Raw genomic sequence first — 51,964 nt, 5'->3', positions numbered from 1 at the left:
CTTTTAGTTGCACTAGTTTATTTAATTTCGCAAACATACGAGAGTTACACAGAGAGTTCTGCTCTGTGAAACTCATTAAACTCTGTGAACTCTGTGTTGAAAACGGTGGATATAACATCTTAATCTGAATAATGTCTAATAAAGAATAATGAATATCGAAGTAAAAGCAAAACTTCATCATTCGAAATTCCTTGTTCGATATTCATTATTCATTTTATTTATTTCCCCATTTGTTTTTTCAAGCTGCCGCCACACGCGCTATCTCACCGAGCAATACATCAAAACAAATATTGAAGAGCATGCAGAAAATGAATTCAGCCGGCTCGAAACGTATTCCATTTTTCAAAAGCATCTTCATAATCAAAGCGGCTCGTTCAAAGGATTCGCCTATCTGGAACTCACCGGATACAAACACAAAGGAAAAACGGGCATGGTGATTGGAGCGGAGAAATATCATTTCAACGGGAAAAGATTATTTAAACTGATAAGCGCCCCTCTTGAAACAAACTACACGTACATTAATCTTGACATCAACCAATGCAAATCGCTTTTATCAAATTACAAAGAACTCCGGCAGAAAATAGTATCTGAAAAAGCCAAGCCGTTCGAAGTAATTTATCATGACTTCAACACGTCTAAAGATTTTTACATCAGTTACAAAGCGGTATTGGGAAAGCCGAAAACAAAATATATTGACTTTTGGATAAAAGGGGAGAGGTACAGAATAAAATCAAGGGTGTTTATGAAAAAATTCATGAAGTTCATGAAATATTATGCCAGCGAATAGGGTAGGTATGATTTTTGTATTTTCACAGCATTAAAAATCCAAGTTATATGAAAAAAGCTGTTCTGCTTCTCACTTCTTACTTCTTATTGGCTTCAGTCCCTTCGGGACTTCTCTCTTCGCTGGCTTTCGCTCAGAATCAAAACCTGAACAGCGCCATAAGCTACTATGAAGATTACACCAAATACAATGAACTGAAATCGCTTCCGCAGGCGAAAGAAAAAATTGAACTGGCAGCAACAAACGAAGCCACTTCCGGAAAATTCAAAACATGGTATTACAGAGGGTTGATTTATGTGGCGTTGTTTGAACTGAACCTGAAAAATGAAATGAATAAAAGCACCGAAGCCGACATCAATAAAAAACTCATTGTTGCCTATAATACCGTTTCAATGGCAGAAGTGGATGAAGCCCTGAAATCGTTTAAGAAAGAAATTGAACTGGACGACAAGAAAATTTATATCAATGATGCCAATAACAATATGCGGGTGATTGCCAGCGATTACAGCGACAAAGCATATTCCTGCCTGCTTAATAAAAACTATACCGATGCCATTTCTTACTATGAAAAATCATACGATATGAAAGCGAAGCAGAACATAATTGACACGGCTGCTGTGAACAACATGGCGTTTTCAGCAGTGAAAATTAAAGATTACAAAAAAGCAGAGCAGTATTACACCAAGCTGATTGAAATGAAATACAAGCAGGAGAAATGTTATTTATCAATTATTCAGATGTATACCGATGCGGGCGACACGGCATCCGCACGTTTGGTAATTAATAAATCAGTTATTGCAATGCCCGATAGTTACGCATTGCTGATTGAACAGATAAATCTTTTCCTGAGAAACGGAAAATCAGAATCTGCCATCAACAGCATCAACTTGGCGCTGGCAAAAGATCCGAAGAACCACGAACTGCATTTAGTATTGGGGCAGACCTGGAACAAAATGGCTTTCCCGAAAGATGCGGCAGGAAAAGATTTGCCCAAACCGGCTAATTTCAGCGAACTCACTAAAAAAGCAGATGAAGAATTCAGCAAGGCAATTGAAATAAAACCTGATTATTTTGTAGGGCTATACAGCATAGGCATTTTCTATAACAATCTGGGCGCTGATATCATCAAGCAAGCAGAAGACATGAAAGACCCAAAAAAAGTGAAAGCCGAAGAGGATAAGGCAGATGTGCTGTTCCAGAAAGCAATTCCGCTATTGGAAAAAGCCCATGAACTTGACCGAACAGATAAAGACACCATGCGAACGCTCAGGCAACTCTATGCCCGAACCGGACAAGGAGATACTGATAAATACAAAAAACTCAACGAAGAACTGAAGGGAGGTAAGTAGGTTAATTCAGTTTATTAAGGGCATCTCTAAAATCTATTTTGAATGAAGAACATTTGAACATTTGAACAGCGAACATTCGAAGTGAATGCATTTTACTTCTGATTTCGTAATTCAAATGTTCAATTATTCTATTGTTCACCACGTAGGATTCATGAGTTTTTAGCGGGTTCTCACTTAAGTTAATTAAGGTAAAGTCAATAATCAACCATAATAAACTTCGTATTAAATAGGGTTAAGACCTAAATATCTCTAAAACAGCAATTTAATATAATGTAAATTATGGTGTTTATTTATTACTTTTATTATTTAGTTATTTTATCATATTTACCTTAAAACCAGCATTCTATTAAAAAAGAATAATTATATATATATATCAATCAAAGCACAACCAATTCCAGTTCATTGCTCCAATCACCTTCCCCCTGAACAGTTATAATTTTTACGCGGAATTCATAAGTGGTTCCGCTCTTGAGGTTTTTATAGATATGGTTCGCATTGATGGTAATTCCTGAACTAATCCACGCATCAGTTTCTTTAACGCGGTATTGCCACAGGTAACTTGTTCTTATGCCTGCCGATGCTGTGATACCTTTCACAGCTCCTTTCAAATTTCCGTTTTTCACAGAAAACACACGCGCTTTCTTTTCCTTTTCTTTTTGAAATTCCATTCCGGCACTGGTTATCACCGCTTCAGGGTTTTGAGAATCATTGGCAATATCTTCTATATAATGTGAGAGTTTTTTGAGCAGCAACATAAGTTCATTCCGCCTTTGATACATGATTGGCGTTGCTTCCTTTTTTCCGGTTTGAGTTTCTAAATATGCATCCTCCAGTTTTTGGGCGGCAATTGTGATGGATGCAAGCGCAGGATTCGGAGACGGAAAATTCAGATTGCCTGTCATCTTTTCAACAAAAAGCCTGGCTTTAGCGATGCGCAGCGGCACTGCAGCCCGCGATAATTTCATGGCAACTAACCAACGCGTTCGCATGTGAATTTATATTTAATAAATGCTTGCATGTCTTTAACTTTTGCATACATGAAATTATGTAACGTACACATTCAAAAAATATTTAATTGCCTGCAAATTATTTTTCTATGCATAAACTGATTAATTGAATACCTGCATGTTGATTTTGCAGGCATGAATCTTATAAATACACGCATGCAATTTAATTTCTCTTACATGCACTTTATATATGCAGAATCACATTTATATAATGCTTGTCTGTATCCTTAAATTACATCACAGCATTGATAAGAGACATTCATGCTATTTATTATTACAGGCAGGTAATTTATAAATAATGAAAGGAAAAGTATCTGATTGTGTTGTTTTTGAAAAATTTTGCCTCTGCCCTATTTGGTTTCTACATGATAGAAATAATAAATCCATCGCAGAAATAATATTTCCATGATGGAAATTGATGGTTTACAATAGAAATAATAAATCTATGCTGGATTTTAAATTTCTATAGGGGAAATTATCCGCATATCTCCTTCGGAGAAGAAAAAAACAGAAAAATATTTTAAAGGGAGAATTACAGGATTGTGTGTAGTTACACTATTTAACAATTTCTTCTCTCAAATTATAATTTATAGTCTTTTCCAATACTCCTTCCTTAGTATAATATTCCCAAGTGCCGATTGTATAACTATACTCATCATTAATGCCATACTTGTGTTTTGCTTTAAACCCTCTGGATTTTAGTTTTCCATTCCTATATTTGTATTCACGGAATTCATAAGAAATAATTTTTATATCCTGTTTCAGTAATGATTGCATTCTAGCGCTATAGTTTTGATAACCTGAATCAGCGCTTGTATAATAAAGCACACTTAATAAATCCACTGAATGTTTCACATCATTTGATGCTGATGTAATATCCTTTTGAGGTTCGCTATTTTTTATTTTAGCACTTGCATTATAAATTCTCACTGCATTTTTTGCATGCTTAGTAAATGCTATTGAAAATGGTATGCCAAGCAAGATACCTCCAGCAATAGTAAATGCAACGGCAGCATTATAATTGTTTCTTGCAATTTTCATTTCTTTATATGCCTCTGCATTGGTTCGGGTAATATCCATCAGTTGGTAAACTGTTAAGTTTTTACCATTTTGTCTGAATCTTGTTCCTAAAAAAACTTTTTTGACTTCAATCGAATCGGATTGGTTTTGTGTAAATAATTGTAAGGAGCTCAATAAAAATAATCCGACAGTAAAGATTCTTTTCATATATAAATGTAAAAAAGTTTTCGCCCTCTTCCCTACCCCATCCCGGCAGTTTTTTCCTTATGAGTAAAAAGTTCAGCATTCAGCTTCGCCATTTGTTCATCCGCTTTATGTTTTTGTTTTCTCGCCCGTAAAACAAAAAACACAACGGTGAGCATCAGCAGCAGTCCGGTGACGGCAGCATACGTAAGCACGCGCTGTATTCTTAGTTCGGCTTCTTTTATCTGAGCGTTCATGCTGAGCAATTCAATGGTCTTTTGGTTTTTTTCATTCTCAATGCTGAACTGCATCCTTCTCACGCTCTCGGCATTGTCCTGGTTCATGATTATATCCACCTGCCTGGCATACAGGCGAAAATAATTGTATGCATTCCGGTAATCTTTCTTTTGCTCACAGGCGGAGGCAAGTCCCGAATAAGAATTTTTTATTTCACGCAAAACATTTTCATCTTTTGCAACCTGCAATCCTTTTTGAAGATTTGCCATTGCGCTATCCGTCTTTTCAAGGTTCAAATAGGCGCTGCCAATGTTGTTATAGGATTCAGCCACACCTACAAAATCCTTGTTCTTCAGAAAGAGAGCCATTGCTTTCTCAGAATATTCTATGGCGGTATTAAAGGCGCCCAGTTGGTTGTAAATGATTCCGAGATTGCCAAGCGGATAAGCAATGAACACCTGCTCTCCGGCATCAAGAAATATTTTATAGGATTTGAGTTGAAATTCAAGCGCTTTAGGATAATCGCTAATCAACTGATACCCCCAGCCGGCATTATTGAGGGCAAGCGCCTGTTCAAGTTTTGTTCCTCTTGCTTCTTGTATTTTCAACACCTGAATGTAATATTCAAATGCCTTCTGATGGTTTCCTGTTTTTTCATAAAGGCGCGCTATTTCATAGTAATCAGATACCATTCCCATGTAATCTTTATTGGCGCTGTGCAAAGGCAATGCTTTGTTTAAATACTCTGCCGCTTTTTCAAAATCACCTTCGATCGAATAGAATTTTCCGAGTTTATTATCGAGGGAAGAAAGCAAAACGGGATTGGATGAATTACCGATAAGCGTGTGTACTTCCCCCAGATAACGTGCCGCAGCGGGTGCGTCTTTTATTTTTTTATAGTGAACATCCCAGAGAGAAAGCAACACATCCATTGTTTTTGAAGTATCACCAACGGTGGTATATAATTTTAATTCATCCTGATAATTTGAAACTGCTTTTTCGTATTGCCCTGTGTTTTGATATAGTCTCGCAATTTTATCGTAGCACATTGCCATTTTATCTTTTCTTCCTGCGGCTGTTTCAATATCCATCGCTTTGTTATAGTCCTGAAGGGCAAAAGCCGTGCTGTTCATGGCAACATTATAATCGCCTCTGCATTTGTACAGCAAGGCGAGTTCGCGGTTATGTTTCAGTTTTTCACCCAGTTCAATTCCCATCCGTATATATTCAAAGGAAGCTTCGTGATTATTATGCTTTTGCAATTGATTGGCAAGTTCCGAAAGGATGTTCACTTTTTGGGTGTCCTCCTTGGCAGTTAAGAGTGCATTTTTCAAACTGTCAATTACCCGGGTACCTTCCTGCGCGGACACTTCGGCAGGCAGGTGTAAAAAAATAAAAATAAAAAAGAAGAATGAGGAAAAACAGTGCGCTGGATATTTTCTGAATGAAATCACCCGAATAGAAAATAATTTATATTTAATTCATTTGTGTGCATGTGTAAAGGTAAAAAAGATTTAGCCCCAGCCCTTCATCCCGTGGTGCCGGTGGTCTTAAGAAAGTTTCTTCTGTTCATTCGTCTAAAGTAAAATAAAAAAGGGTTGTCATTTATGGCAACCCTTTCAAAAAGAAATAGCAATACTGCCTTTACCTGTTAATAATAATCTTCTTTACAGATGCGCCTTTTTCATTTAACATTCGAACAAAATAAATTCCTTCCGGCTGGGCAGATAAATCAATTTCTCTTTTTTCATTCCGTGAAGTAGTTGAATAAACTTTTTCGCCAATGCAATTATAAATGCACGCTTCTCCCCTGCCCTCAAGAATAAATTTTCCGGAAGAAGGATTCGGGTAGGCATTTACTCCTCCCAACTGAGAGGTTTCATTCACCCCGCCTATTACTGGAAGCGTTTTCAGCCATTGAATGTTTTGAATGGTATCGGCATGTGTGCTATCAAATTCCAGTAATGGAAATCCTACTCCGTTTGCCCACCATGAAAAATGCCATACGGTATCATTCGTAACAGAGTATACATACCATGTGGGAGGTGGAGCAGGAACATGAATCCATATAGTGTCAATGGTAATAACCTTTTCCCTGTTCCGTAAACAGTTGTAAGTTCCTAAAGGCGTTTGTATGCTTCCCCACCCGTCTGTTTTGTTATCCTTATACTTGACTTGTTTTACACGCGCTGAATCAAAGCCAGGATATGAAACTCCAATTGCTGTGTCTATCATTGATGTGTTTTGAAAAGTAGAATTATAGGTAGCATTAAATCCGGCAAGTTGTTCTCTCGGATTAAATTGTATTGCCATCGCTCCCTGACCGAAAGGATCGGCATACACTCCATCAACAAAAAGTCCGGTTGCTATGTTTTCAAGATACAATTCAGAGGCATCGGTGGAATTAATTATCGCAAGATTTGAATTGGGAAAATTTACGCCATTAGGAAGCCAGGCGGGATTGGTAAAGGTTAATGTATCTACAGTACTAGGAACAAGCGTAGTAAAAACCCATGTTTGACTTGCACCCGCAGGACCGGGATTAATAGAGCCGGGCACTGTGTCTTTTTCGGTGTCATGCGCCTGCTGCAGCACCATGCCTACGCCAGCAACACTCCAGGGACCAATCCAAATCTGTGCATTAGAAATGAAAATTCCTGCACCAAGAAAATAAAAGAGTAAAGTTATTTTTTTCATAATATGTGTTTATTTAAAAACGAAGATAAGCCAAAATGGGCAATCCGGGTCTATTATTTTACCACTTACTCAATAATTTCAACCACTTCCTAAATAAGTGAAACCTGCTGGCACGTTTTTCGTTAGACATGAGTAGGAGTTCACCTGTTTCCTGAAGAGTCATTCCTCCGAGAATACCGGAGGATTGGGGGATGGAAAAACAGATGAAACCAAAAGGCGGGCGACCGGTTTCGGAACCCGCCTTTTTCGATTTATACACAGGGGTTCTATTTTTGTATTTTCGTTCCCGATGGCTATCGTGATGAAAAAGAAAATCCCTTTTGATTTTATTTTGGATTATCTCCATCCCTTAGAAATCACCGTCAAACCTATGTTTGGATGCCATGCGATTTATGCAAAAGAAAAGATTATTCTCATCGTAAGAAAAAAAGCAGATCACTCAGATGCCAACGGTGTCTGGCTTGCCACCGGAAAAGAGCATCACGATAGCTTGCGGAAAGAACTGCCTTCTATGAAATCGGTTTACATCTTAAGTGATGGGAAAAATGAAACGGGATGGCAAATGATTCATGAAAATGCCGGTGACTTTGAAGAATCTGTTACAAAAATATGCGAACTGATTTTAAAAGGAGATGAACGGATTGGAAAAATTCCAAAGGCAAGGAAGAAGAAAAAAGTATCTTAAAAATTAACTATGAACTATTCAAAAGAAACAATAGTGCATCTCGTCAAACTAATAAAAGGAAAGGATGAGTCTAGAATCTGGCTGCAAAGAAATAATTTTCATGAACTGATTCTACTCCACTACTCACTCAAAGGGTACGATGACTCGTTAAAAAAAATATCAGATAAAAAACATTTTGATGTAATCGCATTCGCACATGCAGTGCGCGGAGACAAAACCGCATTTAAATGGCTCATAGATAATAAAAAAGCAGAATGGGCGGCTACTGCGAGTACAATTAATAAAGACAAAAAAGCTGAAAAGTGGCTGCTGAATTACAAACTTTATCATTATATTGAACTGGCAAATGCAATTAAAGAAAATACGGATATCGTGCAGGATGACAATATCTTCAGCACCATTGCCCGTTCATTCGGAATGCTGGTCAGACGAATATTCCGGAGAATAAGAAAAAAATACTGACTGCGAAGAAGTAAAAATAAAACTGAGTTAACTGTTATTTAAATGTTTGCAGAAATAATTTCCATAGGTGACGAAATTCTCATTGGGCAAATCACCAACACCAACGCCCAATGGATGGCTCAGCAGCTGAACCTGATCGGAATTTCTGTAACACATCTTATCACTGTTGGCGATAACCGCGAAGACATGCTGAAAGCATTTTCTGATGCACAAAAACGTTCAGGCATCATTCTCATCACAGGCGGGCTCGGTCCCACAAGCGATGACATAACCAAACCCGTTCTTTGTGAGTTCTTCAATACAAAACTTATTTTTAAAGAAGAAATTTTTGAAGAAGTGAAGAAAATGTTTTCATCCCGCAACATTCCAATGCCTGAATCAAACCGCGGGCAGGCGGAAGTTCCGGAAAACTGCACTCCAATAAAAAATAAAAATGGCACAGCACCGGGGATGTGGTTTGAGAATGATTTAGGATTAAGGAATAAGGATTTAGGATTTAAAAAATCCTTAATCCCAAATCCTGAATCCTTAATATGGATTTCTCTTCCCGGTGTTCCTTACGAAATGAAAGCGATGATGGAAGAATTTGTTATTCCTGAACTGAAAAATAGATTTCAGAAAGAATTTATCGTTCACAAAACAGTTCACACGCAGGGAATCGGAGAATCTACCTTGGCAGAAAAAATAAAAGAATGGGAAGATTCACTTGCTTCATTGAATATCAAACTCGCCTATCTTCCTTCGCCAGGACAAGTTAAACTTCGTTTATCATCCAAAGGCAATGATGAAAAAAAACTAACTGAAACAGTTAACGAAAAAATAACTTCTCTCAGAAAAATTATTCCTGATATCATTTTTGCCATAGAGGATTACGGAAAAGAACCTGAAACTCTTGAAAAGACAATCGGAGAAATTCTTCGCAAGAAAAAGAAAACACTTGCCGTTGCAGAAAGCTGCACAGGCGGATATATCGGGCATCTCATCACTTCCATTGCAGGAAGTTCTGATTATTTCAATGGAGGAATAATCGCTTACGCGAATGACATAAAAGTAAATGTACTGAAAGTGAATGAAAAAATTCTGGAAGCAAATGGAGCTGTCAGCAAAGAAGTAGTTGAGCAAATGTCAAGCGGAGTAAGGATACGGCTGAAAGCTGATTTCGGAATTGCTACTACAGGAATAGCAGGACCAACAGGAGGAAGTATAGAAAAACCAATAGGAACCGTTTGGATTTCGGTTTCATCAGCAGAAAAAATAATTTCTGAGAAATTTCTTTTTGGCAGCAATCGTGAACGAACTATCCACAGGGCCGGACTCTCCGCTTTAAATATGTTGAGAACAGTGTTGGAAACTAATTAACGATTTCATTAAAATTTGTAACTTTGTTCCAAGTTTCTTCGTTAAGAAGAGCATCTATGAGCACGAAACGATTTTTTCTTTCCTGGATTTTAAGTTCCGTAGTAATGTTTTCCCTGTCATACCTTTGGCATGGAGTTTTTCTGAACGATTTAGAACGTCTCTCCTACCCCAAAGAAATTTTTCTTACCGGATCAATCATCACTTACCTCATTCTTGGTTTTCTGGTTACGAAAATTTATTTAATGAAGCTCCCAAAGCAACTTGCAAGAAAACCCTTAGTGCGCGGAATCATTTCCGGTGCATTGCTCGGGCTCTCCACCTACATTGTCGCTTTAGTGATTGGCGTTTCCTTCAACAGCACACTTACTCCGCAGTACATTTTGTTTGACCTTCTCTGGCAAACAGTGGAACAAACTTTTGGCGGAATCACTGTTGGCTTGATTTACATCTGGATATATGATGGAAACCCCGTGGAGATTATTACCCGGAAAATGTTTGGCGGGGACTAGTAGCCGTATTTTTCTTTCCAGTTCTTTTTTAAAAACTCTCTGAATCTTTTTTCAATATCATTATCTCCCGGCTCGTAGAGTTTGGTTCCTTTTAATTCTTCCGGAAGAAATTCTGAATCAACAAAATTTCCTTCAAAGCTATGAGCATATTGATAGTCCTTTCCATAATTGAGTTCCTTCATTAATTTTGTTGGAGCGTTTCGGATATGAAGCGGAACAGATAAATCGCCCTTCTGTTTTACTTTTTCCTGAGCTGCACCGATTGCTTTGTAAGAGGCATTGCTCTTTGGCGAGCAGGCAAGATAAACTACTGTCTGCGATAAAATAATTCTCGACTCGGGCATTCCAATAACATTCACTGCCTGAAAACAATTGTTAGCGAGAACTAATCCCATCGGGTTTGCGTTGCCAATATCTTCTGATGCGAGAATCACAAGCCGCCTGGCAATAAAAAGCGGATCTTCTCCGCCTTCAATCATTCTTGCTAAGTAATAAACTCCAGCGTTCGGGTCGCTGCCACGAATTGATTTTATGAAGGCGGAAATAATATCATAATGCTGCTCGCCTGTTTTATCGTACAAAGCCATTTTCTGCTGAACAACATTCAACAATTTTTCATCTGTGATTTCAATGACCTCTTCTGAAACAGAATTCACAAAAAGTTCAAGTGCGTTGTAAAGTTTGCGAACATCTCCGCCTGACAAGCGAAGCAATGCATCGTTTTCATTCAATACGATTTTTTTCTTTTTCAGGAATTCATCCGTTTTGGAAGCGTAGCTTATAAGCGAAAGCAAGTCTTCCTTATCGAGATATTTCAACACATACACCTGACAGCGGGAAAGCAAAGCAGAGATAACTTCAAACGAAGGGTTTTCTGTTGTCGCTCCAATCAATGTGATTGTTCCGCGTTCCACTGCGCCAAGCAATGAATCCTGCTGCGCTTTGCTGAAGCGGTGAATTTCATCTATGAAAAGTATAGGATAATTTGTTCCGAAAAAAGAATCTGATTGCGCTTTCTCAATCACTTCACGAATATCTTTCACACCTGAATTAATTGCACTTAACTGATAAAATGGGCGTTTGAGTTGTGTGGCAATGATTCTCGCAAGTGTGGTTTTCCCCACTCCCGGAGGTCCCCACAAAATCATAGAAGGAATTGTGCCAGACTCAATCGCTTTTCTCAGGATTGCCCCTTCTCCTACCAAATGTTTTTGCCCGATGAACTCGTCAAGAGTTTTAGGGCGAAGTCGTTCTGCTAAAGGAATGCTCATCTGACCATTAAATAATTATTTTTGCAACCCAATGTTCTTATAATATACGGTGGCCATAGTTCAGTTGGTTAGAACGTCTGATTGTGGTTCAGAAGGTCGTGGGTTCAAATCCCATTGGCCACCCATTCTTTCTATTATTTTTTCTCCTCAACCAACTCCAATCCGCACTTTGGGCAATTGCCTTGCTTTGATTCTTTCACTTCAGGGCAGCCGCCACAGGGACAAACGTAAACGAGCGATGCTTGGTCGGTGTGCAATGAGTCAAGCAGCATTGCAGAAACTCCGTTTGATGTATCATGCGGCACCGCTCCATCATCTTGCTTTTTCTCTCCTGAATTTCCGCATCCGTAAAATAAAAGAGAAACAATTAAAGCAACAGATATGAAAAATGTTTTCATAAAATTATTTCTTATTCAGTTTGTTTTCCATTTCACGAAGAAGTTTTTCTTTTTCTTGAAGTTCTTTTCTGAGTTTTTCAATCTCACTATCAGCAATATTTCCCTGAGAATCTTTTTTTAATACGGTTCTTAGTTCTACTCCTTCTTTTCCCCAGATGTCCACATTGTAATAAAGTTCTTCGTCATAATTGAATTTATAGTTTGTATCGCGAAACAAACTGTAAAGCGGAATGCGCAGGGCTTTGGAAATAAGTTCAAGTGTGCGGACTTCGAGAGAATTATCAGCAAACTGTTTGTCCAGCTCTTTCTCCGGTAATCCTACATGCTCAGCAAGTTCGCTGTAGGTATGATTATTCATCTTGAGAACTTGTAAAACTTTTTCCTTTAAATTTATTTTGTCGCTCATGAAAAAAATCAGTGAGATGGAGGTGTTACGGGTGGCGGTGGGGCAGTGATTTCTCCTTTGAATGATTTGCTGTAATCTTCCCACTTGGTATTCGGATAAGCATTATCGCCAAAATATTTCAGGATGGGTTCCATTTGTGTGGGCTGTAAATACCCTGGAACTTGTGTGAGCAAACTAAAGTTTTCATCTAAGTAAACGGTGGTTGGATAAGAAAGTTTGTTATTCAGAAGGGATGCCGCCAGTTGGTGAGTAGAGCGGGGAATTTTAGGATTAGGATTTATAAAAGTAGTCCCGTTAAATACAACAGTATCTTTCATTTCAGCATTGAGTTTTACCGCATAAAAATGCTCATTCATGTATTTCGCGATAACAGGATTCGTGAAAGTGTTTTTATCCATCACCTTGCACCATCCGCACCAATCGGTGTACACATCAATGAAAATTTTTTTCTTAGTTGTTTTGCTTAGTTCCACTGCTTCCTGGAAAGAATGCCATTTTATTGCTTCCGTTTCACCTTCTCCAATAGAAAAGAAAACAAAACTGCTGAAGAGCAATACTCCTGCAAGAAAAAAGGATATGATTTTTACACCTTTCATGAAATTGAATTGCTAAGGTAAGAAAATTCTGCGACTTTATTCGGGCAACTTATGCATCACTTCCATTTGCATGGTCTGAACCATTTCTCCTTTCAAGTTTTTAAATTCAAACAACCAGGTGGTGATGGTTCCGCCTATTTCAACATCCGGTTTCATAGCAAGAACGGTAAGTTCGGCATGTATCTTTTGATTGGGATAAACGGGTTTGATAAATTTCCAGCTTGATACACCTGTTCCGCAAATCACCGTTTTTCCAAAACGTGGAATCCATTCTCGTTGATAAATATGATTGAAAATGTGCGGACCGCTTGCCACCAATCCTTTAAAGATGGTTTTCTTTGCAACCTCTTTGTTGGTATGAAACTCAAGCGGATCAAAGGCTTTTGCAAAGGCAATGATTTCCTGTTCGGAAAGAATTATCTCTCCGAAGTCGATTTTTTTTCCTACAAAAATGTCTTTCATAAAAAAGATATATGGTTAAAGATATTGGGAAATAAGTTTACATAGCAGAAATAAACCTTTATATCTTATATCTCTAGGATTTACGGATAACTAATCTTTCCGAATCTGCGAATAACAACCATGTATTCATTCGTAGATTCGTAGTTATTCGTTATCTGCACATTTATTTAACTTCCTGCATAAGTTTTCGGACAAAGGGCGAAATGAGTATCATCACAACACCTGCAATGAGCGCGTATATAGCAAGCTGTTTATAACCATCGGTGTAAGCAATTAATTTTTCTGTTAGCGGGGCGTTTTCATTTGCTGTTGACATGCCTGCGCCCAATATTCCGGCAGCGTATTGTCCGTAAGCGCTTGCCAAGAACCACATTCCCATCATCACTCCCTGTAAACGCAGCGGGGACAGTTTTGTCATGATTGACATTCCTATTGGAGACAGACATAATTCTCCGAAAGTAATTATGAACCAGCCAAAGGTGAATAAATCCAAAGAGGTTCTTCCGTCTGAATCCGTAAAAAATCTGGTATAATAAAATACATAAAACCCAACTGCTAAAAACAAGAACCCTAAACCAAATTTAACTACCGTATTAGGTTCAATTTTTCTTTTGCTCATCCACAGCCAAACCAATCCGAGTAAAGAAGCAAAAATAATTACGAAAAAAGAATTTGAAGAATTGTTAACTCCGTTGGGATCTAATTTAATTCCAAGAACAGTATCATGCAAATGATTGGCTGCAAATAAACTCAGAGAGCCACCGCTTTGTTCGAAAAATGCCCAGAAGAATATTGAAAAAATAATAAACACTAAAGCGGCAATTAGTTTTTTATTCTCTGCTCTTGAAAACTTACGCATTTCATAAAATATATATACGAGCGTGCAGGGTCCGATGATATACATGAACCAATCTGTGTATTCCGTTTGAGAAACCATTTTCATTATAATTGGAATAATGCATAATGAACCAAGATAAACAGCATACTCATACCATTGTTTGCGCTTGCCATTTTCATCTTTTGCAAATGGCGATAGTCCAATGGGTCCTAATGTTCGCTGAGTGAAAACGAAAGTGATCAAACTGATTGTCATTACAATGGCGGCTAATCCAAATGCTAAATTCCATGAATAGTTTTTGGCGACCACAATACAGGCATATCCTCCTAACAACGCGCCTAGATTTATTCCGGCATAAAATAAAGAAAACCCTGCATCTGTTCTGTTGTCGCCTGTTTTATAAAGCGATCCGACCATAGTGGAAATATTGGGCTTGAAGAATCCGGTGCCGATTATTGTAAATCCGATTCCCAAAAAGAAATAATCATGAGGATTAAATGCCAAGATACAACTGCCGGCAATCATTAAGATGCCACCCCAGAAAAGAGATTTCCGAAAACCAAGAATTTTATCTGCAAACAATCCGCCAATAAAAGTAAACGCATAAACAAATGCCTGTGTAGCTCCATATTGAAGGTTGGCAGTATCATCTTTCATGTTTAACCCAACCGTTTTGTCTACCATAAAAATAACAAGCATGCCGCGCATACCGTAGAAACAAAAGCGTTCCCACATCTCTGATAGAAATAAATACCAAAGCTGCTTCGGATATTTCCCTTTGAAATCCTGAATTTGATCTAAGGTTAATTGTGTTTGCATGGATAATAAAATATTTTAAGAGAAACAAATGTATGAATAAGCGACTACAATGATACCTATGAATCAATCAATCATTACACCCGTAGCAGAATGTACTTTTTTGCAAAATGAAATCCAGTATTTATCAAAAGAGCAAACATTTTCATAAAATACTTTACAGTTTTGTTTGTAATTTTCATTCCCATGAAGAATGGTAGAAATGGCATCTGGAATTTCAATGGGATTCTGTACAAGAACTCCCAGCTTATGTTCTTTTATAAATTGCAAAGAAACTAAATCGCTTGCAATAACAGGAACTCCGGCTGCAATGCTTCGCATTATTTTTCCTGAAGAGAACCCAATGTATTCTATGTTAGGACTTGTATTTCTGTATAAACCGAAATTAAGTTTGCAATAAGAAACAAGAGAGTTTAACATTTCGTCACTTAAAGAATCTGCATTCCAGAATATTCTGTCTTGCCTGTTGAGTGGTTCATAGATTTTTTTCATCCGTTCCAGATTAGATTTATTCCTGTCGTTGAGAACCAATGCTGTGTTTTCCGGCCAGGAAATAACACTCGTCATCAATTCAGAAATCATCGCAAAATCTCCTATAGATCCTGCATGAAGGCAAAGAGCAAGATGCTTCGGTATATTTAATTTTTCATGCCAGTCAATTTTTTTATCGGGAAGTTTCAGCTGGCTGACATTCGGAAGAACTGCCCATGGATGATTATTTAATCCATAATCGTCAAGCAGAAATTTAATTCTTGATTCATCCGGAACAACAATAAGCCGCGCAGTTTGAGCTGACTTTTTTTCATGAATTTTCCAATTACTTTCAGGAAGGGCACTCGGAAATTCATCATTGAAAAGTATAAGCGGAGTATTATTCCTTTTGGAAATAAGCCGTGCAACAAAGGCACCGATTTGCCCTAATCCAAACACACAATCATACTTCTTTCCTGAACAAAATCTGTAACGATAGGTATTCTCTTTATACTTCTTTTTTGAAATGCGAACTAAAACTGAATCAACGATCGGAATCCATTTATCATTCTGATAATGCAGATGAACATTTTTGGGAAACATTATGGAATAATCAATAGAAGGATTTTCCCAGAGGTATAAATCAATCTTCCACCCTGCATCAGCAAGTTTTTTTATTGTGTTGCTGACAAACGGCATAGTATCTACCCTGGCGTGTTCGGGATAATGAGGGTAATGAACAAATGCTATGTTTCTTTTTTCAATCAATCTTTCTTGCAACATACGTTACATACCATGTTTTATCAGATGGTGTTGCTCCAGTCATCCATTGTTCGCTAGACAGCAATTCAAGGTTTGAGTATTTTATTATATTTTTTATTTCATCCGGGAATAAATATCTCATAGAATGTTTTTCATCAACTTTGCTGATTGTTCCGGTTTTTTTATACTTTACTTCAAGTGAGAAATTTACATCAACAATGTTTTTTTCTTTATGCATTACCGGAGATGTTTTTCTAAAAATCTTTAACTCATCGTTCTCCGCTTCTTTGGTTTTATATACTGGCGGATCAGATAAAACAGCAGGTCCGTGCCACACATCAAAAATGAAAACGCCTTTAGTGTTCAGATGATTTGCAGCAGTATTAAAATAAGAAATCAAATCATGGTCAGAATTCTGATAGCAGGCAACATGGAAAAGAGAAATAACAGCATCAAATTTTTTATTCAGCTGGATCGTACGCACGTCCCCTACCCTGAAATCTATTTGAGAGTTTTGGAGATTAGCCCTTGAAATCATTTCTTCCGATAAATCTATGCCGGTTATCTTAAATCCTTTTTTTTCTAAAAACACATCGTGTTTTCCTGTTCCGCATCCAAGGTTTAAGATTGATTTTGTTGTCGGAGCATACTTTTTTATTAATTGAAAAACATAATCGGACTCAGATGAGTAATCCTTATCCGCATAAAGCAAATCGTAATAATGCGCATATGAGAGAAAAACCGCCATATCATTTCAGAATATTTTTCACGGCTTCAGCTGAAATTCTTATTTGCTCTTCCGTCAATGCTAACCCACTGGGAATATAAAATCCCCTTCTTGCAATTCTTTCGGAAAAGGGATGCTTGTCATTTTTAAAGAATCCCATCTTTTCAAAAACGGGCTGCTTATGCATGGGCCAAAAAAACGGGCGTGTCCCGATTTCTAAATCCGAAAGCTTTTTCATAGCTTGCTCGGCATCAAAATCAACTTCATCTTTCAATACAATTCCAAACACCCAAAAAATATTTTCGGCATAGGAAGTTTTCATTGGCTGAAGCTCAATTCCTTTTACTTTTCCGAGAAGATCATTATATAACTTTCCCATTTTTCTTTTTCTCAATACAAATTCATCCATCCGTTCGAGTTGAGCAACACCTAAAGCAGCCTGAAGATTTGTCATTCTGAAATTATATCCGAGTTCTTCATGAATGAATCTTTTGCCATGAATGAAACAAAGGTTTCTCAGAGAGCGGCATTTATAGGCAATTGTTTCATCATTTGTAACTATCATTCCTCCTTCTCCTGTTGTAATGTGCTTGTTGGGATAAAAACTAAAGGTGCTTATATCACCAAAACTTCCGCATGGTTTTCCGTAATATGTTTGCCCGTGCATTTCGGCAGCATCTTCAATAATTTTCAATTCATGCTTTTGAGCAAGGGTAATCAGTAAGTTCATATCGGTAGGAAGTCCGTAAATATGAACGACCATTATTGCTTTTGTTCTGGGTGTGATTTTTTCTTCAACACAGGTAACATCCATGTTCCACGTATTATCACAGTCAACTAAAACGGGAACAGCACCAACTCTGACCACAGCCGCAGCACATGAAATGATTGTAAAAGCGGGCATGATTACTTCATCTCCCTTTCCAATGCCTAATGCTAAAACAGCTGCCTCCAGCGCAACAGAACCATTAGCAACAGCTACTCCGAATTTTTTTCCAACACGGGAAGAAAATTTTTCTTCAAAAGATTTAACAAAAGGTCCTTCGCTTGAAATCCATCCTGTATCAATACACTGGTTCAGGTATTTTTTTTCATTTCCATCAAGCAGCGGTTGATTTACAGGAATAAACATTTCGTATTCAGTAGGATTTTAAAGCGATAAAAGTAAAAAATATAAGTGAAGAAGAATTCACTTGCTGTCAGATGCTTTGAACCTGGTTTTATCTTCTTCACCAATATAGGGACCTTGCTTCACTTCAATCATCTCGGTTGGCTCAAGCATTTCAAAACCATGACCCCCTGAAGCAAGAAGGATGACATCACCGGTTTTTAATATTTTGCTTTGCAAATATTTTTTATCGTTATCAAAAAAATCAATGCGCAATTTTCCGCTTTTAATAAATAATACCTCCTGTGTATAAGTGACTTCGCGCGGAACAGGATTATGAATGTGTGGTTCTATCACATATCCTGCCGGGCGGTTCATATAGGCAAGCTGTTGGGAGAATTCGTTGGGTGTGAAAAAATGAATGCCTTGTTTTTCAAACTTACTTGGTATAATTATAGCGAGTAATTGATTATCGTGTTTAATCTGTTCTATCATGCAATAACTGGTTTTTGCCGATTAATAAAAGATATTTTTCTTGATTGCTTTTAAGTAGCCATGTCCGAATTTGCGGTCGGGTTCCAAGTAGTTTCCTTCCGCCCATTCGTTCCATGCCTGCACAAAAATAATGCGCTCATCCTGATTATGTATGTGGTCAATTTTTTTTATAGCATTTTTTATCACTTCGCTAAAAAGTTCAGGAGATGAGTCAGTAAGGACTGAACCATTTAATCCGCTTCTAGCTGTATTATCCCAATTGGGCATAATTAAAGGCAATTCATTTTTTTTTAGTTTCTTGTTGTTCAGGTATTCTAACAGTTCAATATACTCATGAACTTTTCTTGGCATTTGTGATGACTTCTTCAACATGCTCGTAATTCCTTTTTTTGATAGGCGTAAAAACATTCTTTCTAGTTTGTCGGGATATTTTTTGTTTAAACATTCGAATGGGGCAAGTTGAACACTTCCCATAAAGCCATCGTAAACAGGTTCTTCTTCTAAATGTGTGGCACCGATAAAATAAAAACTATTTATGCCTTCTTTTTCAGCTAAGTCCTGCCAAAGAGTTGTAAATTCATTTACATTGGGAATGGAATGTGGGCTGTAAATAAAAAATAATCGTTTTCCATTTACGGTCAAATATCGTTCGTCCTTAAATGCATCGAGCATTGCATAAAAATGAGCGATGTAATCTTCTTTCCCGGGATATTCCTGCTTTAATAGAGTATTGTTTGACATGCCGTACCAAATCCCAGTCCAACTTGCATTTGCCCATGCAAGACAAAAAGGGAAATCCGGTTGCTTTGATTTTAAAACTTCATGAAATGGCTGATCTAATATTCTTTTTCCATTGCCAAACCAATAGTGCCAGTAACAAAATGCTTCCACACCATATTCTTTTGCGAGTTGTGCCTGAGCCATGCGCGTTTCAGAAACTCTTAAATCATAGAAACCTAAATCAGCAGGAAGAATAGGTTGATAATGACCTTTAAATAATGGCTTTGCTTTGGTAACATTCGTCCATTCGGTAAATCCTTTTCCATGCCAATTGTCATTTTCAGGTATTGGATAATACTGAGGCAAATAAAATGCTATTAATCTGGCTTTCTTCTTCATTCCGAATCAGATTATCTAAAAACTACATTGTCAATACCTTTATAAATAAATCCTTTGCAGTTTCTCCTGTAATCAATAGTCCAGTCCGCATTATATTTTTGGGGTTTTTTCCAATCTTCTCCATACCAGAAATTGCAAAACCATTCGGGATCCAGAGAAGGATAAGACTTATTATTAATTGTTATTGCTGACATGTTTTTTATTTTTTCTACAGGCATCCAGAAATATCCATACACATTTCTGTTCACTACTCTATTCCCTTCCGTGTAATAAAATAATATATCGAAGATAACATTGGTTTCGCGATCTAGAAATGCCAATTGCATATATCGCCCATTGCACGAAGAAAGCAATAACATTTCGAAGGGCATATTTTTAATGATTTCATAAACCTGTTTGTCACCAAAAATATCAATGTCAATATCAATATCGTTTGGTAAAAACTTGCCGTCTCTGTGAAATCCCAAAATCAATCCACGACCTAATGAATATTTAACTCCAAGTTTATCCAATACATCGAAACCCTTGTTCATACATTTTATTAAAGCATCGTACGTCCTTGGAGATTTATCAATTGAATCATAGTTGATATAATTCCTCATATACATAACTTCAGGAGGAAGTTTTAAGCGCTTAAATAAATTCTTCACACGCTGTTTTAACCTCGCTATCATTTTAAATTAATTGATTCGATAAACTTATCAATAGGAAGCCATTTGGGTGATTTATCATTATTTAAAAATCTTTCCGAGGAAGGCAAGCTGGATAGTTTTTTAAATACTTGCAATCTGATTTTAGTATCCAGTTCAATATATTTTTGACAAATTTTTTCTTCTGCAAACAAACAATCCAGCCATATTCTGTTTGTTTCTGGAATGAATCTTGAATTTGATTTTTTGACATAAAGAACTTGTTTGCGATTTTTTAATGCACTTAAAAAATCTTTCAACTGAAGATACCGAACAGTTTTTCCGCTTCCAATAGTCGTATCCTCCGTTTTGTCTAAAGAAAAAGAATAATCAAAAATAGAAACTCTGCTCTTTTCAATTGTATTAAAAAGGTCTTCAATTTTTCGAACCGCATAAAGCAAAGTAATGCCTTTTGAAAAAAATACATCTATTTTATCCGGAAGTTTGGTCGAATCAAACATAGTCTTTACTTTATATGCCCTATGAAATGTAACAGATAATTGGTTAAACATTTCTGAAATATCTACACCATACCATTCTACATTTTTTAAATCAATTACTGGGAAATCAATCTTCAAATGTTTTAGCAGGGCAGAATAAAATTCCATTCCTTCTATGCATCCGAATATTGTCTGACCCAACTCATAGAAGGATATAGCCGATAAATCAGTATTGTCTTTTGCCGCACAAAGAGCAAGTAGTTTGGATAAATTTAAAGAGGCTTCATCTGAATGATGAACTTCTTTGTTATAAAGATGCAGCATCTGTTCTATCGCGTCTTCACTGAGCAATTGCTGCATAGTAACAGCACTTTGTAAATCGTTAGCATAGCGGCCCAACATAAGCCAATCGTATGCTTTCTGGTGAAGTTGAAAATTCCAAATTTTTTTCTGCGAATTCTGAATATCAATTTCACCGAACTCAAGATAGGTTATAGTTTTGCTGTTATCTACTCCATAATAAGTTTTATTGTTCATAGGAGATTTGCATATATTAAATTATTATACATGACCTTTTCTTTTTAACTGATCGAAAATGAACTCTGCCACAAACTTATTGCCGTCTTTGCTAAAATGACCGCCATATACACCATCATCGGAATACAGAAAATCAAGATTGTTGACTTCAAGAAGAGGTTGCGTCAGATCGATGATAAATATTTTCTTCCTCATCTCTTCAAGAAAGTGATTATAATAGTTGTGTTTTTTTTTAACAAAAAGCACATCATCTTTTTGTGGGAGCAGAACGAAAATAGGCATAATTTGTTTTTCTTTTGATAACTGTATGAATTTATCAAGGATGCCGGAAAAAATATCACAGGCATATTTATGTTGAAACAACTTACGCCTTAACTTCAAATTAATGTTCATTATTTTTTGCAACGGGTAATTGCACACTGTTTTGCACTTTACACCTAATACCCCAAACAAAGAGCATAGAAGCATAGCGATGGAAATAGAAAAATTCCTGATAGGGTTTTTCAGAAAATAATAACTAAAAGGGAATCTTATCATTTCTTTTTTGAATTTAGTCAAATAAAAATAATCTCTCTCTCTTATTTCGTTAATATATTTTTTATATTCAAAAAACCTTGACTTACTGTCAATAATATTTTTTATAAGAATTAATTTTCCGTCTTTAAAATCGAAGCGGGGCTTGAATCCAAAAGTGTTACCAAATTCATTGTAATGTTTCCAAATGCATAATATTCTAACAATAGTGGAAGGCACAACTCCCATTAAAACAATGCTTGGTTTAATGTTAGAAATTTCTCTTTCTAACCGAAGATATGCCTGATCAATTCCATAATTACCAACACCAAAATTTGAAGCGTTTGAATTTGTCATTTCAGATAAATACCACTGCCATGTTTCATTATCATTTACTTGTCTGCAAAAAGCAAATGAATCTCCAAAACAGGCAATAGTTGAATTCAGTTTTTCGTGACTCGGATTATTTCTTGCACCGTTTTCATCTATATGAAAAGATGTTTTTCCATATTTACCTTTTTCATTGTGGCTGGTATTGGGTTTTCTTATCCATCCGAGTTCAGCGTCATATCCAAACTGAAAAAATTTTTCCATTCCGTCCTTGCTCATGACGGGAAATTCATCATCGGCAGTAATAAACCATTGGAATTTCCTTCGAACCCACTTTACTAAAATCATCAGAGCAGCTTCTAAAAAAACTATTGCAATTACTGCTAATAAAAAATAATTCATTGTAATTTTTGTAAATCCTTCTATAAACAAAAAACTTATAAAAAATTCTCCTTTATGACTCTATTCATTATTCCTATTGCTTCTTACTTTGTATTTTCCATCTATTCACTTACATCTTACATCATATCGCATCCACATTTACCAAATCCTTTTCCACTCTCAGGTTATCAATAATAAATTCCTGTCTCTCTTGCGTATTCTTTCCCATATAATAAGAAAGCAGTTGATCAATTTTAGTTTTGCTGTCAATGATGACAGGTTCAAGGCGCATATCTTTTCCTATGAAATTCTTAAACTCATCTGGTGAAATTTCTCCTAGTCCTTTAAATCGGGTGAGCTCCGGTTTTGGTCCGAGTTTTGCAACAGCGTTTTGCCTTTCTTTATCGGAGTAACAATAAATTGTTTCTTTTTTATTTCTCACACGAAAGAGCGGTGTCTGCAATATATAAAGGTGTCCGTTCTTCACTAGGTCGGGAAAGAACTGCAAAAAGAAAGTGATGAGCAAAAGACGAATGTGCATTCCGTCCACATCTGCGTCAGTTGCAAGCACCACTTGATTGTACCGGAGATTTTCCAGACTCTCTTCAATGTTCAGCGCGTTCTGCAATAGATTGAACTCTTCGTTCTCATAAACAATTTTCTTTGTAAGTCCGTAAGAGTTCAGCGGTTTTCCTTTCAGATTGAACACTGCCTGTACATTCACATCGCGCACTTTTGTAATTGAACCGCTTGCGGAATCACCCTCACAGATAAAAAGAGTGGTATCCAATCTTTTTTCATCGTCACCATTCAAATGAGAACGGCAATCGCGGAGCTTTCGGTTATGTAATGCCGCTTTGCGCGCTCGTTCTTTAGCAATTTTCTGAATGCCCGACATTTCCTTTCTCTCTTTCTCCGAAGTAGTTATTTTCGTAAGCAGAAGTTCAGCAGTCTCCGGATTCTTATGAAGAAAATCATCCAGTTCCTTTTTCAGAAAATCACTCACAAAAGTTTTCACGCTCGGTCCTTTCGGTCCCATATCCTGCGAACCAAGTTTTGTTTTTGTCTGTGATTCAAAAACAGGTTCTTCAATCTTCACACTGACAGCCGATACGATAGCATTTCGAATATCCACTACATCAAATTCTTTTTTGTAGAACTCACGGATGGTTTTCACTACCGCTTCGCGGAAAGCAATCAAATGAGTTCCACCTTGGGTTGTATGCGCGCCATTCACGAAGGAATAATATTCTTCTCCATACTTATTATCATAATGCGCCATCGCAACTTCTATGTCGTGATTCTTCAGATGAATGATCGGATAAACTATTTTCCCGTTAATTTCAGTAGTGAGTAAATCCTTCAAACCATTTTCGGAAACTATTTTCTGCCCATTGTAATTAATGACAAGTCCCGGATTCAGGTAAGCATAGTTCCACAGCATTCTCTCCACATGCTCATTGAGGAATTTAAAATTCGGGAACATTTTTTCATCGGGAGTAAACTGCACAATAGTTCCGTCATTATCATCGCTCGAAACAACTTTTGCATCTTTCTCCACTTCTCCCCTTTCAAACTCAATCACTTTTGTTTTTCCCTCGCGCACAGATTGTATTTTGAAATAGGAAGAAAGCGCATTCACCGCTTTTGTTCCAACACCATTCAGTCCGACAGATTTTTTAAATGCTTCAGAATCATACTTCGCTCCTGTATTTATTTTGGCAACGCAGTCCATTACCTTGCCCAGCGGGATTCCCCTTCCGTAATCACGCACCAACACCATTTTATTTTTAATGCTCACATCTATCTTCTTCCCAAACCCCATAGCGAATTCATCCACAGCGTTGTCCAATGATTCCTTGAGCAGAATATAAATTCCGTCATCCATTGATGAGCCATCGCCCAATTTTCCAATGTACATTCCCGGGCGGAAACGGATATGGTCTTTCCAGTCAAGCGACTTAATACTGTCTTCGTTGTATTTTGGATCTTTTGCCATAATCTTAGTATTGAGTAGTGAGATATGATTGTTGAGATTTTATTTTCATTTTAGTTGCCACGACCTTCAGGTCGTGGATAAATTAATTGATAATCAAAATCGGCTTCAGCCGAAATTGCTTCTGCTAAAACCATATGCCAATAAAAATTCTTCATATTCCTGAGTAAATGTTTTCTTACGATGATGTTCCTCTTGATTTGCGATGTATTGCTGAACCTTTGCAATTCCAGATTCGCTTACAGATAATGCAATGTATTCATCCTGCCATTCAAATTTCTCTTTAATTAATTTTTGCTTATTCACCCAAAAGGATGATTCACCTTTAATAAGCATTGCAACTTTAGAAATAGTTTGTTCTGTTCCAAGAGAAATCAATAAATGGACGTGGTCTTCAACACAATTCAGGCAGTCAATAAAAATTTCTTTTGCAATGCTGTTTTCCTTTATATGAGTCAATAGCAACGGTTTTACTTCTTTCGAAATAGTTTTATCTCTGTTTTTAGTTGACCAGATAAAATGAATCATAACTTTCGTATAGGGCATTACTTTACTGATTTTTGGCTAAAGCCAATTTATTATTTCATTTTTTTTACCCACGACCTAAAGGTCGTGGCAATTGTTATACATTGAAACGAAAGTGCATTACATCTCCATCTCCCACCACATATTCTTTTCCTTCCTGCGCTAATTTTCCCGCATCGCGACAAGCTGCTTCCGAGCCAAGTGAAATGAAGTTGTTGTACTTAATTACTTCTGCACGGATAAATCCTTTTTCAAAATCCGTGTGAATTACTCCTGCAGACTGCGGAGCTGTCATTCCTTTTGTGATAGTCCATGCCTTTACTTCTTTCGGTCCTGCTGTAAAGTAGGTATATAAATTCAAAAGCTTGTAAGCGGATTTTATAAGTTTGTTCACGCCTGCTTCTTCCAGTCCCGCTTCTTCTAAAAATAATTTTCTGTCTTCATAACTATCCAGTTGAGCAATTTCCGCTTCCATCGCGGCAGCGAGGAAAAGCACTTCGGCATTTTCTGCTTTCACAGCTTCCTTAACAGCGTCAACATATTTATTTCCTTCCTTCACTGACTTTTCATCCACGTTGCATAAATACAAAACAGGTTTCGATGTGAGGAGCATTAAATCAGCAACATGAATTTTATCTTCTTCCTTTATATGTACCGAACGCGCGGATTTTCCTGCCTCCAGATGTTCCTTATAAATACTCAGCACTTCAAATGCTTTCTTGGCGTCTTTATCCACTCCTGCTTTGGCCGTGCTCCTCACGCGCCCAAGTTTTTTATCCACGCTGTCTAAATCTTTTAACTGAAGTTCCATGTCTATCACTTCTTTATCGCGTACAGGATTTACAGAACCATCCACATGAACTACGTTCGGATCATCAAAACAGCGGAGCACATGAATAAGTGCATCGCACTCGCGTATGTTAGCAAGAAACTGGTTTCCCAATCCTTCTCCTTTGCTCGCGCCTTTCACTAATCCCGCAATGTCAACTATTTCAACAGTGGTCGGAACAATCCGTTCGGGCTTCACAAGTTCCGCAAGTTTGTTGAGGCGCTCATCCGGAACGGTTATCACACCAATGTTCGGTTCAATGGTGCAGAACGGAAAGTTTGCTGCCTGCGCTTTCGCGTTTGTCAAGCAATTAAATAAAGTTGACTTGCCAACATTGGGCATTCCTACAATTCCAGCTTTTAGCGCCATAAGTTTACCCGGTAAACATTTATTGAAATATTCTTTGGGTGAAACGAAGTTACTTTCATTCAAGGCAAGAAACCAAAAAGAGAAAATGAGAAATCCACAGGGTTATTAACAGAGAAAAGTACCAAGTAAGAAGTAGAAAGTATTAAGTCAACAGCCAGACTGAATGTTTTTTTCATTTTCATTGTACATAATACATCGTACTTTGTACATTCAGTTATCAACATAAAATCTGTTTTTCAACATTGAGTTTTTAGGGATGTATTTATTTATTTTTGCTCACGATTATGATTGCTGAAATTCTTTCTCCTCAAAAAACTTCCTCTTCTGTGAGTAAATCAATTGACGAACTAAAAAAAATCTGCTTGCAGGTGCGCAGAGATATTGTGCGAATGGTGCACGGCTGCCAGTCAGGGCACCCCGGAGGTTCTCTTGGCTGCACAGAATTTTTTACTGCGATGTATTTCCAAATTCTGAAACACGATCCGAAAAATTTCACGATGGATGGAATCGGAGAAGATATTTTCTTTTTATCCAACGGACATATTTCTCCGGTGTGGTACAGCGTGCTTGCTCGTTCCGGATATTTTCCTGTGAAAGAACTTTCCACTTTCCGAAAAATAAATTCACGTCTTCAAGGGCATCCGACCACACATGAAGGTTTGCCGGGAATAAGAGTCGCCTCCGGTTCGCTTGGACAAGGAATGTCCGTTGCCTGCGGAACTGCTCTCGCCAAAAAATTAAATAATGATTCTCAGCTTGTTTTTAGTTTACATGGTGACGGAGAAATTCAGGAAGGACAAATCTGGGAAGCAGCCATGTTCGCTTCCGCACGCAAGATTGATAATTTAATTTCTACCATAGATTGGAATGGTCAGCAGATTGATGGTCCTGTAGATAAGATAATACCTTTAGGCGACCTGAAAGCAAAATGGCAAGCTTTTGGCTGGGATGTTCTCGGAATGAACGGAAACAATATTGAAGAGGTGGTTTCCGTTATAGAAGAAGCCAAGAAAAGAACGGGAAAAGGAAAGCCGGTAATGATATTGATGAAAACAGGAATGGGGCACGGAGTAGATTTTATGGAAAACAGTCATAAATGGCATGGCATTGCACCCAACGATGAACAACTTGCAAAAGCACTCGCTCAACTCCCGGAAACTCTCGGGGATTATTAATATGGGTTACAGGTTACAGGTTAGAGGTTACAGGTTTTTACTCCTTATTTTATTTTTTTCAATCTGCAATCTGCAATCTGCAATCTGTCAACCCACTCCGCAGAAAACCAGATTGCTTTTTGTCTTTGATGATTCCTTCAGCATGTTTGGTGACTGGCAGAGCGGAAAAAAAATTGAGATAGCTAAAAAATTAATGTCGGAGTTTTTGGATAGTTTGATGAAAAGCAGTTCACCCGACATAGAAATTGCTCTCAGAGTGTACGGACATCAATTTTCACTTTGGCCGGGTCCGGTAAATTGCGAAGACACAAAACTGGAAGTTCCTTTTGCAATCATTCCGACCAATATTCCAAAAATGAAAAAGGTGATTAACTCACTCACTCCAACCGGAACCACCCCCATCGCCTACTCGCTTGGAAGAAGCGCTTATGATTTTCCTGACAACAAAGCAAGAAACGTTATTATTCTCATTACAGATGGAATTGAAGAATGCAATGGCGACCCCTGTGCTGTTTCACTTGAACTTCAGAAGAAAGGCGTCATCATCAAACCCTTTGTCATCGGCATAGGTCTTGACATGAATTTTGCTGATGCGTTCAAGTGCATAGGAAAATTTTATGACGCGTCTTCCGAAACTGGTTTTAAAAATATTCTGAGCATGGTAGTCGCACAGGCGCTGAACAATACAACTGCTGAAGTGGATTTGCTTGACATAAACAAAAAGCCAGCCGAAACAGATGTCGCAATAACTTTTTATGATGAATTCTCGGGTGCAATCCGCTACAACTTCATGCATACGCTGAATAATATCGGAAATCCGGATACAATTTTTATTGACCCGATCGGAACTTATAAAATGGTTGTGCATACCATTCCTGAAGTGGTAAAGACAGGAATAAAAATCACACCGGGGAAGCACAACAAAATTCTCATTGATGCGCCACAGGGATATTTATATCTGAAGGTTGGCGACAATGTGAGCACTTATGGAAAACTTGAATGCATCGTCAGGAAAAACGGAGAGATGAAAACGCTTCACATCCAAAACTTCAATGCCTATGATAAATACATTATCGGAAAATATGATCTTGAAGTTTTGAGTTTGCCGAGGATTAAATTCAATAATGTAGAAATCAATCAAAGCAAAACAACTACCATAGAAATCCCGCAAGCTGGATCTGTTGGAATTTACAAACCAGGTCCCGGACCTTCCAGCGTTTATCTCGAAGACAAAAATGAACTTGTATGGGTTTGCAATCTGAATACAAATGCCATGCAGGAAGCGCTGGTGCTACAGCCGGGAAAATACAGAATCGTATACCGCCCGCTTTCAGCAAAAGAAACTGTTTACTCTATAGAAAAGAAATTCAATGTTGAATCAGGAGGAAGCACACAAGTAAAACTTTATTAAAAGCCCATCCCTACCTTCCCGAAGGGAAGGAGATATAAACTATAAAAAAGATGAAAAAGAAAAGAAAAGCCCATCCCCCCTTCCTGAAGGACAAGCGAAGGTTGCGCGCATTGCGCAGTCAAAGGGAAAACAAAACCCTCCCCCTTCGGGGGAGTCGGAGGGGGCTGTACACCTACACAGAAAAGAAAGATACACGCTCAGGATTCGGAGCGGGATTACTTGAACTCGGAAGAAAAAATCCGAATGTAGTCGGACTATGTGCAGACTTGACAGGTTCTCTGAAAATGGATGCATTCGAAAAAGAATTTCCCGATAGGTTCTTCCAGTGCGGAGTTGCTGAAGCAAATATGATTGGCGCTGCTGCGGGATTAACCATCGGTGGAAAAATTCCTTTCACCGGAACTTTCGCCAACTTTTCTACAGGAAGAGTGTATGATCAGATTCGCCAATCCGTTGCTTACTCAGGAAAGAATGTTAAGATTTGCGCATCGCACGCAGGACTCACACTTGGAGAAGACGGAGCAACACATCAAATCCTTGAAGATGTTGGCATGATGAAAATGCTGCCGAACATGACCGTGATTATTCCCTGCGATTACAATCAGACAAAAGCGGCAACACTTGCTTTGGGAACTCATCAAGGTCCGGCTTATTTACGTTTCGGCAGACCTGCTGTTCCGAATTTTACCGACCCGAACGAAAAATTCGAGATTGGAAAGGCACAAATAATTTCCTCCCCTAACGGGGGAGGTCAGCTTGCCCCAATCGGAGCATCGGGGGAGGGGGCTGCAGATGTTTCCATTTTTGCTAACGGACACTTGGTTTGGAAAGCCATCGAGGCATGCGAGATACTTGAAGCAAAAGGAATTTCCTGCGAGCTTATTAATATTCACACCGTAAAACCGCTGGATGAAAAAGCAATTCTTACTTCCGTGAGAAAAACTAAATGCGCTGTTACTGCCGAAGAACATCAACTTAACGGTGGATTAGGCGACAGCATAGCGCAGGTTCTTTCAAAAAACTTTCCTGCACCAATTGAAATGGTTGGCGTAAACGATACCTTTGGAGAAAGCGGCACTCCCGCTGACCTCATGAAGAAATACGGAATTGACACTCCGAATATTGTGGAAGCGGTGGAAAAAGTTTTGAAGAGGAAAAAATAATTATTTCTTATTGTAAAAATTTTTCTCCGCTAAATCTTTAAGAAGAATTCTTTTGTTTTGATAAACAGCCAGCACGAAGGAATCGGTTGTTTCTCCACCAAGCGCAACAACTTTTTTTCGCATCTCTTCCGCTTCGGCAAGTGAAGCGAACAGGCCGATGGTAAAGCGTGTGATGCCGTCATTGTAATTATGCGGTTCTGTTTTTCCTAATGAAACAAGATGAAAATAATTAAAATTATGTTCTTCGTAATAAGCGCTCACCTGCACAGTGAATGAAAGCCCGTCAGCAGTGTATTTGCCGAAAGCATCTATAATTTCAGCATACTCCATCAGTTCAGGATTCTTTTTCTTCAGCAGAGGATCAGATTCAGAAATAGGAATAAGCAAGCTGGATTCCGGATACAAATAATCATACCTGAAAAACTTATCCTTTCCGCGAAGCAGCGTTTTTTGAATGCCCGAAACAGATATCATTATTTTATTTATAAACTCTACATCTTCACCGGTTAATTTATACATCACATCATCTTCGGGAGGAAGGTAGTTGAATAAAAACATTCCATTACGGGATTGAATGGATGTTTTAAAAACAGAACCGTCTTTATTGATGATGGAAAGTTTGTTCTTCATGCGTTTTGCAAGCACATCGCTGGTATAAAACGGAACGTCAATGGTTGCTTCCATATAATAGTCAACATTGGTAGTATTAACTGCTTTAATCTGTTCTTCATTTGTTCCATCGGCTGAATAAAAAATTTTATAATTGCATCCGGTTGGCAGGTTGATGAGATATTTCCCCGTTACAGAATTTGAAAAATATATTCCCTGCTCTTTTTCAGCATCCGCATTAACCACCCGGATGGTTGCTTTCACAGGAGAATCATCCAGTGTGATGTTTCCTTTCAGGGAAACAAGTGCATTTTTTTTTCCAACCACTCCCGGTTTCACTTCATAAATATCCTGCATGCCGAATCCACCAGCGCGTGCGGAAGAATAATATCCTTTGGAACCATCGGCAGAGACAACATAATAAATATCATCATCCACCGTGTTCACCGGATAACCGAGGTTTTGTGGCTTCGACCAGGAACCGTCATTCTGAAGATACGTTCTGAACACATCATAACCACCCATACTTTTCAGACCGTTAGAACTGTAGTGAAGCATTTTTCCGTCAGGATGAATAAACGGAGCGTCTTCATCATATTGAGTGTTAATAATCGATCCCAGATTCTCCGCTTTGCCCCAGCTTCCATCCGGCTGAAGTTGGGATTTCCAAATATCTTTTCCACCAAATCCACCGGTTCGTTCACTGGAGAAATAAATTATTTTTTCATCGGCAGAAAGAGAACAACTGCCTTCCCATGAATTGGTGTTGATGTTTTTACCAAGTGACACAGGATTTGACCACATATTCCCATCGAGAATGCTCATGTAAATATCTCCGTTGTCTTTGGGTGTACTTTTGAAAATAAAAAGTTTTTGTCCGTCAGCAGAAAGCGCAACAGCTGCATCGTGATAGTTTGTATTGATATTCCCACCGATTGGGTCAGGAACAATCCAACGACTGCCGATTTTATAGGAATAAAATATGTCTTCATAATATTGTTTCAGAGAATCTGGCAAAACTTTTGAATCGGTGTAAATGCTCTGCAATCCGCCCATAGAGCGCAGTCCGCGATAAGTGAAAATCAAAAAAACTTCATCCGAAGAAATTACGGGAACATATTCCGCCCATTGTGTATTAATATCCTTTCCGATATTTTTTATAGCAATATCCAGTGGCAGGGCAACCTGCTCTTTGGCATTCTTACAATACTCAATATATAATTTTGAATTCGCAATAAGTTTACTGCTCGGTTTTGAGCTGATGCAATTTTGAAACTGCTTGATGGCATCGCTGAATAAATAATTCAGGTGAAGCGCTCTTCCGTAATAGAAACTTAAATCAGAAACCGGAATTTTCTTGTCGTTGGCAATCTTCAAATACTCCAGCGACTTTTCAGGAATATCGCTCCTATACAAATAACAAATTCCAAGACGGTAATTGAGATAACCGTCATCAGGATATTTTTTGAGCAGGTTTTGATAAAGGGGTAAAGCGTCTAAATAATTTTCGTCATGAATAACTGTCTCTGCTTTTTCAAAAGTTTCTCTGTCGGATTTATCCGATAATAACTTTTCGCTGATTAGCGAACTATTTGTCTGTGTATAAATAAAAGAATAAAAGAAAAGAAAGAAAATAAAAACTAATCGCTGAAAAATAATTTTCATTCAGCAAATATAATTATTATGAATGAAAACAGAGAAAATCAAACAAGTTTTCTCAATCTCTCCAGCACAGGAGGATGAGAATAATGCACAAATACGTATGCAGGATGCGGCTTAAGGTTGCTGAGATTATCGGATGAAAGTTTTTTTAGCGCTGTTCCCAAAGCATTTCCGTTGTACGTTTCTTTTGCGAATGCGTCAGCTTCAAATTCATGTTTTCGGGAAAGTATATTTGAAATGATGCCGATGATTTCTGAGAGCGGAGAATAAAGCAATCCGAACGCGAGAATATCAATGTGGAAACTGCTCTGCCCTACTCCAAGCGCATTCGCTAACGCAGGATTTCCTAAGAACAATGAAAGGATAAAAAGCATTACACCCGTTTGTGCAATTCCTTGTATTGCGCCAATCAATGTATGTTTCTTTTTGTAGTGTCCGACTTCATGCGCCAGCACCGCCACCAGTTCTTCAATGGAATGTTTTTCAATCAGCGTATCGTAAAGCACAATTGTTTTCTTTGCGCCAAGTCCGCTGAAATAGGCATTTGCTTTTGCGGAACGTTTGGAACCGTCTATCACAAAAAGGTTGTTCAGTTTAAAACCAACCTTCTTGCAATATTCTTCAATGGCGGTTCTTAATTCTCCTGCAGGAAGCGGAGTAAGTTTATTGAAGATGGGAACAAGAAATGTCGTATAGAACATTGTAATGAAAATGGTGAAGAAAGAAATCACCGCCCAGGCGATGAGCCAGAAGTATGGTCCGGTAGATTGATAAATCCAAATGATAAGCGAAAATAATCCGCCACCGATAATTGCCGCAAGCAAATATCCTTTCAGCTTATCAAAGATGAAAGTTTTCACAGTTGTCTTGTTGAATCCGAATTTTTCTTCTATGACAAAAGTTTTGTAGAGTGAGAATGGCATTCCTAAAATATCAGAAGCAAAACCAAGAATTCCAAAAAACATAAGAGCTGTAAGAATCGGATTATCAGTATAACTTCTTACAAAAGAATCTACATACGCAAAACCATTGAGGAATAACATCAGCAGAAGTGCAATCAAACTTATCGCACTTGTAAGCATAGAGAAGTTATGATTCACCTTGTAATACTCCTGCGACTTGCTGTATTTCTCTTCATCATAAATTCCTTTTGCTTCATCAGGAAGTTTAGGTGATAAATTCTTAAGGTTGAGAAAATCAAGAACTTTGTCGAAGAGGAAATCGAAGAGGATGATTGAAACGATGATTATAAAAAGTGTATTCATAAACACGAATTTCACTAATTGACACAAATTTAATTAATTCTAATTTGAGATAATTCGTGTCAATTAGTGTTTAATATGCTCCATTAATTTTCCTCATAAACCATTCCAGTGAAATCAAAGATAAAATCAAAAAGAAAATCCACTTCAGATTAATCATATCAGAAAGTTTCTTCTCGCTGTGAGAGATTGGTTTAATATCTTCTCGCGCATTTAATATCTCGGCAAGTTTGTCAAGTTGATTCGGATAAATCATCTCTCCCCCACTCTTCTTTGCCAGAGAATACAAAAGTTGGTGATCAGCAATGGTGTTAGTAATTTCAACCTGCAAGGCAGCCACGCTGAACTCACCATGTTCTGAATATAGCTTTGCTCCCACTTTCACTTTTGCTTCATAATGGTAATTGCCGACAGGAAAAATACCTGCATCCAACCGATAAGCGTTTGATGTTTTATTGAATGTGAATGGAAATCTTTTTCCATCCGTGTTTGTAATTGAAACACTCACTTCAGGGTCGTTGATAAGTTCGTAACTGTCATTATAAACTTCCGCTTCAAATTCTACAGATTCGTTCTCATAGAAATTATTTTTAGAAATCACTTTAAAGTAACTCTTGTCAATCTTAGCGGAGAGATATTGAACTGTTTTATCTACCAGCTCATTGAAAACATTCTGATTGCTGTGCTCGGAAAAATCCTGCAAGCGCCAGCGCCAGATTCCTTCTCCGCAGATGATTCCGGTTTTTCTTTCGCCTGATTGAGAAAAAATAAAAAGGGGCTGCTGGGTTTCAACCAGACCAATCTTCTGATTAAAGAGAACAGAAACAGAAGAATTTATTTTATAATTCCCGAACGGGCACTGAAGCGGAGAGAACTTTATAGAATAATTTCTCAGCGCATCGCTGATGGTGAACAGAGAAAAATCCTTTGACATGGTTGGAAGCGCGTCATTCAGCTTTCCACCGGAAGAAGGAATAGACAAATCAGATTGCGCATTATTAAAAGCAGAAACAGAAGACTGACTTCCTATTATATACAATACAGGAAGTTTTGCTTTGTCAATATCTGTGAGAAGTTTTTCTATTTTATTTTTCGAAGAAGGCACCTGATGAAGAATTACAAGATTGTATCCAGCCAATGAAGAATTAAAATCAGAAGCAAGAACAGAGTTCACTTCATAATTTTCATTGCTTTCTAAAGCATTTTTAATAGCAGCAATATCAGGATGAGGAGCATCGGCAAGAATCAAAACCTTTTGCCTGCCGTCCAGCACATCAATGAAAATATCTTTTACGTTGTTGGCATAACTTACTTCTCCATCTATACTTGAAAGCTTGATGGTGTATCGCTGAAGTCCGGATTCTTTCGCATCTAACTGAACAGGGACTGTTGTAGAAAAATTATTTCCATTGATAACAACTTGCTGAGTGAACAACACATCACTTCCTTTTGAAACCGTGCAGGTGGAAGTCTTTCCGGCTAACTGCCTTGCTGAAATGTGAATCTCAATCGGGAATTTATTTCCGAGATAGGCAATGCGGTTGGAAAGAACTTTGGCAAGAACCAAATCTTTTCGCACGATTGTATCGCCAAGAGCAATAGTGTAAACCGGAAATTTATTCTGCGCGGAAGAGTAAAGCGGATTCTGTCCTTTGTTGTACAACCCATCCGAAGCGATGATGACAGCACCTACGTTTCTGTTGGAGAATCTTGTTTCGATTTCATCAAAGAGAGAGGCAATATCGGTTTGCTTTTCTTTGTAGTCAAATGTGAGCCCGTTTTTGATTTTATCCCCGAAAGAATAATTATTCGTATCAAACTTATCCGCGAGAGAAGAAACTAATTCGGAAACTTTTTGCCGGTATTCTGTTTTATAGAAAGCGGAGTCCTTGCCGACTGTCACCGATTCTGAATGATCCTGCGCAAAAATGATGATGGGCTTCTCCACCGTGCGGGAAATATTTTTCAAAAGCGGGGAAAGCAAAAAGAAAGCAATGAGCGTTACAGCAACAAACCTCAAAACAGGCATTGCCCCTCTCACCCACTTCGGAGTTTCGTCAAAACGCTTTTCGCGCCTATACAAAAGAAAAGCATAACTGCCACCTGCAAGAATGCAGAATGAATAAAACCAAATCGGGTAATCGGTATAGAGAGAAAAATTCATCTACGAATACGAATTGGGTACGAATCTACGAATAAACGAAACTTCAATTTGTATATTGGAGAGATTCGTAATTCGCTGGATTAAGTGAGCATTCCTCCGCAAACAGTGAGCACTTGTCCAGTGATGTAAGAAGACAAATCAGAGCCGAAGAACACGGCAAGGTTTGCAACATCTTCGGGTGTGCCTGCACGCCTGAGCGGAATCTGTTGCTTCCATTGCTCCACTACTTTGGGGTCGAGCACGGCTGTCATTTCAGTTTCGATGAAGCCGGGAGCTATGGCATTGCAGCGAACATTGCGCGAACCGAGTTCAAGCGCGATTGATTTTGTGAAGCCGATGATTCCTGCTTTTGATGCGGAGTAATTTGATTGTCCTGCATTGCCTTTTATCCCCACCACCGATGCCATGTTGATGATGCTGCCTGAACGCGCTTTTATCATATAGCGCTGCGCGGCTTTGGTGAGGTTGAAAACCGATTTGAGATTCACTTTCATTACTAGGTCCCACTGTTCTTCTGTCATTCTGAGAAGCAATTGATCGCGTGTGATGCCTGCATTGTTTACCAGAATATCTATTTTACCAAAATCTTTTATAACCGCTTCAACAAACTCTTCAGACGCTTTTGTATCGGAAGCATCGGACTGATATGCTTTTGCTTTAACGCCCAGCGCAGCAATTTCGGCAGCTACGGGATCGGTTTTTTCTGTAGGCACCACATCAGAGAACGCAATGTCGGCTCCGTGCTCTGCAAATTTCATAGCGATGCTTTTTCCAATACCGCGAGAGGCACCTGTGATGATGGCGGTTTTTCCTGCAAGTAATTTACTCATACATTTTATTTTTTAAAGGTATTTGTGAATCTTCGATTTCATATTTATAGGACTTACGCAGTTTTGCCACTAAAACACTAAAACACGAAACCACACTAAACTTTGGTGTGTATTTTTTAGTGCTTTTGTGATTTTGTGGCATTGCTTTTTGTTGTTGCGTAAGTCCTAATTTATTTCGATTTATAAATGGAAGCGAATTTACAAATAAGAAGGAAAGCGTGGATTAAAATCTGTACTCAGTAATCAAGTACCCAACAGTGCTTTTTATGTATTCAGTATCCGCCACTTATTTTATGAGTAATTGTTTTTTTAGTTACAACAACGTGAGTTCGGGTTCAAAGTAAAATGTTGTTCGACCCCGAAGGGGTCGGAGGTGAATAGCTAAATGTTTTTCTATTCATATTGGACTCCAAAGGAGTCCAATAACAAACAATGCTTTCGGATTAAAATCAATGTAGAATAGTTTGAACCGAACTCACATTTCAATATTATTTTGAATTGTATCAGTATGCTTTTTTTATACTTTTGACACTTGAAATTATCGCTCTTATCAATCAATAAAAAGAAAATATAGTATGTCATTCAAATGTAAAATCGGTTTGCACGCCTGGGTGGGATGCAAATGCTCCCAGTGCGGTGCAACCAGAGATGAACAACATGACGTTTCAAACGGTTGTGGTAAATGTTCAGTGTGCGGTAAAGAATCAGATCAGCATGACTGGTCAAAGAATTGCGAGAAATGTTCCAAGTGCGGTAAAACACGCGAGGCGCATCATGACTGGGAAAAAGATTGCGAGAAATGTTCAGCGTGCGGAGAAACCCGCAGCGACAAACATCATAAAGTGAATGGCATCTGCCAGGATTGCGGGCACGGAACTTTTGTTGACGAAAATGATAAACGCACTTATAAAATAATAAAAATTGGCGCTCAAATAATCATGGCAGAAAACTTTGCAAGAAAACCCGGCAGCGGAAACTATTGGGCGTATGATGAGCACAGCAATAATGTGAGCAAGTATGGTTATTTATATGATTTGGAAACCGCAAAAACAATAGTGCCCAATGGATGGCATCTGCCCGCAAAAGCAGAATGGGAAACCTTGCATCATTTTTTGGGTGATGATGATAAAAAAGTGTACGATCATTTAAAAGCAGGCGGCAGCAGCGGTTTTGATGGATTGTTTGGCGGATGGCGTTTTGCAAAAGGAACTTTCAACGGACTTGGCGCCAGCGCACACTTCTGGAGCGATACAACAGATGGCGACAGCAAAGTGTGGCATTTCAAGCTGGGCGCATACAGTCATAAGGCGGAACTTGAAAAAGGCGACAGAGGTTTAGCGCTAAGTGTCCGACTTTTCTTAAATAAATGAGCGCCTGATTTTATTAGTTCATTGTATATGGAAAAAACCCGCACAGGGATAAATGAAAAGTGGATGGAGGATGGTATTCTCCGCATGAAAGTAATTGACGGTGTACATATTGATCTTCGCGGTCTTCTTGAAGATGCGGAGATTGATATAAAACTTTCCAAAGGGAAAAAAGCGCTTGCCTTGTATGATGCCCGCTCCTATTTCACCATTACCCCTGAAGCGAATAAGTATGTAAAAAGCGGAATCCTCAATAAGACAAGGATTGCAACTGCTGTGCTCACGGATAAATCTTTCATGCGCATTCTTGTCAACTTCATGAATAATTTTATCAGACCGAAATCTTCTCTTAAAATGTTCGGCAATGAAAAAGATGCATTGAAGTGGCTGAAATCTTTCAGGCAGAATTAAATATTTCTAAAGAGAATATCGGGACTATTTCTGCTTATACAAAGCAAAAAACTTCAGGGTGATTTCGTTTTTGGCAGGCATTCCCATCATCGAAGGAATTTCTATGTTGTAATCTGTCATCAGTACAGAAAACGTTCCGCTGATTTCTATTCCATCTGCTGTGGTTTTGCTCAGGGCATCAAATGTGACGGATTTAGTGACTCCATGAAAAACAAGATTGCCTGTAACCGATAATTTGCTTTCATCGCCTGTGATGGAGGCGCTTGAAAAAGTTATGTTCGGGAATTTAATTCCATCCAGCACTTCTATCATGTGAGAATCGCGGTTCGCATTCTGGCTGTCGAAAGTTGCAACAGGAATAGCCATGGCAGCTTTCTCAATTTTTTTTGTCTCGGTATTATACAACAGAACAGAATTCATCTCTTTGCTTGTGCCTTCCCACTCATGCATAGGATGCGACATGCCATAAGTTATATAAGATTTTGATTTATCGGCACCGTACTTCACTGCAGTTTGTGCAACAGAAATTATAGTAGCAAAAGAAATCACCAGCAGGACAACAAACTGTTTTTTCATAGATTAAAATTTAATCACTCCTTCTGCTGCAATAAATACGCCAAAGGCAGTGTAGGCAGCAGCCCGGTGCCACTTTCTTAATTCAGGATGACCTTCCAATTGGCCGGCAAGAATATTTGTGGCAATCATTCCTGACATATGAATAAGAGCAAGCCATTTATGAACTTTGATGCTGCTGTATCCTTTTCTTTCGTTTATCATTTTAGGAGGGGCAAATAAGGAGAAGGCAGCAGTGGAAAAGTAACCGATATTTACTCCTGCCCCAAGACCTTCGTGCAAATCTTTCATACTTCTGTCTCCGTTGTATAATTTAGCTCCAACAATTGCCTGTCCAATCATCCCTAAAGAAGTGATGCCTCCCATTACCTGATGGCATACAAGCATGGTTCTCCTTACCTTTAATTCGTGTGCGCGGTTTACGGGAGTTAATTCGAATGCATTGAAGTTTCGCATTAATCCTTTCTGACCCCAAAGAATCCGCTGTGTGAAAATAATGTGGTCGGGAAGTAATTTTTGCGGATGGGAACTATCTGCAATGAGAGAAGAAAGCAAATCATCCTGCTGAAGAATAGTGTCTTTTTTCTGAGCCAATAAATGCCCGCATGAAAGCGCAGCAAGTAATGAAGCAAGAAATAATTTATTCACACATCATGGTTTCTTAGGAAACTTAGCCAATATTTCTTTCACGGCATCTTTGTGAATAGTGAAGCTGGTCATTTTTAACTTGATAAAATCTTCGTGCATGTACCAATAGCCGGGCGCTGTTTGGTTGTTTTGTCCTCCGCTGCCGGAATCCTTGATCAGATACCAAGTTCCGTTTGTTTTTTCTTCATAGCCAACCAGGTGCATGGCATGATCATCGGTGGTAGAGCCATTTGTGAAACGCATCTGACGCGCGTATTCATCAATGTATGCTGATGGAATATCATACGTTGGAATCATGGCAACACCTAATTTATTATCCATGCCGCTTTCTGAAACATCACCGCCAATTGACATGGAGTATCCGCTTTTGATTGCACTTTTAATGATGCTCATATAATCATTCAGCGGAACATTATAATAATCTGCCGAGTGCCACCAGTTGTCTGATACTTTATATTCTGCCTGCGTCCAATAAGGCGCTTCCATGAAGCTCATGAAATCAACATAATCATCAGGATTTAATTTGGTAACGTTCTTCAGGTATTCAAGAGGCGTCATTTTTTTTCCGGCAATCGTTACAGATGTGGGCGGCTCGCCCAGATAAAAGTTCATAATTGATTTTATGGTAGAAACAATCTCATCGGTGTTCCAGTTGTTTGCAGTTTTAATTCCCTGCAGATAAGCTTTCATTTCATTCACCATTTTACTATGGTTATGATAGGGCTGACCGATTTTCATTCCGTTATATGCATCCAACGGAACAATACCATATTGTTTCATCATGGCTGCCACTCCGTTTGTTTCCGAACCTTCATCAAAAGCAGAGGTGCCGCGCGTGCGCACAAACTCTTTTGCTTTCTCCACATACTGCCAGTAAACAGTATATAATTCAGAAAGCTGAATGTCCAGATTACTCAGGCGTTTTATTTCCGATTCGTAAAACGAAGTGGTGGAAAAACACCAGCAGGTTCCGGTTTCTCCCTGCGATTCTGGTTTCTGAGCAAACACTGTTTTGAATTCCGACATGGATTTCGGAACATCCATTCCGGTGAAATCCATGCGTAATGCCAATGGCTTATCCGCTTTCTTTGGCGCTTCAAATGCCTCCACTCCTTTTTGCACTTGTTCATAAAACTCATTTGATCTTGGTTTGAACTGAGCTTTGTCTTTTCTCTCCTGAGCAAACAGAATGCTGTAAAATAAAATTGCAATCATCACTGCAACAGTAGTTACCAATTGTTTTTTCATAGATGTTTTATTTATACCGAGATTACACCGATTTTCGAAAAAAATACATGATTACACCGATTGCTTTTCTGTTGTTTCATCTGTGTAATCAAAATAAAATCGGTGTAATCATTTTCGGATTTCCGTTTACCTTTGGTATATAATCAATAAAATTCATGCCTATTTAACAACGCTAAACTTGTCTGACTTAATGAGGTTGCCTGCTTTGTTATAAAGCTGGTAAAAATAAAGTCCGTCACTGTAGGCGTGGGTATTAACCGTAGTAAGGTTGCTATGTATTGCCACGCTGCTAATTTCTTTTCCGGTAATGTCAACAATTGAAATAGTTGCAGCATTGTTCACACCGGCAACGTGGAAATTAATTTCATTGGAAGCAGGATTAGGAAAAACATCAACGCGGCTTTCATCGGCTAAAATCTGGTTAACGCCCGAAGCTCCGGTTACGCTGGCATCATCAATCAAAAAAATGCTGCCGGGTTTTGGCAAACGGTCGAGCGATGAAGAACTGAATAAAGTATACAGCGTGTCGGGTGTTACTGTATCAACATAAGCAAAAGTAATAGTAGCTTGCTGCCAGGTTAAGCCGGTGGCAACATTTGTTTTGAACCAACCACCTGCCACAGCATTGCGCTGTTTCACTAATAACACACGGCACTCCGCGGTGTCACCTGCCTGAGGAAAATATTGGTAATAGAAACTGAAAGAAGTTAATTTTTGAGTGCAGGGAATGCCGGGTTGAAACACCTGATTCGTTTCGTTGAGGTTGCCGTCAAATACAATACCCAATGTATCAGAATAATTGTGTCCGATAAAAGGAATGCCCCATGCTTTATAAATGTTCCATGAAGTTGGGGTGTAAATGGTTGTTTTAATGCGGGCTGAAAAATTTCCGGAATGGGCAGTATCGCATCTGAACACCGATACGGGGCTGCTGCCAACCAACGGACTATTGAAGAAATTATAATCCCACCAGCCCGTGGTGCCGTTGCCGCTGTTAGGATTCATTGCCGTTGGCACTGCAAGGTCATTGGTCCATGTTTCAAAACCTGGGTTGATCAATTGGGCATGAACTGCAATCGCCAGAGCGAAAACAGCTAAAAGGGTAATTGTTTTTTTCATTGTGTTTATTGTTTATTTGTTATTGTTATGTTACGCCATTACTTTATTCAGAACCTTCGCCATCATTTTTCCAATCACCGCAGGAGAATCCACTACATGAATTCCGCACTCGCGCATGATTTTCATTTTTGCCGCGGCAGTGTCATCCGCTCCGCCAATGATAGCGCCCGCATGCCCCATTCTTCTTCCGGGAGGCGCGGTTTGTCCGGCAATAAATCCAACAACAGGTTTTCTTGGATTTGCTTTTATATAATATGCCGCTTCGTTTTCCATGTTGCCGCCAATTTCTCCTATCATAATAATTCCTTCGGTGTCAGGGTCGTTCATAAAAAGTTCAACAGCATCTTTGGTAGTGGTTCCGGGAATCGGGTCACCGCCAATTCCAATACAAGTGCTTTGACCCATTCCTGCTTTTGTAACCTGATCAACGGCTTCATACGTTAAAGTTCCCGAGCGTGAAACAATTCCGATAGTTCCTTTCCTGTGAATGAATCCGGGCATAATGCCGCACTTCGCTTCTCCCGGAGTAATCACACCGGGACAGTTGGGTCCAACCAAGCGACAGTTTTTATCTTTTAAATATTCTTTTACCGCTATCATATCTTTTGTGGGAATTCCTTCGGTGATGCAGATGATCACTTTGATTCCTGCTTCAGCAGCTTCCATGATGGCATCTGCCGCAAACGGAGGAGGAACAAAAATCACAGACACATCCGCGCCAGCAGTTTTCACTGCATCTGAAACAGTATTGAAAACAGGTTTATCCAGATGTTTGGTTCCGCCTTTGCCGGGAGTTACACCTCCCACCACATTGGTTCCGTATTCAATCATTTGTGTGGCGTGAAAAGTTCCTTCGCCACCAGTGAAACCCTGAACAATTACGCGGGAATTTTTGTTTACTAAAACAGACATAAAGAGATGATTAATGGTTGATGGTTAATGTATAATGTAAAATAGAGATAAATATTTTTTATTCAGGTCGCTAAATTAAAGTTTTCTCTTATTGCTGATATGTTATTTAATAACTTTGTTTTCATGAAGAATCCTCTTAACAATGATACAATCGCAGCGCTTTCAACTTCTTCCGGCATAGGGGCGATTGCCATCATTCGCTTATCTGGAAAAAATTCTTTGTTGATTTGCGAAAAGATTTTTCGAAAGAAGAATGGAAAACAAACTGACATTTCTAAGTTTAAATCACACACCATACATTACGGAGAAATTGTCTATAAGAACAATGTGATTGACGATGTAATGCTTTCTGTTTTCAAAGCTCCGAATTCTTATACAGGAGAAAACATTGCGGAGATTTCCTGTCACGGTTCTAAATATATTCAGGAACAAATACTGCATCTGCTGGTGAAGCAGGGAGCGCGTCTTGCCACTGCCGGTGAATTTACTTTCCGCGCGTTCATGAACGGAAAGTTTGATTTATCGCAGGCGGAAGCGGTAGCTGATCTGATTTCTTCCAACAGCGCAACATCCCACCACGTTGCCATGATGCAGATGCGCGGAGGATTTTCGGGCAAAATAAAAATCCTGCGGGATAATTTAATCAACTTCGCTTCGCTCATTGAACTTGAATTGGATTTTTCAGAAGAAGATGTGGAGTTCGCCAGCAAAGATGAATTAAAGAAACTTGTTTCTTCATTGCAGGGCGTTATAGAAAAGTTAATCCGGTCATTTGAACTAGGGAATGTAATTAAGAATGGTGTGCCCGTTTGCATTGCAGGCAGACCTAACTCAGGAAAATCTACATTGCTGAATTCTCTTTTAGATGAAGAGCGCGCCATTGTATCGGATATTCCAGGCACTACGCGAGACACGATTGAAGATGAAATTGTGATTGAAGGAGTTCGCTTTCGTTTTATTGACACTGCCGGACTGCGCCACTCCACCGATGTGATTGAAACTGCCGGAATTGAACGCACCCATCAGGCAATGAAGAAGGCAAGTATTATTATTTATTTGTTCGATATACATGAGCTCAGTTCCAGTGACTTACAAAAAGAACTTGAAGATCTGAAGCAGCATACTAGTGGCGCTGAATTAATCCTGACGGGAAACAAAATTGACAAAGAAGATGTTGAATACACCAAGAAAGAATTTTCGCATTTCAAAAACATGATTTTTATTTCCTCGAAAGAAAAACGTAATCTGGAAGAACTCAAGGCACGCCTCTTAGATATCTTTGACAAGAAAGCAAGCAATATTCCTGAAACAATCATCACCAATGCAAGACATGTGGAAGCATTGCAGCAAACTTCAAATGCTTTAACGAGAGTACGTGAAGGATTGGATAAAAAACTTTCAGGAGAACTTTTAGCAAGCGACATCCGCACTGCGCTGCATCATCTTGGACTTATAACAGGAGAAGTTTCTACAGATGACTTACTTCAGAATATCTTCGGGAAGTTTTGCATCGGAAAATAAAAAAGCGTGTCTGTCAGTTGACGGACACGCTTTGATATAATTCAATTCAACTTATTTCAATTTAACAACCTTTCTTACAGACATTCCCGAATCTGAACTTGTGCGGATGTAATAAACACCTTCCTCCAGATTCCCGGCATCAATCAACAAATGATTATCAGTGATGTTCCATTTTCCGAGATGGTTCCCAAGCACATCAAACAACTCTACGATATGATTCCCGTGTAAGTTCCATGTTATCGTCACGTTTTCACTGAACGGATTTGGATAAATTATAATTTGTTCTTCACCAACAATATTCTGAATACCTGTGCATGGGTCAACAATGATAGACTGTGTTGCAGTATTTGTACATCCATTAACATCTGTATAAGAATAAGTAATAGTAAATGTACCCGTACCGGCAGTTGCAGGAGTGAAATTTCCTGCGCTTACTCCCGTACCGGAATAAGTTCCTCCTGATGGAGAACCTCCCGTCAGTGCAAATGCACCCGAATTCAGACAAACAATGCTTGGTGAAAGATTAAATGTTACAGCAGGAAGTGCATTCACCGTCACGCTGAACGTTTGCGCAGTGCTGCTTCCGCAAGAGTTATTTGCAATTACAGAAATTGTTCCTCCTGATATTCCCACTGTGGAGCTAATTGAATTAGTCGCTGAAGTGCCTGACCATCCGCCCGGCAACGTCCAAGTGTAAGAAGAAGCGTTAGGATCATTAACAACAGAATAAGTTTGAACAGAACCTGAACACACTGAATCTGTTCCTGCAATTGCTCCCGGCTGAAGTGGTGCAGAACTTGTGACTATCACAGACAATGATTGCACCGTGCTGCTTCCGCAAGAATTGTTTGCAACAACGGTGATTGTTCCACCGGTTGCTCCGGCTGTTGCAGTAATTGAATTGGTAGTTGATGAACCTGTCCATCCTCCAGGCAATGTCCATGTGTAGGAAGTTGCCCCGGAAACTGGAGTAATAGTATAGGTTTCATTTGCACCTGCACAGGCAATAAAGTTGCCTGAAATAATTCCGGGTTGAGCAGGAACATTGTTCACAGTAACAACAACTATATCACTAGCCGAACAACTGCCACTTGAAACTGTAACAGTGTAAGTAGTGGTTACTGTCGGTGATGCAATTGGGTTAGCAATATTTGTCGCGCTCAATCCTGTTGACGGTGACCATAAATAATTTCCTCCACCGCTTGCATTCAATGTTGTGTTTCCTCCAGAACAGATCGAAACATCTGAACCTGCATTTGCCGAAGGAGGAGGTGAAACAAATACTGTTAATTGGTCAGTTGATGAACATGGTCCGTTAGATACTGTAACTGTATAGGTAATTGTAGTGGTCGGTGAAGCTACAGGGTTAGCAATATTTGTCGCGCTTAATCCTGTTGATGGTGACCACAGGTAACTACTTCCACCGCTTGCGCTTAATGTAGTTGAATTACCCTGACAAATGCTTGCATCAGTTCCCGCATTTGCAACAGGCATTGCAGTCACAGTAATGTAAGATGTTTGTGTCAGTGAATTTGAACCCACAGCGTTTGTAGCCGTCAGCGTTACACTATAAGTTCCAGGTATGTTGTAACAGATATTAGTAGGATTCTGTGAAGTTGATCCTGACGGTGACGCACCAGCAAACGACCATATCCAGCTTGTCGGGCTGTTGGTGCTTAAATCAGTAAAGTTGATGCACGTGTTCACACAGAAATTCGTTGAACTTGCAGAGAAATTTGCAACTGGCGGATTTCCCGCAGCAAAAATCACAACTTTATAATCTTCTGTTTCACCGTAGGTGTAATTTGTGCAAGCATCCATTCCTGGCGCATTATACACGCAACGCACTCTCAATCGGGTTGAACCGGTTGATGCTGCTGCAGGAACAGTAAAATTAATTGGCAGTGTTTGATACGCAGCAGTGGTTACAAATTCTCCAAGTTTTTCTCCGGCATCAAGGAAATCACCATCCTTATTGTAATCAATCCATGCAGCATAATAATCGGGCTGATATAATCCGCCTGTAATAGAAATTGTATAGGAGCTTGATTTATTCACATTGGTTGACATGGTTGAGGAATAGTTCGTATAGCTTGGACCGCCTGTGCTTCCGCTGCCTGTGTTGTTGATGGTTCCAAGAACAACTCCGTCAATGAAATCATCATAGGTAGTTCCATTGGTTGGGCTCGGAATGCAATAAGTGGGTGTGGCAATTACATTAATATAACAGGATTTGATTTCTGCATCTGAGCCGCTTGCGTTTGTGGCAGTTAATGTAACAGAATAACATCCGACAGTACTGTAAACAATGTTTGTTGGATTTTGTGCGGTTGAAGTGGCTGGCGTTCCTCCTGTGAAAATCCATGACCAGTTTGTCGGATTGTTGGTAGATAAATCCGTAAAGTTCACGCTTCCTCCTACTGTAACGGTGGTTGTGTTCGCAACAAAATTCGCAACGGGAATTGGCGCGATGGAAGTGTAAACGTATACTGATGAAATTGCCGTACATCCAAAAGCATTCGTTACAACCACTGTGTAATTTCCGTTTTGTGTGGGAGTGTAAATTTGGTTAGTGGCTCCGCCAATCGGAGTTCCGTTCAGATACCATTGATTTCCCGTTGCCGAACTTGAAACTAAATTCATTCCGGATGGTGTAATCGTTGGAGTTGCAGGAACAGGATTTACAGTGATGGATACAACAGCCGTTCCAGAACATCCGTTTGTAGTTCCTGTTACAGTGTAAGTTGTATTTGCTGATGGAGTTGCAATTGGATTTGCGATGTTCGCATTATTTAAACTGCCACTTGGAGACCAAACATACGTTGATGCTCCGCTTGCATTCAGACTTGTTGAATTGCCCGCGCAAATTGTATAGGCACTTGCTGTTGCGGTAATAGTCGGAAGGGCATTAACAGTAACAGTTGTCGGAGCAGAAGAGGAAGAACATCCGATTGCATCCGTTACAGTCACCACATAACTTCCTGATGAAGTAACCGTGATGGATTGAGTAGTTGCGCTTGTTGGTGTCCAACTGTAAGTAGTAGCAGCGCTCGAAGTCAAATCAACACTTCCGCCTGCGCAGAAAGTTGTCGGTCCGTTTGCGGTGATAGTTGGAATTGCAGGACCAGGAGTTACATTGATAGTAACTGCATCTGTACTTGTACAGTTATTTCCATTTGTTCCGGCAACGGTATAGGTAATTGTTGCCGTTGGAGTTGCCGTAACGTTTGCTCCTGTGGTTGAACTTAAACCAGTTGACGGTGACCAAACATAAGTTGTTGCTCCGCTTGCAGAAAGTGTGGTTGATGAACCGGCACAGATAGTCGTCAGATTTGCAGATGCAGTAACAGTGGGGAGCGGATTTACCGTTACGTTTATTGAAGAGGTTGATGAGCACGAATTCACATCAGTAACAGTTAAGGAATAAGTTCCAGAAGTTGAAACTGAAATTGTTTGAGTAGTTGCAGTTGTACTCCAAACATTTCCTGTTGAACTTGGAGAAGACAACGTCACACTTCCTCCCTGGCAGAAAGTGGTTGGTCCGCTTGGAGTAATGGTTGAGCTTGGCAACGAATTTACAGTAACATTTGTTGAAGCCGAAGTTGCAGTACAGCCATTTGCATCAATTATTGTCACTGCATAATTTCCTGATGAAGTCACCGTGATGGATTGTGTGGTTGCTGAAGTGGGAGTCCAACTGTAACTATTCGCTGCACTTGAAGTTAAATCAACACTTCCGCTAGAGCAGAATGTAGTTGTACCGCTCACAGTAACGGTTGGTGTTGGTGGTATTGGATTTACGGTGATAGACACAGTAGATGTTCCAGAACATCCGTTTGTAGTTCCGGTTACGGTGTAGGTTGTATTTGCCGATGGAGTTGCTATGGGATTTGAAATATTCGCATTATTCAAATCACCGCTCGGTAACCATACATATGTTGATGCTCCGCTTGCAGTTAAACTTGTTGAATTGCCCGCGCAAATCATTAATGCACTTGCAGTAACAGTTAAACTTGGAATACCATTAACAGTTACTGCTGTAGTAGCCGATGTTGCTGTACATCCGTTTACATCCGTTACCGTCACTGCATAATTTCCAGATGAAGTCACTGTAACAGATTGAGTAGTTGCAGAAGTAGGTGACCAATTGTAGCTGTTCTCAACACTCGAAGTTAAATCAACACTTCCGCCCGAGCAGAAAGTTGTCGGTCCGCTCGCAGTGATAGTTGGAATTGCAGGAAGAGGATTTACTGTAACTGTCAAAGTTGCTGCACTGGATGAACCGCAACTGTTAGCAGCGCTAACTGAAATAGTGCCGCCCGTTGCGCCCACAGTGGTGGTAATACTATTAGTAACTGAACTTCCAGTCCATCCACCTGGCAATGTCCAAGAATAATTTGTAGCGCCACTTACTGCAGAGATAGAATAAGTATTTGCTGTACCCTGGCAAACAGTTGTGTTGCCAGAAATAGCACCAGGTTGTACAGGTATAGACAGCACAGTAATAGCAAGTGATTGTGTTGGACTGCTGCCACATGCATTATCAGCAGTCACGGTAATTGTTCCGCTTGCATTATTCGCAGTAGCACTAATTGAATTGCTCGTAGAAGTTCCCGTCCATCCTCCGGGTAGCGTCCATGTGTAAGCAGTTGCTCCGCTCACAGGAGTAATGCTGTATGTGTTCGTTGTTCCACCGCAAATAGTTGTGTTTCCACTGATAGAAGCAGGTTGTGCAGGAACAGGATTCACTGTTACGCTCAATGTTCGGACAGGGCTGGTGCCGCATGTATTACTTGCTGTAACGGTGACATTGCCGCTCGTATTTCCTGCTGTAGTATTGATGCTGTTTGTTGTTGAACTTCCTGTCCATCCTCCTGGTAATGTCCATGCGTATGAAGTAGCACCTGAAACAGATGTAACACTATATGTTTGAGCAGTGCTTCCACAAATAGTCGTGTTTCCTGAAATTGCTCCTGGTTGAGCAGGAATTGAATTCACTGTAACAGCAAGTGTCTGTGCTGTACCGCTTCCGCATGTATTGTTCGCTGTTACAGTAATAGTACCGCTTGATGCACCAGCAGTTGTGCTGATACTGTTAGTTGTTGAACTTCCAGTCCATCCACCTGGCAATGTCCATGAATAACTTGTAGCACCGCTTACTGCAGAGATAGAATAAGTATTTGCTGTACCGAGGCAAACAGTTGTGTTGCCAGAAATAGCGCCAGGTTGTGCGGGTACTGTATTAACTGTTACAGCAAGTGTTCTTGGCGTACTGCTTCCGCAAGCATTGTCTGCTGTTACAGTAATAGTTCCAGTTGCTCCAGCTGTTGTGCTGATACTATTTGTAGTTGAAGTTCCTGTCCATCCGCCCGGCAGTGTCCATGTATAACCGGTTGCACCACCAACTGCAGTAATTGAGTACGTGTTTGCAGAACCAAGACACACTGTTGTATTGCCTGAAATCACTCCGGGTTGTGCGGGAACATTACTGATAGATACTGCAAGCGTTTGAACGGAGGAAGAACCGCAGGTATTGCCTGCACTAACTGAAATAGTTCCTCCTGCTGTTCCGGCAGTTACACTAATTGTATTTGTTGTTGAAGTCCCTGTCCATGTACCAGGAAGCGTCCATGTATAAAAGGTAGCTCCTGCTACAGGAGATACACTATAGGTCTGAGCAGTGCTTGCACAAGGTGAAGCAGGTCCTGAAATACTTGCCGGCTGTGCAGGTAAACTGCCTCCTGTTGGTGTAACTGTTAATGACGATGCAGCACTTGAACCGCAAGAATTATTTGCATATACTTGTATGGTTCCCGGATTGCTTCCAATCGTAACACTTATGGAGTTTGTTGTTGATGAGCCAGTATATCCTATAGGTAAAAGCCAAGTATAGGATGTTGCACCACTCACGGCAGTGATACTGTAAGTTACAGCAATACCTGTACATGGAGTTATGTTTCCGCTGATAGCTCCCGGAGTTACCGGAAGTGGAGTTGCTGTTACTGTTTTTGTTGAGGCAGCAGTTGTATAGCAACTGTTGTTTGCAGTAACAGTAATAGTTCCGCTTGCGCTTCCAACAACAACGTTGATGATGTTGGATGTAGAAGTTCCGGACCAGCCAGACGGCAATATCCATGCGTAAGAAGTCGCCCCTGTAACTAATGCAATAGAATATGTTTGCGATGAACTTTCACACACAGGAGTATTTCCGGAAATTACACCGGGCGTTGCAAGATTAGAAATTGTAAACACAGCATTGCTCTGATCAACCAAAGCACCATTGCCGGAATCCTTCACGCGAATTAATCCTTGTACTGTTGGAGTGGATGGAGTTGTCCATGCATAAGTTCCGTTGACAGTAGCATAATTTGCAATAACAACATTCCATGTTACTCCGTTATTAGAAGAGTAATCAATATCATAATTGCCAGATGTTGCATTTGCACTCCATGTAATATTGTGCGTAGAACAAACCACCCAGTTCTCACCTCCATTCGGAGAGGTAACAGTTATTGATGCCGGAGAATTAGTAATTGTAAATAAGGCATCGCTTTGGTCGGTTTTGCATGCAGCGTTGTAATCGGTTACCCTGACATAACAACTTACCGAAGGAGAATTTGGAACAGTCCAGCTATAAGAATTAGTCAGAATATTAGTATTGAAAACTATATTAGTCCATGTTGCCCCGCCATTCGTTGAATAATCTATGTTGTAAAAATTTGAAACGCCTACCGATGTCCATGTGATATTCAGCGTAGAGCCCACGGCATAACTTCCTCCGTTGTTCGGATTAGTTACTACAATAGCCGGAACAATATTAAATACAGCATTGCTCTGGTCTGTTTTACTTGCATTGCCGCTATTGTAAACTTGTACCAAACAGAAATTAGAGGCAGTGTTTGGTAATGTCCAGTTGTAAGAATAATTCGGTCCGCCAGCGAAACTTTGATTGACTATAGTGTTCCAAGTGGTTCCGCCATTAGTAGAATATTGTAATGTGTAACTGTTTGTGCCGGGTTCGCCCGTCCATGCAATTGTGGTAACAGTGCATCCGTTCAGATTTTCTCCTCCATTCGGAGCCGTTACAACAACACCGGGATTAATGGTGAAGACGGCATTGCTCACATCATACGTGGCGCTATTTCCATAATCCATCACACGCACGAGCGCCTGAGTGGTGGTGATATTCGGAATTGTCCATGTATAAGTACCGGAATTGTTGGTTGAAGCTATTACATTCACCCACGTTGCACCATTGTCAGCAGAATAATCAATCCTCACGAATGATGAACTGAGATATCCTGAAGTCCATGTGATGTTAGCCGTGTTGTAGCTGTACAAAGTTTGCCCGCCATTTGGATAAGTAACAGTAATATATGGCGTGGGCGCCTGAATGGTAAACACCGCATCGCTGTTATCGTAGCGGCAGGTGTTGTTGTAATCCTCCACTCTCACCAAGCAATTGACGGATGGATTATTCGGAATGGTCCATGTATAACTTCCGTTGCCGGTAACGCCT

Annotated in this window: 43 protein-coding genes and 1 tRNA gene; 13 read left to right on the top strand and 31 right to left on the bottom strand. The window is 39.3% G+C overall.

From position 1 onward, the window contains the following. Positions 1–148 precede the first annotated feature (148 nt). On the top strand, positions 149–787 hold the full coding sequence (locus HY841_03540; protein MBI4929810.1) for a hypothetical protein: 639 nt from the start codon (positions 149–151) through the stop codon (positions 785–787). 47 nt (positions 788–834) lie between these two features. Beyond that, positions 835–2,133: a hypothetical protein gene (locus tag HY841_03535; GenBank protein MBI4929809.1), complete on the top strand. Its 1,299-nt coding sequence runs from the start codon at positions 835–837 to the stop codon at positions 2,131–2,133. A 377-nt stretch (positions 2,134–2,510) separates the two neighbouring features. Here HY841_03535 and HY841_03530 read toward each other — a convergent pair whose 3' ends face one another. From HY841_03530 to HY841_03515, 4 genes are all read right to left on the bottom strand, one after another. Continuing rightward, positions 2,511–3,122 carry a fibronectin type III domain-containing protein gene (locus HY841_03530; protein MBI4929808.1) on the bottom strand — a complete coding sequence of 204 codons (612 nt, stop codon included), beginning with the start codon at positions 3,120–3,122 and terminating at the stop codon, positions 2,511–2,513. A 573-nt stretch (positions 3,123–3,695) separates the two neighbouring features. Continuing rightward, positions 3,696–4,367, bottom strand: a complete 672-nt coding sequence (locus tag HY841_03525) for a hypothetical protein (protein MBI4929807.1) — start codon at positions 4,365–4,367, stop codon at positions 3,696–3,698. 32 nt (positions 4,368–4,399) lie between these two features. Beyond that, on the bottom strand, positions 4,400–5,872 hold the full coding sequence (locus HY841_03520) for a tetratricopeptide repeat protein (protein MBI4929806.1): 1,473 nt from the start codon (positions 5,870–5,872) through the stop codon (positions 4,400–4,402). Positions 5,873–6,224: 352 nt separating this feature from the next. Then, positions 6,225–7,277, bottom strand: a complete 1,053-nt coding sequence (locus HY841_03515; GenBank protein ID MBI4929805.1) for a T9SS type A sorting domain-containing protein — start codon at positions 7,275–7,277, stop codon at positions 6,225–6,227. A 301-nt stretch (positions 7,278–7,578) separates the two neighbouring features. Between HY841_03515 and HY841_03510 the strand changes: the two genes are divergently transcribed. From HY841_03510 to HY841_03495, 4 genes are read left to right on the top strand one after another with little or no spacing between them, the layout of a single operon-like run. Next, complete coding sequence (locus HY841_03510; protein MBI4929804.1) at positions 7,579–7,962, top strand: hypothetical protein; 384 nt, start codon at positions 7,579–7,581, stop codon at positions 7,960–7,962. Positions 7,963–7,971: 9 nt separating this feature from the next. After that, positions 7,972–8,424: a hypothetical protein gene (locus HY841_03505; protein ID MBI4929803.1), complete on the top strand. Its 453-nt coding sequence runs from the start codon at positions 7,972–7,974 to the stop codon at positions 8,422–8,424. Between the two features lie 42 nt (positions 8,425–8,466). After that, entirely contained in the window at positions 8,467–9,783 is a 1,317-nt protein-coding gene (locus HY841_03500) for a competence/damage-inducible protein A (protein ID MBI4929802.1), read from the top strand. Between the two features lie 56 nt (positions 9,784–9,839). Continuing rightward, the gene (locus tag HY841_03495; protein ID MBI4929801.1) at positions 9,840–10,292 is read left to right on the top strand and encodes a hypothetical protein; all 453 of its coding nucleotides are present in this window, start codon (positions 9,840–9,842) and stop codon (positions 10,290–10,292) included. Here the strand turns inward: HY841_03495 and HY841_03490 are convergent. Continuing rightward, the gene (locus HY841_03490; GenBank protein ID MBI4929800.1) at positions 10,289–11,563 is read right to left on the bottom strand and encodes a replication-associated recombination protein A; all 1,275 of its coding nucleotides are present in this window, start codon (positions 11,561–11,563) and stop codon (positions 10,289–10,291) included. The genes HY841_03495 and HY841_03490 overlap by 4 nt on opposite strands. A gap of 49 nt (positions 11,564–11,612) precedes the next feature. Here HY841_03490 and HY841_03485 point away from each other — a divergent pair. Beyond that, positions 11,613–11,686, top strand: a tRNA-His gene (locus HY841_03485). Positions 11,687–11,697: 11 nt separating this feature from the next. Here HY841_03485 and HY841_03480 read toward each other — a convergent pair. The 16 genes from HY841_03480 to ychF all read right to left on the bottom strand — a co-directional run bounded on the left by HY841_03480 (position 11,698) and on the right by ychF (position 26,370). After that, the gene (locus HY841_03480) at positions 11,698–11,961 is read right to left on the bottom strand and encodes a hypothetical protein (GenBank protein ID MBI4929799.1); all 264 of its coding nucleotides are present in this window, start codon (positions 11,959–11,961) and stop codon (positions 11,698–11,700) included. A 4-nt stretch (positions 11,962–11,965) separates the two neighbouring features. Beyond that, positions 11,966–12,367 carry a hypothetical protein gene (locus HY841_03475; protein MBI4929798.1) on the bottom strand — a complete coding sequence of 134 codons (402 nt, stop codon included), beginning with the start codon at positions 12,365–12,367 and terminating at the stop codon, positions 11,966–11,968. 8 nt (positions 12,368–12,375) lie between these two features. After that, on the bottom strand, positions 12,376–12,963 hold the full coding sequence (locus tag HY841_03470; protein MBI4929797.1) for a DUF255 domain-containing protein: 588 nt from the start codon (positions 12,961–12,963) through the stop codon (positions 12,376–12,378). Between the two features lie 36 nt (positions 12,964–12,999). Further along, positions 13,000–13,425, bottom strand: coding sequence for a hypothetical protein (locus HY841_03465; protein ID MBI4929796.1), 426 nt, complete (start codon positions 13,423–13,425; stop codon positions 13,000–13,002). 163 nt (positions 13,426–13,588) lie between these two features. After that, positions 13,589–15,082 carry a peptide MFS transporter gene (locus HY841_03460; GenBank protein ID MBI4929795.1) on the bottom strand — a complete coding sequence of 498 codons (1,494 nt, stop codon included), beginning with the start codon at positions 15,080–15,082 and terminating at the stop codon, positions 13,589–13,591. A gap of 63 nt (positions 15,083–15,145) precedes the next feature. After that, the gene (locus HY841_03455) at positions 15,146–16,333 is read right to left on the bottom strand and encodes a hypothetical protein (protein MBI4929794.1); all 1,188 of its coding nucleotides are present in this window, start codon (positions 16,331–16,333) and stop codon (positions 15,146–15,148) included. Beyond that, on the bottom strand, positions 16,311–17,060 hold the full coding sequence (locus HY841_03450) for a class I SAM-dependent methyltransferase (GenBank protein MBI4929793.1): 750 nt from the start codon (positions 17,058–17,060) through the stop codon (positions 16,311–16,313). Before HY841_03450 ends, HY841_03455 begins: the two co-directional genes overlap by 23 nt. 1 nt (position 17,061) lies before the next feature. Then, positions 17,062–18,171 (bottom strand): DegT/DnrJ/EryC1/StrS aminotransferase family protein, encoded by a 1,110-nt coding sequence (locus HY841_03445; GenBank protein MBI4929792.1) that lies wholly within the window; start codon positions 18,169–18,171, stop codon positions 17,062–17,064. Positions 18,172–18,228: 57 nt separating this feature from the next. Continuing rightward, the gene (locus HY841_03440; protein MBI4929791.1) at positions 18,229–18,642 is read right to left on the bottom strand and encodes a hypothetical protein; all 414 of its coding nucleotides are present in this window, start codon (positions 18,640–18,642) and stop codon (positions 18,229–18,231) included. A gap of 21 nt (positions 18,643–18,663) precedes the next feature. After that, on the bottom strand, positions 18,664–19,761 hold the full coding sequence (locus tag HY841_03435; protein MBI4929790.1) for a glycoside hydrolase family 99-like domain-containing protein: 1,098 nt from the start codon (positions 19,759–19,761) through the stop codon (positions 18,664–18,666). 11 nt (positions 19,762–19,772) lie between these two features. Further along, positions 19,773–20,294 carry a hypothetical protein gene (locus tag HY841_03430; protein MBI4929789.1) on the bottom strand — a complete coding sequence of 174 codons (522 nt, stop codon included), beginning with the start codon at positions 20,292–20,294 and terminating at the stop codon, positions 19,773–19,775. Positions 20,295–20,431: 137 nt separating this feature from the next. Beyond that, complete coding sequence (locus HY841_03425; GenBank protein ID MBI4929788.1) at positions 20,432–21,427, bottom strand: hypothetical protein; 996 nt, start codon at positions 21,425–21,427, stop codon at positions 20,432–20,434. 24 nt (positions 21,428–21,451) lie between these two features. Next, a complete protein-coding gene (locus HY841_03420; GenBank protein ID MBI4929787.1) occupies positions 21,452–22,672 on the bottom strand; it encodes a hypothetical protein in 1,221 nt (406 codons plus the stop codon). Positions 22,673–22,793: 121 nt separating this feature from the next. Then, a complete protein-coding gene (locus HY841_03415; GenBank protein ID MBI4929786.1) occupies positions 22,794–24,650 on the bottom strand; it encodes a type IIA DNA topoisomerase subunit B in 1,857 nt (618 codons plus the stop codon). A 105-nt stretch (positions 24,651–24,755) separates the two neighbouring features. Next, the gene (gene tnpA / locus HY841_03410) at positions 24,756–25,193 is read right to left on the bottom strand and encodes an IS200/IS605 family transposase (GenBank protein ID MBI4929785.1); all 438 of its coding nucleotides are present in this window, start codon (positions 25,191–25,193) and stop codon (positions 24,756–24,758) included. A 76-nt stretch (positions 25,194–25,269) separates the two neighbouring features. Then, on the bottom strand, positions 25,270–26,370 hold the full coding sequence (ychF, locus tag HY841_03405; protein ID MBI4929784.1) for a redox-regulated ATPase YchF: 1,101 nt from the start codon (positions 26,368–26,370) through the stop codon (positions 25,270–25,272). 284 nt (positions 26,371–26,654) lie between these two features. Here ychF and HY841_03400 point away from each other — a divergent pair, with 284 nt between their 5' ends. The 3 genes from HY841_03400 (at position 26,655) to HY841_03390 (ending at position 30,119) form a co-directional block, all read left to right on the top strand. After that, entirely contained in the window at positions 26,655–27,545 is an 891-nt protein-coding gene (locus HY841_03400) for a transketolase (GenBank protein ID MBI4929783.1), read from the top strand. A gap of 112 nt (positions 27,546–27,657) precedes the next feature. Beyond that, complete coding sequence (locus HY841_03395; GenBank protein MBI4929782.1) at positions 27,658–28,956, top strand: VWA domain-containing protein; 1,299 nt, start codon at positions 27,658–27,660, stop codon at positions 28,954–28,956. Positions 28,957–29,006: 50 nt separating this feature from the next. Continuing rightward, positions 29,007–30,119 (top strand): transketolase family protein, encoded by a 1,113-nt coding sequence (locus tag HY841_03390; GenBank protein ID MBI4929781.1) that lies wholly within the window; start codon positions 29,007–29,009, stop codon positions 30,117–30,119. Here the strand turns inward: HY841_03390 and HY841_03385 are convergent, their stop codons facing one another. The 4 genes from HY841_03385 to fabG all read right to left on the bottom strand — a co-directional run bounded on the left by HY841_03385 (position 30,120) and on the right by fabG (position 36,646). Then, positions 30,120–32,393 carry a PD40 domain-containing protein gene (locus tag HY841_03385; protein MBI4929780.1) on the bottom strand — a complete coding sequence of 758 codons (2,274 nt, stop codon included), beginning with the start codon at positions 32,391–32,393 and terminating at the stop codon, positions 30,120–30,122. It lies immediately after the preceding gene. Positions 32,394–32,431: 38 nt separating this feature from the next. Next, the gene (locus tag HY841_03380; GenBank protein ID MBI4929779.1) at positions 32,432–33,661 is read right to left on the bottom strand and encodes a M48 family metallopeptidase; all 1,230 of its coding nucleotides are present in this window, start codon (positions 33,659–33,661) and stop codon (positions 32,432–32,434) included. 64 nt (positions 33,662–33,725) lie between these two features. Continuing rightward, positions 33,726–35,816 (bottom strand): VWA domain-containing protein, encoded by a 2,091-nt coding sequence (locus HY841_03375; GenBank protein MBI4929778.1) that lies wholly within the window; start codon positions 35,814–35,816, stop codon positions 33,726–33,728. Positions 35,817–35,896: 80 nt separating this feature from the next. Then, positions 35,897–36,646, bottom strand: coding sequence for a 3-oxoacyl-[acyl-carrier-protein] reductase (gene fabG / locus HY841_03370; GenBank protein ID MBI4929777.1), 750 nt, complete (start codon positions 36,644–36,646; stop codon positions 35,897–35,899). 575 nt (positions 36,647–37,221) lie between these two features. Between fabG and HY841_03365 the strand changes: the two genes are divergently transcribed. Both HY841_03365 and HY841_03360 read left to right on the top strand, forming a co-directional pair. Further along, positions 37,222–38,016: a hypothetical protein gene (locus tag HY841_03365; protein MBI4929776.1), complete on the top strand. Its 795-nt coding sequence runs from the start codon at positions 37,222–37,224 to the stop codon at positions 38,014–38,016. 27 nt (positions 38,017–38,043) lie between these two features. Beyond that, positions 38,044–38,424, top strand: a complete 381-nt coding sequence (locus HY841_03360; protein ID MBI4929775.1) for an STAS/SEC14 domain-containing protein — start codon at positions 38,044–38,046, stop codon at positions 38,422–38,424. A 24-nt stretch (positions 38,425–38,448) separates the two neighbouring features. On the opposite strand, the gene HY841_03355 is transcribed toward HY841_03360, so the two are convergent. The 5 genes from HY841_03355 to sucD all read right to left on the bottom strand — a co-directional run bounded on the left by HY841_03355 (position 38,449) and on the right by sucD (position 42,924). Next, complete coding sequence (locus HY841_03355; GenBank protein ID MBI4929774.1) at positions 38,449–39,000, bottom strand: YceI family protein; 552 nt, start codon at positions 38,998–39,000, stop codon at positions 38,449–38,451. Between the two features lie 3 nt (positions 39,001–39,003). Beyond that, positions 39,004–39,645 (bottom strand): hypothetical protein, encoded by a 642-nt coding sequence (locus HY841_03350; protein MBI4929773.1) that lies wholly within the window; start codon positions 39,643–39,645, stop codon positions 39,004–39,006. Positions 39,646–39,648: 3 nt separating this feature from the next. Continuing rightward, positions 39,649–40,893, bottom strand: a complete 1,245-nt coding sequence (locus HY841_03345) for a peptidase C1 (protein MBI4929772.1) — start codon at positions 40,891–40,893, stop codon at positions 39,649–39,651. Positions 40,894–41,052: 159 nt separating this feature from the next. Further along, positions 41,053–42,012 (bottom strand): T9SS type A sorting domain-containing protein, encoded by a 960-nt coding sequence (locus HY841_03340; GenBank protein MBI4929771.1) that lies wholly within the window; start codon positions 42,010–42,012, stop codon positions 41,053–41,055. A gap of 30 nt (positions 42,013–42,042) precedes the next feature. Next, positions 42,043–42,924 carry a succinate--CoA ligase subunit alpha gene (sucD, locus tag HY841_03335; GenBank protein ID MBI4929770.1) on the bottom strand — a complete coding sequence of 294 codons (882 nt, stop codon included), beginning with the start codon at positions 42,922–42,924 and terminating at the stop codon, positions 42,043–42,045. Positions 42,925–43,047: 123 nt separating this feature from the next. On the opposite strand from sucD, the gene mnmE reads away from it, so the two are divergent. Continuing rightward, positions 43,048–44,445: a tRNA uridine-5-carboxymethylaminomethyl(34) synthesis GTPase MnmE gene (gene mnmE / locus HY841_03330; protein ID MBI4929769.1), complete on the top strand. Its 1,398-nt coding sequence runs from the start codon at positions 43,048–43,050 to the stop codon at positions 44,443–44,445. Positions 44,446–44,496: 51 nt separating this feature from the next. Here the strand turns inward: mnmE and HY841_03325 are convergent. Then, positions 44,497–51,964 (bottom strand): PKD domain-containing protein (locus HY841_03325; GenBank protein ID MBI4929768.1); only part of this gene is annotated, 7,468 nt, incomplete at its 5' end.

It is taken from the genome of Bacteroidota bacterium, assembly GCA_016213405.1.
Classification (GTDB): Bacteria; Bacteroidota; Bacteroidia; order Palsa-948; family Palsa-948; genus Palsa-948.
This window is presented reverse-complemented; position numbering and strand designations above follow the sequence as displayed.

Coding starts and splice junctions, on each gene's coding strand:
- HY841_03345 (MBI4929772.1), bottom strand. CDS start 40,893: ATGAAAAAACAATTGGTAACTACTGTTGCAGTGATGATTGCAATTTTA.
- HY841_03470 (MBI4929797.1), bottom strand. CDS start 12,963: ATGAAAGGTGTAAAAATCATATCCTTTTTTCTTGCAGGAGTATTGCTC.
- HY841_03360 (MBI4929775.1), top strand. CDS start 38,044: ATGGAAAAAACCCGCACAGGGATAAATGAAAAGTGGATGGAGGATGGT.
- HY841_03495 (MBI4929801.1), top strand. CDS start 9,840: ATGAGCACGAAACGATTTTTTCTTTCCTGGATTTTAAGTTCCGTAGTA.
- HY841_03475 (MBI4929798.1), bottom strand. CDS start 12,367: ATGAGCGACAAAATAAATTTAAAGGAAAAAGTTTTACAAGTTCTCAAG.
- HY841_03385 (MBI4929780.1), bottom strand. CDS start 32,393: ATGAAAATTATTTTTCAGCGATTAGTTTTTATTTTCTTTCTTTTCTTT.
- HY841_03430 (MBI4929789.1), bottom strand. CDS start 20,294: ATGAACAAGGGTTTCGATGTATTGGATAAACTTGGAGTTAAATATTCA.
- HY841_03530 (MBI4929808.1), bottom strand. CDS start 3,122: ATGCGAACGCGTTGGTTAGTTGCCATGAAATTATCGCGGGCTGCAGTG.
- HY841_03460 (MBI4929795.1), bottom strand. CDS start 15,082: ATGCAAACACAATTAACCTTAGATCAAATTCAGGATTTCAAAGGGAAA.
- HY841_03525 (MBI4929807.1), bottom strand. CDS start 4,367: ATGAAAAGAATCTTTACTGTCGGATTATTTTTATTGAGCTCCTTACAA.
- tnpA (MBI4929785.1), bottom strand. CDS start 25,193: ATGCCCTATACGAAAGTTATGATTCATTTTATCTGGTCAACTAAAAAC.
- HY841_03425 (MBI4929788.1), bottom strand. CDS start 21,427: ATGAACAATAAAACTTATTATGGAGTAGATAACAGCAAAACTATAACC.
- HY841_03515 (MBI4929805.1), bottom strand. CDS start 7,277: ATGAAAAAAATAACTTTACTCTTTTATTTTCTTGGTGCAGGAATTTTC.
- HY841_03455 (MBI4929794.1), bottom strand. CDS start 16,333: ATGTTGCAAGAAAGATTGATTGAAAAAAGAAACATAGCATTTGTTCAT.
- HY841_03340 (MBI4929771.1), bottom strand. CDS start 42,012: ATGAAAAAAACAATTACCCTTTTAGCTGTTTTCGCTCTGGCGATTGCA.
- HY841_03435 (MBI4929790.1), bottom strand. CDS start 19,761: ATGAAGAAGAAAGCCAGATTAATAGCATTTTATTTGCCTCAGTATTAT.
- HY841_03445 (MBI4929792.1), bottom strand. CDS start 18,171: ATGTTTATTCCTGTAAATCAACCGCTGCTTGATGGAAATGAAAAAAAA.
- HY841_03510 (MBI4929804.1), top strand. CDS start 7,579: ATGAAAAAGAAAATCCCTTTTGATTTTATTTTGGATTATCTCCATCCC.
- sucD (MBI4929770.1), bottom strand. CDS start 42,924: ATGTCTGTTTTAGTAAACAAAAATTCCCGCGTAATTGTTCAGGGTTTC.
- HY841_03540 (MBI4929810.1), top strand. CDS start 149: ATGAATATCGAAGTAAAAGCAAAACTTCATCATTCGAAATTCCTTGTT.
- HY841_03535 (MBI4929809.1), top strand. CDS start 835: ATGAAAAAAGCTGTTCTGCTTCTCACTTCTTACTTCTTATTGGCTTCA.
- HY841_03450 (MBI4929793.1), bottom strand. CDS start 17,060: ATGGCGGTTTTTCTCTCATATGCGCATTATTACGATTTGCTTTATGCG.
- mnmE (MBI4929769.1), top strand. CDS start 43,048: ATGAAGAATCCTCTTAACAATGATACAATCGCAGCGCTTTCAACTTCT.
- HY841_03420 (MBI4929787.1), bottom strand. CDS start 22,672: ATGAATTATTTTTTATTAGCAGTAATTGCAATAGTTTTTTTAGAAGCT.
- HY841_03365 (MBI4929776.1), top strand. CDS start 37,222: ATGTCATTCAAATGTAAAATCGGTTTGCACGCCTGGGTGGGATGCAAA.
- HY841_03465 (MBI4929796.1), bottom strand. CDS start 13,425: ATGAAAGACATTTTTGTAGGAAAAAAAATCGACTTCGGAGAGATAATT.
- HY841_03440 (MBI4929791.1), bottom strand. CDS start 18,642: ATGATAGAACAGATTAAACACGATAATCAATTACTCGCTATAATTATA.
- ychF (MBI4929784.1), bottom strand. CDS start 26,370: ATGGCGCTAAAAGCTGGAATTGTAGGAATGCCCAATGTTGGCAAGTCA.
- HY841_03500 (MBI4929802.1), top strand. CDS start 8,467: ATGTTTGCAGAAATAATTTCCATAGGTGACGAAATTCTCATTGGGCAA.
- HY841_03490 (MBI4929800.1), bottom strand. CDS start 11,563: ATGAGCATTCCTTTAGCAGAACGACTTCGCCCTAAAACTCTTGACGAG.
- fabG (MBI4929777.1), bottom strand. CDS start 36,646: ATGAGTAAATTACTTGCAGGAAAAACCGCCATCATCACAGGTGCCTCT.
- HY841_03390 (MBI4929781.1), top strand. CDS start 29,007: ATGAAAAAGAAAAGAAAAGCCCATCCCCCCTTCCTGAAGGACAAGCGA.
- HY841_03415 (MBI4929786.1), bottom strand. CDS start 24,650: ATGGCAAAAGATCCAAAATACAACGAAGACAGTATTAAGTCGCTTGAC.
- HY841_03400 (MBI4929783.1), top strand. CDS start 26,655: ATGATTGCTGAAATTCTTTCTCCTCAAAAAACTTCCTCTTCTGTGAGT.
- HY841_03355 (MBI4929774.1), bottom strand. CDS start 39,000: ATGAAAAAACAGTTTGTTGTCCTGCTGGTGATTTCTTTTGCTACTATA.
- HY841_03480 (MBI4929799.1), bottom strand. CDS start 11,961: ATGAAAACATTTTTCATATCTGTTGCTTTAATTGTTTCTCTTTTATTT.
- HY841_03375 (MBI4929778.1), bottom strand. CDS start 35,816: ATGAATTTTTCTCTCTATACCGATTACCCGATTTGGTTTTATTCATTC.
- HY841_03505 (MBI4929803.1), top strand. CDS start 7,972: ATGAACTATTCAAAAGAAACAATAGTGCATCTCGTCAAACTAATAAAA.